Here is a 57,671-nt window from a genome sequence, read left to right on the forward strand (position 1 = left end):
TCATTAAATATCTAGTCATATTTGGATCTGTAACAGTTAATGGTTGTCCATTTTTTATTTGCTCAATAAATAATGGAATAACAGACCCTCTTGAAGCCATAACATTTCCATATCTAGTGCCGCAAATAAGTGTTTTTTCTGGATCCACAGTCTTAGCTTTAGCAACAAATACCTTTTCCATCATTGCCTTAGAAATTCCCATTGCATTAATTGGATAAGCAGCCTTATCAGTAGATAAACAAATAACTTTTTTTACTCCACATTCTATAGCTGCAGTTAGTACATTGTCTGTACCTAAAACATTAGTCCTTACAGCTTCTAGTGGGAAAAACTCACAAGAAGGAACTTGCTTAAGCGCAGCAGCATGAAATATATAATCAACTCCATACATGGCATTTTTCACACTTGCTAAATCACGCACATCTCCTATATAAAACTTAAGTTTATCATTTTTATATATTTTTCTCATATCATCTTGTTTTTTCTCATCTCTTGAGAAGATACGTATTTCTTTTATGTCTGTATCTAAAAATCTCTTCATTACTGCATTTCCAAAGGAACCTGTACCGCCTGTTATTAGTAAAGTTTTATTTTTGAACATATAACTATCTCCTTATCTTTGATGATAATTTTGAGTATCGCGAATTAAAATAAAAAATATAAATAACTATTGTTCCAACACTATTTCCAAATGTGTGAAACAACTGATTATTTGCGGGAATCATAAAACAAAAAATAAACAATTGCCCTAATACTGCCAGTGCATATGGATTCTCAAATACTAGCGATTCTTTCCATAACTTCTTCATAAAATATCCGATTATAAACATTAAAACAGGAATTAACCAAAATGTAATATCAGATGCTAGCCATGGAAATACTGTAGACCATACTTGCAATGCACTCCACCCGTTTTCGACTTCATTTCTAACTAAATAACTATTAAAAAATGCGTTATTTATGCCAAAATAAGGCAATATCGTAGTTGATATCCCTCTAAATACCGTATGTCCCCATGTAAACTTAAATGGTAAGTCTAAACAATACGAAAGACCTACATAACCATGTGAAATATAAAAAAGCAACCCTAGTAATCCTGACATCAAGACTCCTGTATCACTATAGTTTAATTGGAAAACCTTCCTAGTACCTAAGAAATATAAAATTGCCAAAGTAAATATAATAACTATTATCATTAAAAATGCTATTGATTTAACTGATGCCCTTTTATTTCTATTTTTGATTTTGAATAACAAGAAAGGACAAATTGATAAAAAGAAGGAGCCCACATTAACCATTGCACCCATCAATAATGAATGAACTGTATACACAATTATAGATAATATTATTAGCGATTTATACCCCTTAGTTAGATTTTTCCAATACATAATTGAAAAACCACCTAAAAAATACTTGGTAAATGTAAAAATATTCAATATTATTCCAATAATTGATTCCCAGGCTGAAGTACTGTTTAAATCTCCATTTCTCCTTATAAACTTTACATATTCATAAGCTTGTCCAGGATTTAGAATAAGTTGCTTTATAATAGTGATATCAGAATAAAACGAAAACACATTATATAAAGATATAATAATAGTTGAAATAGCACAAAACACAATAATTCTTTTTATTGAATCATTGTAATTATAGGTTTTAAGACTGTCCTTTATTTTCCACCCTGGTAAGTTACCCATATATAAAGAAACATAACATAATGAAGTGAACAATATAGTAACGACTATATTTGGGTATTGTCCATGATACATTAATATATATGCTATTTGTGTAAAAACTAGGTAAATCATTATATAGCGAATTGGCATATTCTCAACTCTACTATCTATTGTATAATTTGAGTTACTCATTATACCTATCTCCAATCCCTTTTGTACTCTTAACAAACTGTATGTAACTTGTAAACATTACAAGAAAATAAGCTAAGCTTGATATAACTCTAGAAATAACTAACCCCCAAATTTGGAAAACTGGCATAAGAGCAACAGCTAGAAGAACTTGTGTTATCCCGCATATGTATGATCCCTTTTTTATATTAGATCCCTTCCCATGTGCATTAAGAAAATGATTAAAATAATCACCTATACCATGAAATAAATATCCCATTGATAATATTGAAACATACATTATAGTACCAGAATACCTTTGTCCATATACTATAGGGAAAAAAAATAGCATAACTAAATTCAAACCAATATATGCTATAATACTCAACAGAAATGTCATTATTATTTCTTTTTTAGCTAGCTTCTTTGAATTTGCATTTTTTTTAAAATGTATGATTCCCATAGTAGCTGGTATTTGTATTATAGGTGTAGATAAACTTAATGATAAAGCGTAAATAGCATACTCAGCTTTTAAAGAAATAGATCCAATAGCAACATTTAAGACATCTGCGGCAAAAACTGATAACAGGGATCCTTTGTATATTTCAAAACCATTATGCCTTTGCTCTCTGAAAATATTTGCAGCCTCTTTTTTGATTCCACTTAACAGATTTATTTTTAACCTATAAATCGTAATTAAATCTGTAACAAGAAATGCAATTGCATAAACAGTTAAAGACAATACGAAGCTAACATTTTTAACCTTAGCAATCCATAATATAATATATGAACTAAGTATTAAAATTTGTGGTAAAATTGTCTGTAATGAAATATCATAAATCTTATTTGACCCTTTTAACATATAAATAAAAGTTCTTTGTAACATTACAGTAAATATAAGAGGCAAGGCATATAAAAACAGCTTATCTATATCTTTCACAAATATACTAACAATAAAATATCCCCCAAAGATAATAATACCTGCCAAAAATGATATAACTAATACAATTGTAACTGTAGCACCATAAAGATTTTTTTCTCTATGTTCACTCGTAGATGTAAGTAATCTTGCTGTTGAATAGTACACTCCAAAATTTACAAATGAAACTATCATTGTAATTATATTAATTATATACCTATATGATCCATATTCAGTTTCATTCAGCATATTTGTCATTAATATATTTGTTATAAACGCCAATAACATTGTTCCAAAATTTGAAATAGTAAGCATACTATATTGTTTAGCATTATTGATATTAATTTTTAACATTGTTCACTTCCTCTAAGCTTATTGTCGAATCATATATTTTTATATAGTTCGGCTATAGATTGATATAAACGTTCCTGTGAAAAATTCTCTTGAATTATATTGAGAGATTGCTGTGAAAATTTCATTCTTAACTCATCATCACTCTTTATTTTCATGATACACTTTACAATTTCATCTGAATTTTTTGCCGGTATAAGATATCCATTAATTCCATCTCTTACAACTTCAGTATTTCCACCTACTTTTGTTGCTATAATTGGTAATCCTATTGCCATTGCTTCTAACAATGAATTTGATAAATTTTCATGTAGTGTAGCAAATAAGAACAAATCACACCCCGCTAGTATTGTAAGTACATCACTACGTTGCCCTAACACATGAATTTTATTGCATAGTAATAAGTGTTGGTACTTATTTCTCAATATATCGCAATATTCACCGTCTCCAACAAAAACAAATTTAATTCTTTGATCATTTAGTTTCTCAATTGCATCTATGATGAATGATATTCCTTTGTCGAAGACCATTCTACCAGAAACAACAACCAAAAAATCATTTTCATCCACCCCTAAATCTTTTCTAGTTTTTCTTCTTGATTGACTAATGTCAATGTCAATTTTAGGTGCAGCATTATGAATAACACCTATATATTTACTTTTATTTTTCTGCACCATTTTTTTATTAGAAGCCTCAGTACATACAGTATAAAATTTATAACATAATTTTAAAGTCAAAGGCTCAATAATTTTTGTAAATATAAACTTTTTAAGTTTACCTATTCCTATCGCATCTCCCGAAAATCCACGTATTGCTACTATAATTTTGTCACAACCAGCTAACCTAGCGGCAACAACAGCATGAAATCCTGAAGATTGGAGCCCAGATAAATGTACAATATCTGGTTGTATACGTTCAAATTGAGATTTCAAATCTTTAATTAAAGCAATGTTAATTTTTGAGTTGGCATGAAATGTTTGAGTAACAAAATGAAAGTCATACTCATTTTTTAACCAAGATTGAGCCATTCTTTTATTTGCAGTATTAGGACCACTTACTTGATTAGGCATAATAATATGCAAAGCAATAGTTTTATTTTTCATTTATCTATCATTCCTTAACAAATATAATGTAAATTTCTTACTTATTAAAAATCATTTCCATAAATTGCTGTGTATCTTCAATATAACTTTTATAGTCAAATATGTTATTGTCTACTCTAATTTCAGCATTAGCCTTAATTATTTTTTCTAAGTCTTCCTTAAAGTTATCTATAGTAACAATATATCCATTCATTCCATTTTGAACATAACGCTTTAAATCACTATTGTCTGTGAATATAACAGGTGTACCACAAGTAATGCTCTCAACAAACTTAGTAGGAAACCCAGCTTTTGTTAGCCTACTATCTTCACGAATAACAAGTGAAAAATCTGCTAGTTTTACAGATTCGATTGTCTTTCTATGATTTAATCTACCATGAAATATTATTGCATCAGAATGAAAATTAAAATGAGAATGAATTTTATAGATAGAGTAAAATTGTTCTTCAGTAATTCCTATAATATTTAAAACTACTGGATAATAATAACTTAGTTCATTTATACATTTAACTATTATATCCAACCGCTCTTTTTCACTGCTTGGCGCACCTGCATAAACAAATGTCATTTTATTTTCTTTGAACTCTTCTTTGAAAATCCATTTCTCATCACTTAAATCCACTAAAGGAGGTATACATATAATATTTTTTTTATTTTCGTAATAATTCAATAAGTAATTACTAATAACAATTAGACCATCTAACATTTTGTTAATAACTCTCATTCTTAGAGTTGAATCAAATCCTTTTATAAGTTTATATATTAAACTTTTATCTTTAGTCCCATACCACTCAGTAATATCACCCAAGCATTTGATTCCATTATCAGAGCAATAATTTCGTAGTTTAAGTAATGCTATTGCAGGAAAATTATATGCTATAACAATTTTTAAATCACTATATTTTTCAAGTATTGGCTTTATACTTGAAATTTCAAACAATGCTTTTACCATTTCAACTTTACTTTGTTTGAGCTCAATCTCCCAACATTCAAATCCATAGTATTTTACCATCTTCTTGTTATTACTAGTTGCCAATTTATCTACTATTTTACTTATAAAAACAACATTATATCCTAACTCTCTAAGTATTTTTGCATTATTAATCACTCTATGTGCTGCAGCATTTTTATCTGGTAATGCAAACCCACCAATATAAATTATTGTCCCCTTTGACATAATTACAAATTCTCCTTATACCACCTTATAGCTTCTTTGATTCCTCTTTCAAAACTCCACTCTGCTTCGTAACCAAGCAACTCTTTGGCCTTTGTTATATCTGCATTACTGTGCTTAATATCACCTTTACGATCAGGTCCATAAAATGGATCAACATCTTTATTTAAAGCCTTACAAAGTTCATAATAAATATCTATTAAGTATTCCCTGCCACCATATGCTATATTATATGCTTGCCCAGCAGCTTCATGAGGTGCCATACAAGCCTTCAAATTTGCTTCAATTACATTTTCAATATAAGTAAAGTCACGACTTTGTTTCCCATCACCATTTATCGTAGGACTTTCGTCATTTAATAATTGCTTAATGAATTTTGGGATAACTGCTGCATATGCTCCATCAGGATTTTGTCTTCTACCAAACACATTAAAATAACGAAGACCATAAGTATCTAGACCATACAATTTAGTATATAATTTACCATATTCCTCATCCACCCTTTTAGTAAGTGCATAGGGAGAGAGTAGATTTCCTTCCCTTCCTTCTTTCTTTGGAAGATTAGGTTCATCTCCATAAACTGATGAACTTGAAGCATATACAAACTTCTTTACGCCATTCTGACGAGCGGCTTCCATCATATTAAGGGTGCCCCTGATATTTATTTCTTCATATAGCAAAGGCATCTCTATGCTTCTTGGAACACTACCCCAGGCAGCTTGATGTAAAACATAGTCTACATTTTCACAAGCCTCCATACATGTATCAAGACTTCGAATATCACCTTCAATAAATTCAAAATTTGTATTACCCTTAAATAAATCAATATTTTCTTTTTTGCCCGTTGATAAATTATCTAAAACTCTAACTTTATATCCTAAATTAAGTATTGCTTGCACAAGATTAGAGCCGATAAAACCGGCTCCTCCTGTAACTAAGAATTTACTATCGCTAGAAAATTTTATGTTTTTATATCCCATTATTACAGCCTCCAATATGAGTATCCTTTTTCTTCTGCTTCTTTTCTATCAAAAATACCTTTTACATCTATAAGTACTTGCTTTTGATGTGATAAATTTGTTGCCGCTATTTCCTTTAATGCACCATCTTCTATTTTAATTTCATATAATCTTTTTACATTCTCAAGAGTATATTCATTAAATTCGTTATGACTAACTGCAAATATTACCGCATCTGCACTATTTAATTCGTTCTGGTCACATAACTGGATATTATATTCATTCATCACTTCATTTTCATTTGCAATAGGATCATATACATTTACACATACACCATAATCCTCTAATTCTCTAATTATATCTATAACTTTAGAGTTTCTTACATCGGGACAATTTTCCTTAAAAGTAATTCCCATTAATATGACTTTAGCACCGTTTATTTGTTTATTCACTTTAATTAAATTTTTAACAGTTGACTCAGCAACATATTTACCCATGTTATCATTTATTCTTCTACCTGAAAGAATAACTTGAGAATTATATCCTAATTGTTGAGCTCTATAAGTTAAATAATATGGATCAACTCCTATACAGTGTCCACCTACAAGTCCAGGTGTAAACTTGAGGAAGTTCCACTTAGTTCCTGCTGCTTCCAAAACTGCTTTTGTATCAATCCCCATTTTATTGAATATTATGGAAAGTTCATTCATAAATGCAATATTAATATCTCTTTGTGAGTTTTCAATTACTTTTGCAGCTTCCGCTACCTTTATACTTTCTGCTCTATGCACACCAACAGCTATTATAATTTCATATACTTTAGCCACATCTTCCAATGTCTCAGCATCCATTCCAGATACTATCTTAATAATTTTATCAACTGTATGAACCTTATCACCAGGGTTAATTCTTTCTGGTGAGTATCCAATTTTAAAATCAACTCCACATTTTAATCCAGATTCTTTTTCTAATATTGGTACACAAATTTCTTCTGTAACGCCTGGATAAACCGTTGATTCAAAAACAACAATTGAACCTTCAGTTAAGTTCCTTCCAACTACTCTTGATGCTCCTATCACAGGAGTTAAGTCAGGTGTTGTATCATCATTTATCGGTGTTGGAACTGCTACCACATGAAACTTTGCCCTTCTTAAATCACTCTCATCAGATGTAAAATATACCGTGGTTTGTTTTAATTTTTCATCTCCAACTTCATTAGTTATATCATGACCTCTTTTATATTCTTCAACCTTTTGTTTATTAATATCAAACCCAATAACATCCACCTTTTCTGCAAAGGCTACTGCTAGTGGCATTCCAACGTATCCTAATCCTACAACTGATATCTTTTCTTTTCTCTTTATAATTTTTTCATATAATCTCATTATAAACTCTCTCCCTTATAATTGCTAACCACCACATTGATTTTTTCAGTAGTTACCATATTCATAATTTCTAACTGCTTATCCAAGACTTTTCTTTCATCATATAATTCATGAGCTCTTTTAATGCTATTCATACTAAACTTCTGAAACAGATTATTGTCAGTTAATAGTACTTTTATTGACTCATATATTTCTGATGGATTGTTTACACCTACCAAAAACCCATTATAGTTATCTGTAACTTCTTCTCTACACCCTCTAATATCTGTGGCAATAATTGGTTTCCCCATAGCCATGGCTTCTATAATAGACCGTGGCATACCTTCTCTATAAGAGGGTAGTGAAAATATGTCTACTGAATTTAGTATTTCAGGTATGTCTTCTCTTAATCCTAAGCATCTTACCTTTTCCCTTATTAAACTGTCCTCTAACAACATTTTAATTTTATTTTTTGTCTCTAAATCTCTATCTCCCGCTATTGTGTCTCCTATAATCACTAAAAACACATCATTAAACTCAGTTATGATCAATTTAAAAGCTTCAAGTAAATCAATTATACCTTTTTCTTTTACCAATCTTCCTGTAAATCCTATAACCTTTGAATTCGCAGGAATGTCTAAAGCTTGTCTAATCTCATTCCTGTTTACTTTTACATTATTTTCACTAAATCGTTCTATATCTATACCATTACTAATACACACTAATCTATCTTTTGTTGTGAATTTTTTACTAAGTGCAGTTAAATAATCCTCGTAACTTTGAGTAAAAATATAATCAGTAAAGTACTTGCCTATTACTTTTTCAATTGTTACATAAAACTTATACTTAAGCTTACTCATATCATCATGAAAATAGAATCCATGTGCTGTATAAATAACACACTTTACCCCTGCAAGTTTTGCTGCTACTCTTGCCAGTACACTTACCACTGGAGTGTGCGTATGAACTATGTCATATTTATTTTCCTTCATAATTCTATATAATTGCAACATAGTTTTAATATTTGACTTAACATTAATTTTTCTTACCGCGTTTATATACCTAAAATTATATCCTTTTTTCTCTAATTCCTTTGTATATTCTCCTTCTGCACAAGAGATGTCAACATGATATCCTTCTTCCAATAGTCTATTTACTAGTGGTAATAATAGCTTCTTTACAGTAAAATCCACGCTTGCTATTTGTAATATCTTTTTCATGGCCCCTCCACTTTCATATTGATGTGAGTAATATTCTTCTTGTTTTCCTTCTACCACGCCTTTATTTTTAAAAATCTTAATTGTTATAAGAAGTAATACTTTAATACCTAATATACTTGATATAAAATCGAATTCTCTTTTTATAATCTTCAACCCAACCTAGCTAACCTACATTGGCCGCTGCCACTAACTCTTCAGTCTTTCTGACATAAGTTGGAACTATCTTCTCCACCTTATCTGCTACCTTCCATTGCGCTTCTGAATTAATTATTATCTTTAATTCTTCGAACTGACTCTTTAGCTCTTCCATATCACTAAAAGTAGGCTGTCCTACAAATATTTTATCGTGTCCTGTCTTTTCTAGGCCTTCCTCTGCCATTAGAAGCTCTTCATAAAGTTTTTCTCCTGGTCTTAACCCTGTAACTTCTATCTTTATGTCTTTATGGGGTTCAAGCCCTGAAAGCTTTATTAAATCCAGTGCTAAGTCATAAATCCTTACGGGTTTTCCCATATCCAGAACGAAGATTTCTCCACCCTTTGCATAGGCCCCTGCTTGCAGCACTAATTGAGCTGCTTCAGGAATCAACATAAAAAACCTAGTTATATTTTTATTTGTAACAGTTAATGGTCCACCTTCTGCAATTTGCTTTTTAAATAGTGGGATTACTGAGCCATTGCTTCCCAGAACATTTCCAAACCTTACTGCCACATATTCCGTATTACTTATTTTATTTTGGGCTTGTATAATCATTTCGCACATTCTTTTAGTAGCGCCCATAATATTTGTTGGATTTACCGCTTTATCTGTAGAAATCAGTACAAATTTATTTACATTATATTTATCGGCACATTCCGCTACATTTAAAGTGCCAAAAACATTGTTTTTTATGGCTTCAGTGGGGTTATATTCCATTAAAGGAACATGCTTATGCGCCGCTGCATGAAATACTACCTCTGGCTTATGTTCCTGAAAAATACTCTCAAGTCGCTTTCTATCTCTAACTGACGCAATAAAAACCTTCAACTTAAGGCTAGGATATTTTCTTTCCAGCTCCATTTGAAGATCATAGGCATTATTTTCATATATGTCTAGTATCATTAATTCTTCTGGTTTAAACTGAGCTATTTGTCTGCAAAGCTCTGAACCAATGGAACCTCCTCCACCGGTTACCAGCACTCTTTTTCCTTTTAAGTACTCCGATATTCCTTCATGATCTAGCTTTATTTGTTCACGACCTAAAAGGTCCTTTACATCTACATCTCTTATTTGTTTTAAAGTTAAACCTGTGCCAATAAGTTCTTTAACTCCCGGTAGAGTTTTTACCTCAAGTTTAGTATTGCTACATATTTTAATAATTTCTTTTTTCACTTCTTCACAGGCACTTGGTATTGCAAAAAGAATTAAGTCTACAGAATATTTCTTAGCCAAGACTTCTATATCCTGTCTACTCCCTAATACCTTAACCCCTGAAATAGAAGTATTTTTCTTTGAGGGGGCATCATCAATAAGTACCACTGGTTGATACTTGTGTTGAGGATTTTTTTTCATTTCTCCGATAACAGTACGAGCGCCCTCTCCAGCTCCTACAATCATTACTCTTTTAAAAGTGCCCTTATTATTTCCCTGTAAATAAATCACAGTTCTTCGCGCTACTCTAAAGCTAACCCTAAAACCTAGGGAAAAAATTAAAATAAATATTCCTGATAATGCCATAATCATCCTCGGCAACTGCGAATGTATCACCAAGGTTTGAAGCCCTAGAACAGTAGTCGTTGCTGCAATGCAACCTATAACACCCATTAAAAATTCTTCTGTACCTGCAAAACTCCAAAGGCTTTCATAGAGTCGAAATAGATAAAAACATCCTAAATAAGTTAGGATAATCCACGGAAGAGTGTCCTTTAAGTTAACAATGTGTGAAAACTCTTCTGTATTAAAATACCTAACAAAATAGGATAAAACATAGGAGCAAACTATTATTATTACATCTACTAAGGCTAATGTTACCATTTTTTTGCCCTTTACCATTCTCATTCCCCCAAAGCTAATTTAAATATATATTAAACTTGTTTATCCAAATATGATAAAAAAATTCCCTAAAAATTTAAACTGTGTTAAAATTATCCAAGAAATTCATCCAATGCTTAATTCATCATAAATTTAATTTTTACTCTTTTTCTTTAGTTTTCTTCACCAATCTCCTGTATACAATTATACAAAAATTTATGAGCTTCTTCAAGGATTTCGACAAAGCTTCTACTTTTTCCTAATAAAGTTTTTATACCTTCGACAACATCGAGCAATTTCCCATTTCTTTTCTTTGTTTTTTAACTCTTATTATATTTTCAATTTAAGTACTCTTTTCCAATCTTTTACAATTATATTAACTAAACTTTTTACAAGTAAATCTAACTGTTCCTTTATTCAAAGTTCATTATACAACATTTATTAATAAAAATTCATTAATATTTTTTACATAATTAATTTTATTTTAACAAAACTGGTTTATTTTCGAGTTTTTTTATAATTAACGTCAATTTTGGAAGGTATTTTACAACCTAATTATGTGTTATAATAATTACTATGTAATATTGTGAAGTATTTAGGCTTTCTTATCAAAACTTTACTTAAGCTAGCCTAAAAAGGTGAATAACAGTTTTTCTGTTTAAGTTTATAAAAAATTTGAGGTGATATTATTGAAAAAATTTAAAATCAGAGCTTTGCTTCTTGCCCTGACCCTTTCTATTTTTGCTAATACTTCCATAGCTCAGGCAGCAACTATAAAATATGATTTTAATAAAGATGGTTTAGTTGATGTTAAAGATATAGCGGAGCTATCTAAGTATTACTCTACAACAAATGCAGCCTATGACCTTAACAAAGACGGCATGGTTGACATTTATGATGTTACCCAAATCTCCACGGCTATAAATTATTCTGCCTTTAAGGTCTTTAACGCAAATGGGGACTTTGTAACAGGTTATAATAATGGAGACTTATTTTCTGCAATAAACGAAGCTTCAAAACTACCAAACGGCTTCGTTATGAGTAATGGAACCTTAGCTTGGAATTCTTCTTCCTATTGGATATACAATGGTGAAACCGTGGTTAAAAGTGCTCCAACAGCCTATCAAGCAATGGCTGAGGCTCAAAACTTAGCTGGTGGAAAAGTTGCTACAAAGCTTGGAACCCTACTCTACGATAAGGCTAATAATGTGAAAAATGTGCTTGGGGTAGCTAGTGATGATGTAAACTTCAGACAAGGACCCAGTACCTCCACTGCAAAGCTAGGGGTATTGCCAAACAACACGTTAGTCCATGTACCTAATTTAGCAAGAAGCTTTTTTAATGTTGATTGGTACAAAAGTGATAACTCTATTTTAAAGGGTTATGTTTACTACAATTATATGGATATAATCCAGGATGATTTAAATCAATCCTTCCTTGGTTATGTAGCTGCAAAAAAAGAATCTGCTATGGATGCAGGTGCTATTTCAGATAATCCCGCTGATAATGGAGGAGTATCCTGTGGTGCCTTCCAGCTTTCTGCTAATATGGGAAGTCTTGGAGCCTTTATGACTTGGCTTCAGGGCATTGAACCTAACTATTATAAAACTTTAAACGATGCAAAGATTGCTGATGGTACCTATGGTGCAAACTTTAAAGCAGCCTGGGTTGGCATTGCAAATAGTGAGCATGATAAGTTCTATAAAATTCAGCAACAGTATACAAGGAAAAATTATTATGATTCTTTCTTAAGTATAGCTTCTAGAAATGGTTACGATACTCGAGAGCTTGTGAAATATAATGCTACTAGAAATATGATCATGTCCACTGCAATTCAACATGGTCCTACTGGTGCAAAAAACATTTTCATGGCTGCTGGTTCAATTAACGATATGAATAGTTTTATTGACAGAGTTTATGCTGAGAGGCTTAATATAACTGCTATAAAATATCCGCCAAACTCTCCAGACCCTGGCAAAGTTGCTATTTATAATGCAGTTAAAAATAGGTTTCAAGAAGAAAGTGCTGAAATTAAAAGAATCTACCAAAGAGAAATCAGCTATTAGGAGGATATATGAAAAAGAAATATGGGTACTTAATCCTAGTATTAGTTGTTATAGTAGCTTTATCAGGAACCTTTTATTTTGTTAATAAAAACAAACAGGCTAATAAGGGCGAGGAAAAGGTAATTGTTATTAATCCGGTTCAAAACTATAAAAATAACGAGGCCTATGTTGAAGAAGTGGTAAATAACCTTTTCCAAATAACTACAAATCTTGTTAATAACAAGACCTCAGACCCTTCATACCTAGAGGAGGTAGTTGATAAGAATTCTAATGCCTTTAGTGCTGTGGAAAAGGAACTATCTGCTCTTAGGAAAACTGGTGGAGAAATCCAACTTGTTGTTGACTCTTTGAACATAACACAAAAGTCAGACACCCTATATGAGGTGGCAGTAACTGTTGATAAGATTAATTCTAATGCTACTGAAAATAAACCTAACCTAGAAGATTTACTTTTAACTGTAAAGGTACAAGAAGGATATAAAATAGTTGAATATGTAAAAAAATAATTTAAAAGGAGCTAACTTATTTTTACTAGGTTAGCTCCTTTTTTCTACTATTTATTATGCATACTTTTACCTTGTTTATTTAGTAATTTTATAGGATCCTTATTAGTCTTTTATTGACCAAACCCTAGTGATACCTTTACTAAATCGTATAAGTCAATAATACTGTCTCCATTTACATCTAATCTTCTTTCATAGGCACTCTGACTATTAGAAACATTATAAGCTTTAGCTACAGTACCTAAATCCTTTATATCAATATATCCATCATTGTCAAAGTCTACAAAGTATTTTCCACTGATTTTTATGTTCATACTAGCACTACTATCAGATAGTACGTTAAAGGTTAATCCAGTTGAGGAATTACTTTGTAGGTTACTGTTTGGTATAGTATTGGTTGAGAAGGTACTATATAAAGACTTATTAAAGTAGTGCTTTAAGCCATTTCTATAGCCGCTCAAAGCATAATCCTCTTCCTTTAGGTCTAGCTGCTTTATTCCTAAGGCTGCTTCATTTGCTTCCTCTAGGTCTACACCTTTGCTATATTCATTGTCATTAACAGTGTTACTTCCCATATTAGCTTCAATGACAGCTTCATTAATATGCCAAATTGCAACTCCTGAGTTTATTCCAAAAGTTCTTAAACTTTCATCATAGCTTGTGTGCTGCCTATTTTCTAGCAAGAAATATTCCTTTGGATTTCTAGTTGGCACTTTTACCACATTATACTGCCCACTTAAGGAATAACTATTTAAGACTTCCTCTGTTTCATAGTTTATCACCTTAGGCTGTAGAAGGCCTAAATAGATTTTACTCCAAGGGTCTAAATTAGCTGGAGTTTGTCCTGAATATTCTCCAATTAAGTTTCCCCAGCTTCCTGAGCCCATTAAGCTGTGCTCTCCTACCCCTTGGGAACTATAATCAGTATCATAAAGATCTGGAAGACCTAGGTTATGCCCTATTTCATGAGTTAAAGCTCCTATTGTTGCCTTATGATCTTGGTGTTTCTCCCCAATGGCAATATAATCTTGATTGAAAAAGTTTATTCCATCTAAGGAAAATTGTAGAGGTACACTTGATTTATGTGCCCAAATGCTTGGCTCATAAACATATGGCTCTTCATATAAGGTTGAAGCTTCCTGTCCTGCTACCACTATAACTAAGTGCAGCTCCTCTGCAGTAAGTTTTCCATCTCCATCTTTATCATAGTCCTTAAAATTTATATAGGTGTTAGCTTGTACTAACACATCTCTAATATTATACTGTATGCCCTCTAATTTCCCTCCATAATTAGGGTGATTATAGTTTAAGGTAACGTTTATCACTCCATCATTTGAGGTGCCTTCACTTTCTTGTACTGGCTGAAAATTAATTTTATTAAAAGAATTATCCTTATAGTATTTGCTCAAGGACTTTGAATTCAAATTAAATATAGAGTCATACCAGCTTTCACTGCTATAGCTTAGTTTTACATCATTAAATTGAACCAAAAGTACTAAAGCCTTCTGAATTGGTGCAGGAGTCCTATTGCTGTTATATGCTGAAATTCTAGCTTTCTTAGCTAGTAAGGGTCTTTGAATTTGAAGCTTTTGTCCTAAATTATCCTTTGTTACTCTTTGCTCTGGCACTCCATCAATGTTATACTTTTCCTCCAAAGGAATTAGTTGTCCATATTTCATATTTGAATAATGCCAGTAATCATCATTACCTTTTGTTAGAATACTGCCTTCTTCTCCAACTAAATAGTTTAACTTTTCATCCCCTGAAAGTGTAGCCTTGAATTCTACCCCATTCGGTTGAGCTACCACTCTGCTTTTATTATTCGCAGGTACAGCTTGTACATCTTTACTTATGGCTAATAACATTATGGTGAAAATAATTGTCCATATTTTTGTAACTTTACCCATTTTCTCCCCCCAAAAAAATAAAAATAATATTGATTATGTAGTCCTAACCTTTATATTAAGGCTGTTATAATTTCTTAAAGGCTTTTGTACTAAATAATTTCAAAATTCATCATAATACCCTATAACATGCACTTTCTATAAAGTTAATTTTATTATATCATAAAGTTTAGTATAAATAACCAGAAATTAATTGCTGAAATACTAATTTTCAAAGAAAATGTGCAATTACTCATAATAATTACACAAGTCTTTTGTAAACTATTTGCATATTCTTATATTCTTGTATTCTTCTCTTGTTATATTGTGGTACTCAACTATAGTATTTTCAGCTTGTATTTATACATTTTTTACCACATCTTATCGAATTATTATAATTATCATGATAAGTTGTAGAACTTCTCAAGTAATTTTCCATTAATTCCATTATTTTTTTCATATCTTTTGAATAAGGTTAAAGGTTTTTTTTAATTTATGTAGAATAGTTTAAAAGTAAAATGACTTTATTATTCTTGACCAAATGGATACTGGTTAAAGTTCCTATATTTATAACTTAACAAAGGAGGTTCAAATGAAAAAAAGTTTAAAAATCATAAGTTCTTTAGTTGTAACTCTTACTTTGCTTTTTAACAGTACCGCAACTGCAGGTGCTACAGGGTTTGAAAAGGCCTCATCAACTGGGGAAATATCCACTCCTAAAGAGGAGTTTAGAGGTGCATGGGTAAGTACTGTATTTAATATAGATTGGCCCTCAGATACTGGTCTTTCTATTGCTACTCAAAAACAACAGTATCTAAATCTTGTTAATGAGATGGATTCCATGAATCTTAATGCTGTAATCTTTCAAGTAAGATCCATGGGTGATGCAATTTACCCTTCTAATTATGCTCCTTGGTCTAAATACTTAACAGGAAATTTAGGACAGGCCCCTGGATATGACCCTTTACAATTTGCTGTAGAGGAAGCTCATAAGAAAAATATGGAGTTTCACGCTTGGTTTAACCCCTTTAGAATTTCTTCGGACCCAAGCTTTAATAAAGACCTTTACATAAGCAAACTTCCTGCCAGCAGTCCTCTTAAGAGCCATCCTGAATGGATTGTTAATGCTGGAAACTATTATTGTCTTAATCCTGGAGTACCAGAAGCTAGACAATATATTATTGATTTAGTATTAGAAGTGGTTAAAAACTATGATATCGATGCTATTCATTTTGATGATTATTTCTATCCTGGAACTTCTTTCCCCGATAGCGAGCAATTTGCTACCTATGGAAAAAGTTTTAGTAACATCAATGATTGGCGAAGAGATAATGTAAACAAACTTATTTCTCAGCTCTATTCTAAAATTAAAGCAGAGAAAAGCTATGTGAAGTTTGGTGTAAGTCCTTCTGGAATCTGGAGAAATAGTTCTTCTGATCCTAATGGTTCAGCAACTTCCGGCAAGAGTCATTATGAAACAGCTTATGCAGACTCAGTAAAATGGATCAATGAGGGTTGGCTGGATTATATTATTCCTCAGGTATACTGGTATATTGGCCAACCTGGTGCTGATTATGCAGTACTTACTGAATGGTGGGCTAACCAAGTTAAGGGAAAAAATACTCATCTTTATATGGGGCAAGCAGCCTATAAGGTAAATACCTCTGGTGCTTGGTTATCTGGAGATGAAATTTTAAAGCAAGTTAATCTTAACAGACAGTATGAAGCTATAAAAGGAAATTCCTTGTTTAGCATCTCTGATGTTTTGGAAAATAAATTAGGAATAAAAGATAACTTAAAAAACATTTCCTTTAAATCGAAAGCTATAATTCCTGCAATGCCATGGATTGATAGTAGTAAACCAAGTGCACCCTTTATTAATTCTGTCAAAAGTACTGGCACAGGTATGCAGGTTAATTGGACTAATTCTAACCCTAACGATACTTCTTATTATTTTGTTTATAGGTTTAATACCTCGGAAACTATTACCTTAAATAATCCATCAAAAATTGTGGGTAAAGTTCAGGGGACAAGCGAAAAAAATTATACTTTCCTAGATACTACCGCAAGCCCAGGTGAAAGCTACTATTATGTGGTAACCTCAGTGGATAGAAGTAATAATGAAAGTAGTCCAAGTAATAAACGAATAAGTTCTGGAGTTAAGATATACAACTTTACAATAGATAAACCATCGCCTCAAAAGGTATATTCTCTGATAAACCTTAGCGCCAATGGGGAAGGAAATAGTGGAGAGCTACTCTATAAGTTCTCTGTTTATGATGGTTCTAGCAAAAAACTAATTCAAGATTATTCCACCTCTAGTAGCTGTGAGTGGGTACCTTCTAAGGCTGGGGATTACACTATAATTCTTGAAGCAAAAAATTCTGATTCTCCTAATAGCTACGATGTGATTATGGAAAGTAATTTCCGTATCGATGCCTTAAAAAAGATATTCTTAGATCCTGGTCACGGTGGCAGTGATTCTGGTGCACCAGGGTATTATGGGACCTATGAAAAAAACATTGTTTTACCTATAGGATTAAAACTAAGAAACATGCTTACTAAAAATGGTATTGATATTATGATGTCTAGAACCAGTGACACCTATCCAACTTTAGGTGCTAGAACAACTATGGCAAATAATTGGAAGAGTGATTTATTCGTTTCTCTTCATACTAATTCTGTTGAGGGTTCTACTGCAACTTATGGACTTGAAACCTTTCATTATCCTGGTGAATATACTGCAAGAGACGTAGCATCTATTATTCAAAGTTATTTAATTAGAAACACTGGTACAAAGGATAGGGGAGTTAAATCAGCGGACTTTTATGTGCTGAGGGAAACTGATATGACTTCAGTTTTAGTAGAGTTTGGCTTTATGTCTAATCCACAAGAGGAAACTAAACTTAATACAGATAGCTATCAAACCCTTTGTGCTCAATCTGTAGCGGATGCACTCTTGGATTACTATGATATTAATCCTAATGATTTGAATAAAGATAGTGCTGTGGATATAAGAGATTATGCTTTCATGGCAAAACGCTATAATACAGATGAGGCTTCAGCTAACTGGAATGAGGGCTTAGACTTTAACGGAGATAAAATTATTGATCTCTATGACCTTGTTAATTTCTCAAAGAAAATAAACTAATTAAAATTTAAAGGAGTAATGTATAACTTTATACATTACTCCTTATTTGTTTGGTATTTATATGTTACTGTTCTATTTTCTTTATGCTTTTATAGGTTGTAATTGGCCCTAATACAGCGAATAGTAACAAGGAAATTCCTGTACCCATGGCTATTCCTGTGCTTCCTAGGTTAAACTTATTAACTAACAATATACATAAAGGTATGTTAATTGCTCCAGCAAAAAGATAAGCTACCATTTGAATATTTAACTCACCTATGGCATTTAGGAAGTATTGGAAGATAGTACACCAAATATGAATCATAGTGTAGGCTGCACAAGCTATAATTAAACCAATACTAGTTTTTTGTGCTTTACCAGCCCATACATTAATTACAGGATTGGTTATAAATATGGTTATTATTATTCCAACACCTATTAAGGCTGTTACCATATATATTTTTTTAAAGGTGCTTTTTATCCATTTTACATCCTTTTCATAATAAGCCTTAGCAAAAGCACTCCAAAATGGTGTCATTATTACTATAAATACTGTAATAAAGTTTCTAAAAAGCTTACTGACAAAGTAATATGGGCTTACTTCTTCAGGTCCCAATAACTTTGTAATAAGAAAACTATCTGTTGAGAATAAAACTACTGTTGCTATTTGAATTATTAAAAACTTTGTACTAGTTCCTAAAATATCTTTTGTAAGAGTTCTATCCACAAACTTAAAGCTTGGTCTTACTTCTTTTAATTCTCCACTAAAATCTCTAAAGCTAAGCCATAATATAATTACAATAGCTGAAAAATTGTATATAAAACTCATGAGTATAACATTATTTATATTAAAAATGTTAAAGAGAAAAATTATTCCACAATTTACTGCAGTGGATAGAAAGGAAATATAGTTAACTAAATAAGACTTCATTATTGCATGATATATAGGGAAAATTAAGCCCAAGTAGAAATACACTAAATAAAGATTTATCATTAAGTTCATCATCAGTGTTAGTGTGTTTCTTGGTAGTACCTCAGGACTTACATTAAAGACCCCATTCCAGTCAATTATAAAACTTGAAACCGTAAATATGACTAAAAATATTACAGTTAATATTCCCATGATATAATAGGTAGTACTTATATATTTTTTCGCTAAAACATGATTTTTTTCGTTTAGAGCATCAGTTAGCTTATTTCTTAACCCATTTGCAAGGCCCATATCTAGCATGTTTATCCAGGTAAGAATAGATAGAATGGTAAACCATACTCCAGCAATGCTGTCATCTCCAACGTTTCTATAAATTAACCCAGTTAAAATTACATTCCCTACTATATACCCACCACGGAATATTCCTAACCCAAGTATATTTTTAATTATGGAGTTGTTATTAAACTTACTCCATATTTCTTTCATTTTATTCATTGTTATTCTCCTCATTACACTTTATAAATTAAAATTAGTAATCCATAGTAATTTTTTTCTTTTGTAAAAGTTTAGTGCTACTTTTCTCCATCCAATATTAATGGTTTTAAACTATTTCTTTTTCTTAAATCTAAAATATCCAAATCCACCTAGGGAAATAATAATTATTCCGCCTAAAATATAAGCTATAGATGTACTCTTACCTTTAGGATTATTATTTTTAGGTTGCTTTGCTATATCCTTATCATCCTTTGTACTATCATCAGGATTAGCAGGGTTAGCATTATTATCTATAGCTTTCCCATCCTTTTCAACTGTAGCATCCTTTGACGTGTTTGTTTGTTCGCTACTAGTTTCCTTGTTTGAATCCTTGTTAACCTTCTCCCCCTCTGCTACCTTTTCAATTTTAGGTGCAGTATAAGTAAAGGGCTCAAATTTATAAGGCAGCTCTTCAATATTTTTATCACAAATTTGCATTGTTACAGTGTAATCTTCATTAGGAGTTTTATTTCCATACTTACTTGTAAGCTTAAAATCCTTAGTGTCTAGCACTGTAGCTTTGAGCTTTATTAAGTTTCCTTTTCCTGAAAATCCATTAATATTGCCCATGCAAGTAAACCCATAACTCACTAAGCCTTTGGCTTCATCTATGTTGTTTAAAGCTTCAAACTTGCTTATTTTGTTGTCACTTATTAATTCTCCTGGAATAATTTCTTCAATTTTTAGCACCTTTGAATCATACTTAAAATAAAAAGATGCTGCATATAAACTTTTTATTTCACTAATATCTACTAATATTTCAATGTGATTGCCTTTTTCTACTGTACCTTTTATGGTTGCCTTTACCTCTAAATTTTCTGCGGCTTTAGCCTTAAAAGAAAATATAAAGCATAAGCAAAATGCAACTAAAAGGATGTTTATTCCTCTCTTCATACCTTTTCCCCCACTTCTAATGGTATTTCTTTCATTTATTAAGTTCCTTAACTTTAGAAAGTTAAGTTATTTCCATGCTATTTTATAATATCCTGGTTTTTATCATAATCCATAGTTACCTAGTACGGGTTTCTACAAAATTATACTATATTAAGCTGTAAAATTCTATAAGATTATAATTCCAATAACTTCTGAGCTTTTATAAAAATAAAGAGGCGAAGAATACACTTGCCCCTTGAATTTATCTGCTTTTATAATTTATAGTTTGTTGCCTTCAATTGTTTAATATTTACTTTTCATATCCATTAACATGATTTTTGTGCCAATTCCACGCTGTCTCGATAATAGTTTCAAGTGTATTAAACTTTGGCTTCCACCCAAGTTCCTTTATTGCCTTTTCAGAAGATGCTATAAGTATTGCTGGGTCTCCTGCTCTTCGCTCTGCAACTTCTGCTGGAATCGGGTGTCCTGTCACCTTTCTTGTAACCTCTATAACCTCTTTAACAGAGAAACCTGTTCCATTGCCTAGATTATAGATTGCACTTGGTTCTCCTCTCATTAGTCTGTCTAAAGCTAGACTATGAGCTGAAGCAAGATCACTTACATGAATGTAGTCTCTTATACAAGTTCCATCTTCAGTGTTATAATCCTCACCAAAGATCATAATTTTTTCTCTTTTTCCTTGAGCTACCTGTAGTATCAGTGGGATTAAGTGACTTTCTGGACTGTGATCTTCCCCAATTTTTCCATTTATATGTGCCCCTGCAGCGTTGAAGTATCTAAGCACAGTAAACTTTATTCCATAAGCACTATCACACCATCTTAAGATTTTTTCCACTAATAATTTAGATTCACCATAAGCATTAGTTGGAATAGTTTTATCCTCTTCAAGAATCGGTAGATTTTCCGGTTCTCCATAAGTTGCAGCAGTAGATGAAAATACTATGTACTTTACTCCATGGTCCTTCATTGCCTCAAGTAAATTAATAGTTCCATATACGTTGTTATTAAAGTACTTTAAAGGTTCCTCCATGCTTTCTCCAACTAAGGAATAAGCTGCAAAATCTATAACTGCTTCAATTTTATTTTCATTAAATACTTTATCTAGTATAGCTCTATCTCTTAAATCTCCAACATAAAGCTTTCCACCAAGTAATGCATCTTTGTGTCCTTTTTCAAGATTATCAAGTACCACAACTTCTTTTCCCTGTTCTAAAAGTTCAGCAACCATGTGGCTACCTATGTATCCTGCTCCTCCACAAACTAAAATACTCATACTTTACCTCCTAGTAGAATTAAAATAATTGTGTTTTTTCAACATTACAATTATAACACTATAGGCTTCCTTAGTGAATGTTATATTTATTCCTTTCCAAAAGCCTTAAGAGAACCCTGATAGTCGCCTGTGTAAGTTAAATTCTAACTTTGGCTTCTTACATTAAGATATGTGCTCTTCTCCTAAAAAATAAAACTTGTCATTTGCTAGATTTTTAAGGTTTTGTAGCATATCCTCTTCTTTGTCACTGACTTCACCTATCCACCCTCTAAATAATTTAAATAATTCTTCTCTAAAGTATTTTGAATTAATCATTGGAAAACCTTCTAGTAGAATAAATCCTTCATTTAATGCTTTCCTAACTTCAACCCCATTGTATTGAAAATAATATTTATTGCCTTCAACGGATAATTCTCCAATATTATAATTTTCCCCATTTTCATCTTTCCAGAATAGTCTTAGTACCTTGCTCATATGTTTTTCTCCTTATTTTCATACAAATTGTTATATGCTTTATTTTTTGTATTATTGACATGAAGTGCCATTATAATACAAGTGTAGCTACTTATACTATCTATTGATATTATACTATTTAAATTTTTTTCTTCAAATTATTGTCGATGTTTGGTATACTTATATTATGTTATTTTCAATCTCTAAACTATTTTTTCCTGTGGAATAACTTATTGAATTAGCTCATTTTTAAGAAAACTTTTCTTAATTTTGAATCTTTTTAATTTGTTCATTGTTTATCTTAAGCTTTAGGCTTTATGGGAAAATCTTAAGGCTTATCTTCATAATCCTTTAAGCTTAAATGGGAAAAAGTATTGATAATTTTGTTAGTAACCTACTATATTGTACTTTTAATACTATTTATTACTGAAAAGATCAAAAAAATAAAAGGGGAAATTTAAGGAGGTATAAAATTGAAGAAAAAACGCCTATTATCACTGTTTATTTGTTTCTTTATGTTTTTACAATTCTTTACACCACCAAATATTGTAAAGGCAGCATCCGGTCCCACTATATCCTATTCTTTTAGCAGCAGTAGGGTAACAGCAGGACAAACATTTGATATAATAGTGAATTTATCAAATGCAACAAATTTATATGGTGCATCTTTGGATTTTAAGTATGATCCAAGCTTAATTCAAGTTGTGAGTGTTACTAAAGGGAACTTACTTCCTAATCCATTTTTTAATGTACCTACAAACAATACCGTATCTGGTGAGCTTAGCATGCTTTCAACCCTTGTAGGTAGTAACGCAGCACCTGTAAGTGGGTCTGATAGTTTATTTAGGATTACTGTTAAATCTTTAAAAGTTGGAACTGTGAACTTAAATACTACCTCATCTAATTCAGGATTATCAGTACTTGGCAGTGCAATTAGAATTAAACTTTCAAATAATAGCGGAACTCCTATTAGCTATTCTACTGAAAGTAAAAATTTAGATATTCTAAGTCCTGCACCACCACTAAATCCTGGAACCTACGATGATACAAACAGTAATGTTGCCTATGTTGGCTCTTGGATTAAAGAATATAATCCTAGTTACAATAATGGTTCCGCAATGATTTCTAATTCAAGTGGAGATTATGTAACTTTTAGATTCAATGGTACTGGGCTTAAGTGGCATTCCCTTACTGGGGTAAACATTGGCCATGCCAAGGTTACTATAGATTCTACTACATATACTTTTGATAATTACTCATCTTCCACTGCCTTTAAAAAGGTAGTTTTTGAGAAGGATGGTCTATCTCCTGGTGAGCATGTGGTAAAAATAGAGGTGACAAATGTTAAAAATTCTTCAGCTAAGGAGTATTATCAAGTTATTGATTCCTTAGAGGTTTTAAATACACCTCAACCTCAACCACTTACTGCTGGAATATATGATGAAAATAATTCAGCTATTTCTTATGTTGGCTCTTGGTTCAAAGAAGTTAACAGTGGATATAAAAATGGCTCAGCTAACGTTTCAAATTCTAGCGGCTCTTATGTAACCTTTAAATTTAATGGTACTGGGTTTAAATGGAATTCCCTTTCTGCAGCTACTCTTGGTATTGCAAAAGTAACTATTGATTCTAATACCTATAATGTGGATAGTTATTCTGCTTCTACAGCATTTAACAAGGTGACTTTTGTAAAAGATGGTCTTACTCCTGGTGTTCATACCGTTAAGATTGAAGTTACTAATACCAAAAATAATTCTTCAAGTAACTATTATCAAGTTATAGACTCTTTAGAAGTGTTGAATACTCCACCTACCCCTTCACAGGTACTAAGTCCAGGTACTTACGATAATAATAATTCAGCACTTAATTATGTTGGTTCTTGGATCAAAGAGGTTAATGGCAGCTATAAAAATGGTGATGCTCTGATCTCTAATTCTAATGGAGATTATGTGATTTTTAAATTTAATGGTACTGGGTTCAAATGGCATTCTCTTGCTGCAGCTAGCCTTGGTAATGCTAAAGTTACTATAGATTCTAATACTTATACTGTAGATAGTTATTCTTCTTCAGTAGTATTTAATAAAGTGGCTTTTGCAAAAGATGGACTTACACCTGGTGAACATACGGTTAAAATTGAAGTTACTAACACTAAAAATAGTTCATCAACTAACTATTACCAAGTTATTGATGCTATAGAGGTTTTAAACACTGCAACTACTCCTTCACAGGTTTTAAGTGCTGGTACTTATGATGATACTAACTCAGCCTTTTCCTATGTTGGCTCTTGGATTAAGGAAGTAAATGCTGGTTATAAAAATGGCTCTGCTATGATATCTAACTCTAATGGTAATTACATGACCTTTAAATTCAATGGAACTGGCTTTAAATGGATTTCTCTTTCTGCAGCTAGTCTTGGTAATGCTAAGGTTACAATAGATTCTAACACCTACACAGTGGATAATTACTCTGCTTCAACAGTATTTAATAAAGTTGCTTTTGAAAAAGACGGACTTACCCCTGGTGAACATACGGTTAAAATAGAAGTTACTAACACTAAAAACAGCTCAGCTTCTAACTACTATGAAGTTGTTGACAGTATACAGGTTTTAAATACTCCTGTTAACCCTTCAAAGGTTCTTAATGCAGGTACTTATGAAGAGAATAATTCAGCCTTTGCTTATGTTGGTAATTGGATTATAGAAAGAAATAATAACTACAGCAATGATGCATCTTTAATCTCTAATAATATTGGGGATTATATGACCTTTAAGTTTAATGGTACAGGATTTAAATGGAATTCAATTTCTGCACCTAGTCTTAGCATTGCAAAAGTAACTATTGATTCTACCACCTATACAGTGGATAACTATTCTTCATCAGTAGTATTTAACAAGGGCGTTTTTGTAAAAGACGGACTTACACCTGGTGAACATACAGTTAAAATTGAAATTGTAAACAGTAAGAATAGTTCAGCAAGTAACTATTACCAAGTTATCGATTCTATTGAGGTTTTAAATAATCCAGCTTCCAAAATATTAACGGCAGGTACTTATGAAGAAGGTCATTCAGCCTTTAATTATGTTGGTAATTGGATTAAAGAACCAGCTAGTGGCTATAGTAAGAGTTCTGCTTTAATATCGAATACTAGTGGTGATTATATGACCTTTAAATTCAATGGTACTGGTATAAGATGGGGTTCGCTTTCTGCAGCTAGTCTTGGTACTGCCAAAGTAACTATTGATTCTACAACCTATACTATTGATAATTACTCAAGCTCTACAGTGTTTAACAAAATTGCTTTAGAAAAGTTAAGCTTATCTCCTGGAGAACACACTGTTAAAATTGAAGTTACTAATAGTAAGAATGCTGCCTCAAGTAATCTATATCAAGTAATTGATTATATTGAAATTATAAACTAAAAAAATCTACTCAAAGGTTTATTCCTTTGAGTAGATTTTTAACTTTACTATCTATATATTAAATTCTTCTTTTAACAAGCTCATTTGTATTAAGTCCTTATACTGCCCACCTTTATAAACAGCTTTTCTTAAAACTCCTTCTTGTTTAAATCCAACTTTTTTATACATATTTATTGCTCTTTCATTGCTAACTAATACAGATAAATATATTCTCTCCAAGTTTAAATTCAAAAAACCATGCTTTATCATTTCCCTTACTGCTAGGGTTCCAACTCCTTTGTTTTGACAATCTTTTTTCCCTATCATTATGTGTAACTCTGCATTGCTATTTAAATAATCTATAGAAGTTAGGCTTATAAGTCCCACAACTTCATGGCTTTCCCTTAAACAAACAGAACATCTTACTTGATTGTTTCTATTTCTCATATAACCTTGGAACCATTCTTTATCTGTTTCTAAATTAATGTATCTAAAATTTGCTCCAAGTAAGTCAACTATGTCATGGTCATTTCTCCATGTATTTATTGCCTCTAAATCGCTTTCCTTAAGCTCTCTTAAATATATCATTATACATTTCTCCTCACTAAACTAACTATATAGTCCATGTGCTCTGTAGTATATCTTTGATCAATTGGTATAGGAAGTAGATACTTTACTAATTTTTCTTCGAATTCATTAATATTATCTCTTGTTAGAACCTCTTGCCAATAGGTTGGAATATATATCTTATGCTTAATTAATTCAGCCTTAATGCTTTCATTTTCAATTAAGAGTGGATATACCATGGGTCCATGAACCTTTGAACTATGGATCCTTAATCTATTAATGGTATAAAGTTTTTCATGTATATAATTAAAGTTATGATTTCTTATGCTTTTTACTTTATCATAATCTATGCTTTGTAATACTCTCTCTGTAAACTTTGACATCTTCATCGTACTACAATGATCTAAGTAAATTTCATTGTCTTTAAATAGATTATATGCCTCTCCTGCGCCCTTCTCTATTCTTTTTAATAGATACCCTGCCCTATTATGAGATTCATCAAATATTAGAGTATCCTCCAGCTCCAGGTCCCCATATAGATAGCCCCCATCGCTTACTCCAAAAAATTTTCTTGGGGAATAAACATAATAAACACTTCTATCTATATCTTTATAAAAAAAAGCCTGAGTATTATCAATAATAATATTTTTATAGGAATCTATTAGTTTTTTTACATTATGATCATTTACACCAAAATAGTTCACATATAATAAATACTCCTTGTCCCTTAATACTATTTCATTCTCTGGTAAGAAGTCTTCATTTATATTATAAAACTTTATTTCTATATTAAGCTTCATACACTGCTCAACTATACTATCACATATATAATATGGTAGGTGCAAAGCTACGCAATTTGTGTGCTTTAAAATCTCTTTTATGCAGAATCTTGCTGAGTTTAGTTTTAAAGCACCCTTATGATATTCATTCTTTTTCTCTAATTCTAATTCGAAGTATCCACCTATTTCTTTACCTTTCATTTATAAAACCTCATAATTATTCAAGAAATTTTTAATAGTTTCTTTGGAGTTAAACATAATTACATCAATTATTGATAAATTTGGTACAAAGTCCTTATGGAATTGCTCATATATAAATTCCTTAGGTTTAATAAAAAGCAAAGAAACTCCCTCTTTGCTGAAATTTTCCCTTGAGTATAATTCTGTACCACCGTAAGAATTAATATAAATATCTCCTCGGAGCAATTTAACAATATTAATTACTTTTTCCTCGCTTTTTAAAGAGTTATTTTTTTCTAGACTTGAGGAAATTATAAATTCTGTAGTTATATCTAAGTAATTACATATAAGCTTTAAACTATTTATTATGAACTTAGAAATATCTTGTTTTTTATCATATTGGAATATATGTTTTAACAGCTCCATCCCTTCATTAAAATAGGGTGCTTTTTTATAGGTTAATTCAAAGCCTTTAAGTAACTTATTAAAATCATATTCAGCATTATCAATAAAATATCTTTCGTTGATATTTAGTTCATAGCTATCTTTTTTGATATTTAGTACAAAATTCTTAGCCTCACCATTTATAAGCATCCTATTTCTATTAATCCACCCACTTTTAATAAATTGCACATCATCATAGATGACAAACTTATCTACTGCATTTATCAATTGAAAGTAGCCTATGTAAGGCAAAAAATATGGTTGCATTATTCCAATTTTCATGATGTCTATCCCTCTCTAAGCTTTTCTAAATTTACTTTTAATTTTTATTAGAAAACTATTAATCAATGCTATAACGAATTGATCTTTTAAAACTATAATTGATCCTAAATAAACTATAGGAGCAATGATTAAAGACAGTAATAAGCTAATAATTAGACTTTCAAAAGCATATTTTAGTATTGCAACTGAAATTCCCATAAAGAAAACAGCCAAAACATACTTAAAGGCAGATTTGGTAATATATTTTATATTTAAGTTTTTATAATTTTTTATAATTATATAAGTACCAATAAAAGTCCCGCTTCCCTCAGTTAATACAGCAGCTATTGATGCTCCCATGGAATCCAATCTAGGAACTAACAGAAAGTTTAAGCCTAAGCTTATTATAGCAGCTAATATCTGTAAATGAAGCCCACGCTTCTCTTCTCCCATGGGAAGTAGTATCTGATTAAACTGCCAGGTGCCTAAAGCTATAATAAAAATTAAGATTGATAAAATAGCTAAGGATAAACTTCCCCCAACAAACTCCATTCCCCCAAAAAGATACATTATTTCTTTTGAAAGAGATAAAATGCCTACTACACAAGGTAGCGAAATTAGGTAAATATAGTTTATGGAAGTCTGAAGCAACCTTTTGTACTCTTCAAAGTTGTTATCATATAAATATGCTGCCTTTGGTATTAATACTGTAGTCAGCGCAGTTGTTAAGGATAATCCAATATTGGTAACTTGTCTGCCTCTAACATAGTAGGCAAGTTCCTTTGCCCCGGAAAGGGTTCCTAATATAACTTGATCTAGTTGAACATAAACACTTATAACTAAGCTAGAGAAAAAGAATACCTTTAATTCTGATAAATACTTCTTAAAGTCCACTTTGTGCTTAGTCCAAGTGACGTATTTTTTTGAATGTACATAATTTAATATATTATTGAAAGCCGTTGCAAATATAGTTATTAAAGCATAAGCAACATAGTCATTTTTTCCTTTTACAATTGCAAATAATAATACTATGGATATTATCTTGAAAATAATGCTTCTAATTGTTATAAATCCATACTCCTCTATTCCTTGGTAGAACCAATCAATTGTAAATATGTTTAAAACAATTAATATGATCATAACTAAGTATAAGGTAAGCTCTGCTTTGAAATTTGGTATAGAAAATATAATTACTGTATAGATTCCTATTATTAATATTGTAAAAATAATTTTTATAATTATTAAATCCCAAAATGCAACGGACAATTTATCCCTGTCATTTCTATTTCTAGCAATTTCTCTTATACCATAAGTAGGTATTCCAAAGCTTGCAAGCAACACTAGCCAATTTGATATTGCAAAGGCATAATTGACTTTACCAATATTAGTAGCACCTAAGGTTGCTGAAATATAGGGAGATGTTATTAAAGGAAAAAGCAGATTAGAAGCCGTAAGGATTAGATTATAAATATAGTTTAATTTTACAGATTTATTGTTATTCAACATTAGTTAGTTTTTCTCCTTATTTTTTAGCTATATGCTATTATGGCTAATCACACCTTTTATAATATTGCATATACGGGTTATATCCTCTTCTCTTAAAGAATCATACATAGGTAAGCATAAAATTCTTTTGGAAATGTCATTTGATACTGGCATATACTCCCTATGCTTCAAGTAATTCAAAGTATCTAAGGAAGGATAGAAGTATCTTCTTGGATTTATTCCATTATTATTGAGCTCAGACTTTACTTTTAATAGTACTTCTTCAGATTGAAATATTACTGGAAAATAAGCATAGTTTTGAGTACTTTCCTCATTTCCCTTTTGAAATTCAAGTGTTTTCATGTGCTGTAAATTTTCTATGTACCAGTCATAGGCTCTTTTTCTACCATTTTTTATTTTCTGTAAATCATCTAAAACACATAATCCCATAGCTGCTTGAAATTCATTCATTTTGCAGTTTATGCCTAAAAACTCTATGTCTTCTGGTCCACTTAACCCGAAGTTGATTATTTTTTTAGCTTTGTTATAATGCTCCTCACTGTTAAAAATTATTGCCCCACCTTCAATTGTGTGAAATAACTTTGTGCTATGAAAGCTTAAGGTCGAAGCATCTCCATAATTTAATATACTTTTCCCTTTGTAACTTACATCAAAGGTATGTGCCGCATCATATACAACCTTTAAATTATTTTCTTTGGCAATAGCTTGTATCTTATCTATATCGCAAGCGTTTCCAAAAACATGTACCGGTAAAATAGCTGAGGTATTAGGATTTATTTTTTCGGTGATATTATTTGGATCCAAGCAAAGTGTTTCCTTATTGATGTCAGCAAATCTAGGCTTTAGTCCTTCCCATACAAGAGTACTTGTGGTTGCTACAAAAGAAAATGGAGTGGTAATTACCTCTCCTGTTAATCCTAATACTCTGTAGGCAATTTGAAGAGCTACGGTACCATTGGACACTAACAATATATGCTTAACGCCTAGGTATTCCCTTAATCTTTTCTCTAGTTCCTGAGCTATTGGCCCATTATTAGTTAACCAACAATTGTCATATATTTTATCTACATAACCTTGATACTTTTCCTTATCTGGTAAATAGCTTTTTGTTACATTAATCATTGTTAAAAACTCCTACTTTTTTGAAAATTTTATAAAAGAATTCTTTTATAATAAATCGTTTTTCACAAGTTTCTAAGGTTGAAAAGTTTTTTTGAAACTGCCTAAGGTTTAGCTTAGTTAATGGATATATGCAATAGTCCGCCTTTTGTTTCAGCACAATATTGCTTATTTCATTGCTATACTTATAGTTAAAAAACTTATTTATACCTTCCCATACTCTTAGGGTATCTTGATGTCTTAATTCTTCCTTTTGAGATGAAAAAGATAAGCCATTTTTAATGTTTATATATCTATAGTTTGAGAAAGAATAAGGCAGGTATTTCATTTTTCCCTGGCTGCATATTAAAAATTTCAGTTGTAAATCACATATCATCTTTGCAGTTGTTAGAATTTCCTTATGTTTCTCATCTATCCTATCTTCTATAAAAAAATTTTTAAATAGAATTGATTGTATGTGCATAACAACCTTTGTATTATCTTTATTTATTAATCTAAATAGTTCACACACATCTACTATCTCATGATTTTTCATATTTCTTATGGTTGTATTGTTGGGATAGTTATCTGTTGTAATTCCATCTTCATCAATTTGATCAACTAAATGAAAAACCGATGAATACTCTTTGTTTTCCTCTAAGAAATCCACCATTGTTTGAAGCTTCCTATCATTTGTCCAATAATCATCACCTTCAAATAGTATCATGTATTTACCTTTTCCTCTTTTTATAACATCATACAGATTTTTAGTTGGTCCTAAGTTTTCTTCTCTATTATAAACTCTTATAATAGTTTCATGTTTCTGGCAATAACTATTTAAAATTTCCTCTGTATCATCCGTGGAACAATCGTTGCCAATAACTATTTCAAAAGGAAAGTTTACTTTTTGCATTAAAATACTGTCCAAACACTGTTTTATGTACTTACCATGATTGTATGTAATTAAGACTACGCTTACCATGGGTTCCATATGATTATACATTGCTTCACATCCTTGTTTATAAAAACCTTCTGCAATAATTTGCTGTAAATTATATTGGATTGTTATTAAAGTTATTTTTAGCATAGCTAAATAAAAGATTCATGTCAATATATTACCCCTATGTAGCAAAATTATCTATTTTTAGTTAAATTGTAAATAAGTGAATTTTCAAAGCCTGAAAGCAAATAAAAAGAGCTATAACTTTTGAATATATAGCTCCTTTTATCACATATATAACTGTCTTAGTGTACTAATTCATGGAAGGAACTTTAAACCCCCAATAATATTTTCTTTGACTTTCTTTGAGTTATTATAAAGGCTTATAACCCATCGAACTCTTGCAAAACTTTTCCAATCAACTTAACGACTTATTTTTCCACTTTTAAAGTGTTTCTGTAAAATTTTAAAATAATAATCTTTTTCTTTGTACTCCCATATTTTTTCTTTATTAAATACAGTTGGATAAGGATATCTTACAAAATTCACCGTTTCAAAATACTTACCCTCACCTGTAAAAGCATTTAAAGTCTTAATTAGCAATACTAGTGTTATTGCCATGGAAATACCCCATAATTGTAATGCTTTAAACTTTTTAGAGCCTTTCGATAGCCCTATAATTATATTAGGAATTAAGACTATTTCAAAGATTTTAAAGTATAAGGATATCCTAGAGGATATGGTCATACTTTTTATAGTTAAAATATAAAGTACAAAACCTAGTATATATAGCTTTTTAAATAAAGTTGTAGTTTTATCTTCCTCTATACCACTGGAAAAAAAGAGTATTAAGAATAAAAAAGTAGTTTTGTTAGCCAAAGCTAAGAAAGAAATTGGCATTTCACCCCAATAACCTAATATTTTGTTAGATATAAAGCCTGGAAGCAATTGTATTATAGTTAAATCTAGCTTTGTGATTATAACTAGGAACATAACTCCTATTACTGCCACATAAAGCTTGTAAGAAACTTTGTATTTATTTAAAGGTATAATTAATAATGTAATCAACATAGAAGAATGTATTGTTGCAGTAATTAGCACCAATAAAATAAAATGCTTTAGCTTTCCTCTATTATATAAGTCTAACCCTAAGCCAACAAAGATAGCAATAGCTAATCCTTGCCTCATGCCACTAAATACATATACTAAATAGTAAAGCACATAAAATAAGGTTAGTGAAGTTATTGGCATTTTAGAATATTTTTTTATAAATCTATATATTAATAACATTGATATCAAAGCAATTGTTCCAGCAAAAAACTCAAAACTTAATCTAAAAGTTCTGAAGATAGAATACATAAAGGTAAATCCAATTTCTCCATGTACATCTAAACCAAATACAGTTAAAAATTTATCTATATGTGGTGTCATATAATAATTGTACATATACCCAAAATAGTCTGTACCTTGACCGTATCTAAAAACTGCTATTAGAGTAATAAAACAAAATGTTATATTAAAATTAAAGTATTTGTAATACTTACCTTTATATTCACAATAAGAGAGGTAACACAAGCCTAGAAATACTAATATGTAAAACATTATAATCTCCTTCACCCAAGTTCTTAAATAAAAACCCCTAAATAATTTCCAAACTAATTTAGGAGCTTTATAGACTAACTTTACTTTATGATATTTTGTCTAGCTTCATTATACATTTTATCATAATACTGTTGGTAATTTCCACTAGTAACTCCGTTAACCCATTGTTGATTTTTTAAGTACCACTTTATTGTTTTTATTATTCCATCTTCAAACTTTGTTTCAGGATACCAGCCTAATTCACTTGTAATCTTACTTGGGTCAATAGCATATCTTCTATCATGCCCTTTTCTATCCTTAACGTATTTTATAAGATTCTCATTAATATTTCCAACTTCAGTCTTTAGTACTTCCCTATACTTAATTTCTTTACTTGTTAGCTCTGCCATTATATCTATTATAATTTTTACAATTTCTATATTTTGCTTTTCATTATGCCCACCAACATTATAAATTTCACCTAAAGTTCCTTTGTTAATTACAATATCAATTGCTTTACAGTGATCCTCAACATATAACCAATCCCGTACATTCTTTCCATCACCGTAAACAGGTAGCGTTTTTCCTTCAATTATATTTTTAATAATTAATGGTATTAGCTTTTCTGGAAAATGATATGGCCCATAATTATTAGAACATCTAGTAATATTTGCAGGAAACTTATAGGTATCAATGTATGCTTTCACAATTAAATCAGCACTTGTTTTTGATGCAGAATAAGGTGATCTTGGATCCAGAGGAGTTTCTTCTGTGAAGTATCCTGTATCCCCTAAACTTCCATAAACCTCATCTGTTGATACTTGAAGATATTTAACTCCTACCTTGTATTCATCCTCACCTATAAGCCAAGCTTTTTTAGAAACTTCCAAAAGATTTTGAGTACCAAGTATATTTGTTTTCAAAAAAATTTCAGGGCTTTCAATAGATCTATCTACATGAGATTCAGCAGCAAAATTTATAACATAATCTATATTATTCTTCGTAAAAATGTATTCTACAAGTTCTCTATTGCAAATGTCGCCCTTTATAAATTCTATCTTGTCTAGTTCATTTTCTAAAGTTTGAAGATTACCTGCATAAGTAAGCTTATCAAGTACTATTATTTTTGCACTTAGCCCATATTTTTTTATTAGGTATTTTACAAAATTAGCTCCTATGAATCCAGCTCCACCTGTAATTAAGTAGGTTTTCATTCCCAATCCTCCCCTTAACTTATTTAACTATTTATATCTGTTTTAACTCTATTTTTTTTGAAGATGTGATGTATCTATAGTAACGGATATTTCCATTAAATACTTACCATAATTTGTTTTTAATAATGGTTTTGCCAGCTCTTGCAACTTTGCTTTATCTATCCAGCCATTTCTATAAGAAATTTCTTCAAGACATGCTATGTATGTACCTTGATTGGTTTGAACTGCCTCAACAAAGTTAGCTGCTTTTAACATGGATTCATGAGTTCCTGTATCCAACCAAGCCATTCCTCTACCCAATATAGACACCTTAAGCGTTCCTTCTTCTAAATATAGTCTATTTAAATCAGTTATTTCTAACTCTCCTCTTAGGGATGGTTTCAGCTTTTTTGCCTTCTCTACTACACTATTATCGTAAAAGTATAATCCCGGTATAGCATAATGAGATTTAGGACTTTCTGGCTTTTCCTCTAAGGACAGGACATTCCAGTTGTTGTCAAATTCAACTACTCCAAAGTCTTTAGGATTTTTCACATAATACCCAAATACTGTGGCTCCTTCCTCTAAAGAGGCCGCTTGCCTTACACTTATAGATAGTCCTTGCCCCCAAAATATATTATCACCTAAAATCATGGCAACATTATCATTACCAATAAATTCTTCTCCAATAATAAACGCTTCAGCTAAACCATTTGGCTCTTTTTGGATTGCATAATCTATGCTTAATCCTAAGTCTGACCCATCTTCAAATAATTCTTTAAAGTCATCTATATCTCTTTCAGTTGATATTACTAGTATTTCTTTTATTCCAGCAAGCATTAAAACCGAAAGAGGGTAATATATCATTGGTTTATCATATATAGGAACTATCTGTTTAGAAATAGATTTGGTTACAGGATACAGCCTCGTACCTGATCCCCCTGCTAATATAATTCCTTTCATAATTAACCTCCTATTTAAGTTAGAGATACTATTTAGTATCTCTAACTTTCTATATACATAAGCTAAAGTGCTACTGCCTACCCTTAGCTTCAAATAACTGTTTCCATTTCATTACAATATTTTCTATGTTATATTTTTCTCTATTATTAAATGCATTAATGCTCATTTTTTCTCTCAAATCCATATTTTCAATGAGTAAACTCATTTTCTCGGATAAGTCACATATGTCATTTTGCTTTACAAGTAACCCATCAATACCATCTTCTATAATTTCTCTAGGCCCTGTTCTAGTGTCAAAACTTACAGCAGGTAATCCGTAAAGCTTTGCTTCTAACAAAACCATAGGAAAGCATTCTGACTGTGAAGTTAGTACAATAAATGCTGCTTCTCCATACTTTTCTTCCACTTTATCAGTAAAGCCTGTAAACATAATATTATCTTCTATTCTTAATACCTTAGCTAAGGCTTTTAAGTTTTCCTTTTCTGGACCATCACCTACTATTTCTAATTGCCAAGAAGGGTGTTTTTTCAAACATAGGGCAAAGGCTTCCACTAAGTAGTTTAGTGATTTTTCTTTACTAAGCCTTCCTACACTAATGATTTTTTTTCCTTTACATTCACACCTGTTATTTGTTTCTATTACTAAAGGATTAGGAATAACAACTACATTATCTAAGTATTTCTCATATATGGCTTTATCTCTTTCAGTAAGCATAACTAGGGCATCTAAATTTTTGTACACTATTCGCTTTATTCCTCTTCTTGCCCTTGAATCATAGTAATACTGTCCATGTTCTCCACCAATTATTTTACCTTTCAATTTATGTTTTAAAAGGCTTAAGCATATATTGTTCTCAGAATGGAAAGCTAAACAATAATCATAATTGAGTCTAGAGAGGGTTTTATGTATTACTTTACACCTATTTATAAAATTAGAAACTCGATTTGAAGAGGTTTCCATGAACCCCATATGAATTACTTTAACCTCTGTGTCTAGTTCAATCATTGTTTTCTTATTTTCTTTTGTATATATCGAGAGAATTGTTACATTGTATTTCAACATTCTAGAAAGATAGTTTGCTAAAATTATATTTATTTTTTCAACACCACCAATGTTATTTATGTTATTGGTCAGCATTATAATATTCATTGTTCTCTCCTTATTATCCTCTTAAGAATTTCCTGTAGATATAACTTCTCAAGTTGTTTGGAACAACTCTTACTATGGTCCTTTTAGTTACATTGGAAATAAACTTTGGTAAGCTTATAAATCCCATATTTAAGAACTCTTTTTGTAATCTCACTTCATTTTTAACGTATTTTAAGCCACCTCTTCTTTGATACATCTCACTTCCTGCTCTTGCATATACAAGGGGCTCAGGTATATTCATAATTTTTTTGTTATTATTTATTAGTCTAACCCATAAGTAATAATCCTCATTCCATAAAAAGGATTTATAATTTCCTACGGAAATTATTGAACTCTTTTTATACATAACTGTCATATGATTTAAAGGATTTCTAGCTTTAGCAAAGGCATTAACCTCCTCCACAGTTACTGGTACTTTTCTTAGGGCAATAATATTATTAATATTGTCTTCAAACTCTGAAATATAAGACCCTACTAAATCTACCTCTGGATGTTTGGCTAAAAATTTTATTTGCTTTTCGAATCTATCTGGAACGCATATATCATCTGTATCCATACGCGCTATTATCTCATTTGAACAGCTATTAACACCTATTCTTAAGGCTTCACCAAGTCCAACATTCTTTTCTAAGGTTATTATTTTAAACAACCCATAATTGCTTGTATCATAATCATTAATAATTTTATCAAGTTCTTTAGTAAGCTTTCCATCTTTAACTAGTACGATTTCGGAAGGCTTTACTGTTTGATTTATTATACTGTCTATGGCTCCTTTTAAATACTCTGGTTTCTCTTTAAAGTAAACTGAACATAATACAGAGAACTTCATGATTATCTGTCCTCCAAACTTAAAATATTTCTATATACTTTTGTGTATTTATTACTCATAACTTCAGAGCTAAAGTTTAGCTCTAAATGTTGCCTTACTTTCAAACTAATAGAACTTAAATCAGCCTTAGAAATGCTATTAATTATATTGCTTAACTCTTCAGTGTCACCTAGCTTAAATATATGTGATATAGCTGGATTATTACCTACTAATTCTTTATGGGGTTCAATGTCTGATAATATCAACATTAGCCCACTGGCCATAGCTTCTAACACTGCCATTGGGAGCCCTTCTGCCTTTGATGCAGAAATAAAAACATCAGCTGCCTTTAAATACTCATGCACATTATTTACCTTACCTGTTAATATAACAGATTGAAGATTTGTAGCTTTGCATTGTTCAAATAAAGGTCCTTCTCCAACTAGAACCAATTGCATTTCATCTTTTACTTTGCTTTCATTAAATCCTTTTAATACTGCTAGAGGATCTTTTCTATCAATTAAAGCTCCTACTGATACTATAGTTAATTTCTCTGTAGCTAAACCTAGCTTCTTCTTAAGAGCCAACTTCTCTTCCTTTATAGCTACAGAATATTTATCTTTATCTATCCCATTTTGAACTACATCTACTTTAATATTGTGTTGTTTAAGCTTATTTTCAATAAACTGTGAACAAGCTATAGGATTATCCAATTTTAAAATTGCCTTTAAATGACGTCTAGCCATATATGTACCTATAACTTTACCATACTGCATTGTATAATCATAAGGAGCATAGTTATGTATGGTGTTAACTCTTTTGTACCCCATTAAGTACCTTACACTTAGCAAGTCAGCTCTGTAGCCATGCGAATGTATGATATAAGGATTCATAGCTTCAACTATTTCCTTAAGCCTTTTCCCCATATTTAATAACAATTGCAATCTAGACATACCTATAGATGTTACTTTTACACCTAGCTTAATAAATTCTTCATATCGCGAGTCCTTTGGCTCAGGTGATAAAGTCAATATTTCTATATGAAAAAATTTCATATCAATATTTTTAACCATCTCATATAGAACATTAACTGGACCACATCTTTCTAGTGTAGAAATAATATACAACACTCTAATTTTATCCATATTTACCTCTTCATTGATTCTATAACTTCTGTGAGTCCTTGAGATTTATAGCATCCACAACTTTACTATAAAAGAAATTAAACTTTGATTCCCAACTGTTACTTATACTTAAGTTATAGATCTTTTGCTTTGCAAGTTCTAAATTCCTGCTATCTATTTCTATTACATTTCTTAATTGACTACTAAATTCTTCTTTATTTTCAGCTAAATAAACAGCATCACTAAACTGAACTACCTCTCTTAAATAAGTAGAAACCACTGGTATACCTTGAATTCCATATTCAAACAACTTAGTTGGCGAAACTCCATCTGTATAGGAATTTACTAGGTAAGGTATTATTCCTACATGAAAATATTGAATGTAGTTATTAAGCTCCTCATAGCTCTTTCTTCCTACAAATAAAACATTAGGATAGGTTTTTAATCTTTCTGCTGAACTAACTATGATATTTCCCACAAATACAAAATTATAATTTGGATTATTTTTTATTACAAATTCTACAAGCTCATAATCTATAGAACTATGCAACGCTCCAATATAACCCACTATAGGGCCTTCTAACTTTTCCATTTCCTCTACAGGTTGTGGTTTTATATTATTTCTTTCTAAGCTTACACCCTGGCAAAAGTAATTTATTTCAGCAACTTCTTTATAATCCTCACAAGTAGCCCTAGAATCTGCAAAGATTACATCACTTTTTCTTACCAGCTCTTCCTCAAACCTTATTGCATATTGAGGAATCTCTGAATTAGCTTTTCTTCTTTGAGCAATATCTGTAATCACCAACTTTGGCTTTAAGTAATCTATTATGTCTAGTATGGTGTCTGTTGAATAAGCTGAAAGCACAATAACCCTATCACTATTCTTGTTAGTTACACCATTTCTTTTTAAAACTTTCTTCATAAGAAGTTTATTGATTGCTCTAACAGAATTAACGTTATGATAAGGTATTAGCCAAGGTATTCTTACAAACTTCATGTTGGAAGTTGTTGGATTTTTTGATTCAAAGTTTTTTTCATTAGGCTTAAGTCTATTTTTTAGCTTTTGGCTTAAAGCCCCTAACCCATGATTTATATATCCTATGCTTGGGAATATATAAACCTTTCCATTTATACATTTCGAAAATCTATATATTAACTCATGCTGTCTTTCCCAATTGTGGTTCCAACCAACTGAAGGAAACACTAATATGATTTTATCATCAAATATATTATTGTCCATTTAATTCGCATCCTTTAAACACATTTGTTTCATAGCTAATCGTTAAAAATGCACTTTACCTAAGACACTTAACCGGGTATATCATTAAAACTCAACTAACCTATATATTTTTAGTTAATAATGAACTATTATTTATATAAAATGTTAAATTTCTTACCTAGCCCCTTCACCAGTAAATATAACTGAAAATGTCTTTAAAATTATAATTATATCTAGATAAAGACTTCTCTTTTCAATATATATTAAATCCCACATCAACTTTTCCTTTGCTGATATATCATACCCTCCATTTACCTGAGCCAAACCTGTAAGTCCTGGTTTTATTTGTACTCTTTGCCTGAAGTTAGGGATTGTCTTTTCAAACTCTCTTATAAATACTTCTCTTTCTGGCCTAGGACCAACAATACTCATGTCACCCTTTAAAACATTAAATAGCTGCGGAAGCTCATCTATTCGTGTTTTTCTTATAAATTTACCAATCTTTGTTACCCTACTATCCTCTTTATCTGCCCATTGCGGACCGTTTTTTTCTGCATCTAAATACATAGACCTAATCTTAAGAATATTAAATTCCTTACTTTTTCTTCCCGCTCTCTCCTGTTTAAAAATTGGATTACCTGGAGATTCTACAATAACTAAAATGCAAGTAATAAAAATAATGGGTGCAGCTAAAATTATACCCATAATTGACACAATAATATCTAACAATCTTTTTAGAAACTCATATAGCTTTTTTTCATGAAGAGTTTCATTTGTGCTATAATAACGTTCTTGCTCTATTCGTAAGTCTTCCAATTAAACTCTCCTCCTTAATCCACTATCTATCAAGTTTAACACTATTTTATCACATTAAACACGTTTTTATCTTAAACCTTATTTTTTAATATCACTTGTAAGCAAATATACCTTTGCGATTGTCTATATTTTCATCTATATATTATAATATATTTGATGAATTATGTAAAACCTTATCGTAAGAAAAAATATAATATTATTTTTTTATTAATTTTGTTAATTTTAATAAAATCTCAATATAATTATTCTTTTTAGTTAACATTTTATGTGCTTTCAAGTTGGAATATTAATTTTTTCCTGTTTGTATTATTTCTCAATCATAGAAAATAATACAAACTATGAATTCTTATAATTGTTCATAGAAAAAACTACTCAAAGCAACCTTTGAGTAGTTTTTTCTATTCTAAAATTTCAATTGAGTCAACAACTTGGAAGTTTTGTTTTGCTAACGCATTTTTCTTATTTGTAACTTTAATTTCTACAACGTGTTTTCCATAAGGTAAATCAAGCTTTTCGAAAACTACCTTATTGAATTCTAATGTAGACGAATAGTTATCAACTGTATAGGTTTTATCATCTATGGTTACTTCTGCAATTCCACAGTTTATACCCGAAACTGAGTGCCACCTAAAGCCAGTTCCATTAAACTTAAAGGTCATAGTATCATTGTTAGAATTTGACATTAATGCATAACCTTTATAATAATTTGAATGAAAATCATCTATCCACGAGTTTCCAGAGTATATTTCCGGATCATTCCATTTGTATAATCCAGGCTTTAGAATTCCCATGGGCATATACTCCATCATACGATGAAAGTTTTTAGGTTTATCTCTATAGGTCCAAATATTCTCTTTATCAAAAATAGTAATATATGGATAACTATAAAATTTTACAGAACTATTGTAACTACCCTCATAAACAAAAGCTGATAAGTTTTTTACAAGAAGACCTAACATAAGAATAATAGTTACAAAGAAAAGCATTATGGTTTTTTTGTAATACCCCTGATTTTTTAATAACATAACAATGTTAGGTATAATTATTATCTCAAATACTTTCATATAAACAGAAATCCTAGATGAGATAACAGAACTCTTAATTGTCAAAATATACAATATAAAGCTAATTATATATATCCTTTTCATCATGTTAGTATCATTATCTAATTCAATTTTTGAAGAAAAATATAAAATTAGTAGTAATACAATTAACCTATTGCCAATAGCAAGTAATGGAATACTCATTTGCCCCCAATATACTACTATTCTACTACTTAGAAATTGTGGAAGTAATCCTATGATTTTAACGTCTAGTCCCGTGGCCATAACTAATAATGCCACCGCAATAAAAGCTCCCCAAAGCTTCTTAGATATATTAAGCTCAAATATTGGAATTAGCAATAGCACTATAAGTATTGATGAGTGCATAGTTGCCGCTATCAATACCACTATTATAAATCTTATATATTTTCTATCCTTTAAGAATGGAATACCCAAGGCCAAAAATAACGCCATGGCAATCCCCTGTCTTATAGCACTGAATACATATATTAAATAATACAATGCAAAGAAAATTGTAAGAGACATAATAGGCATCTTTGAATAATCTCTAATAAATTTATATATAAGTGTCATTATAACTATTGCTATGATAGCTATAAAAATTTCAAATCTTACATCCAAGGTTTTAAATATAGAACAAAGAAATAAATACGTTGGCTCAACACGGTATTCAAAAGCAGCAACTTCACTAAATCTTGATATTGGTGGTACCACAGAATATATATCCAAATAAGCAAAGTAATCTGATCCCTGTCCAAATCTTATTATAGAAATTATAGTGAGTATTACTGACAAAATTTTAAAGGTTAAGTACTTAAAATACTTTCCTTTATATTCAAAATAGGACAATAAACTTAGAATTAAGAATACTATTATGTAAAACATTATTGTCTCCTTTACTTTTATTTACCTTTTAAAGAAGTATTTTATTTACGACTTATAATACTATACAATCTATTAACAAAACTTTCACAACTATATTTTTCTATAGAATTTTTGTAATTGTATTCTATGAATTTTTCTAAATCCCTCTTACACTGAATGATAGCATTTTTTAAGTTGTCTGAATCCTGAGGCTTACATGCTACCCCATTTTTTTCTCCCTCAAATATATCTCCTATGCCTCCTTGATAAGTGGTTATTACAGCTCCACCCATAGTCATAGCTTCTAGTATTGAGATAGGTTGACCTTCATTTGGATAGAAAGTAGGCAATGCAAAAATTTCTGCCTTTAATAGTAGTTCTCTCTTTTTATTTCCTTTGACTATTCCATGATAAGTGAGTTTATCCTCTAATTTTGCAAAATACTCTTTCACCTCAGGCTCTATATCATTTTCTATACTTCCTGCAACATCTATATGAAAATCATAGCCATCTTCTTTTAATTTAACACAGGCTTCTAGAAGTTCAATTATTCCCTTAGTTTTCATTAAATTACTTAAATATATTATATTAGCAGTTTTATTTTCCTTTGCTTTCTGTTCTTTTTCCTTCAGCTCATTTTCTGTAATAACAAATTCAGGTTGCACTCCATTTTCACATACGAATACCTTATCTGAAGGAACAATGCCATCTAACATAGTTCTTAGGGATTCCCCTAAAACAATTACGCCATTGCACATATTAAAGTAATTTGCAATTTTTTGCTGTTTTTCCTTTGAGAGTTCATCATACATTTTTCTAACAAACCCTCCATGGAAATGAATATAACATGGTACTTTTAACAGCTTCGCAGTACTTATGAAAGGAACATACTTCATAAACCCAATGTAGCTCTGAGCTGGAGTTATGTATACTACATCATACTTATTAAAAATAATGCCTTTTACACCCTTTGAAATTGGTGAAAGACTTTTTATTACCTTTTTAATATCAAATTTTCCTTGTGAAGATAGCTTGTTAAATTTCTTATCTGTATCACTATCAATAAAGTCTACGTGATGACCGTTTGCCCTAAGACCATTCAAGATCATTTCATTTGCTATAGTTTGTCCGGTTATAGGATCTGGAAAAGGTCCTATCATTAATATTTTCATAAAATCACTCCCGAAATTATTATAAAAGATTATGTGTAAAAGTATTTATAGGAAACCAAAGTAAAAACTTAACTCATACTAATACCGCCTTGTTTTCCTTAGGGCTTTTGGTATTGAATAAATTAAATTTTAACTATGGAAGCCTATAGATCACTACTTATTAAATATACCTAACTATATTGCTTAGTTTAAAACATAATCTTATAAATTATTTTCTACATGTACAAATTATTTAACTCACTATATTCTTCAGTAGTTAAATTAGTTTTTATCTCTATAGAATGAGATGGTACTCTTTTATCTTCAGGTGGCAATGTCATGTAATCGCCATATAATTTCTTTAGATAATTATCATAATCGTTAGGAACTAAAAATTTCTTCTCTTCAAATTCAAGTTCCTTTAAAGGAAAAACATGTTCTTCCTTTAATTTAATATCAAAAGGTACTTCTACTCCAAAATCTATATAGTCCTTAGCTTCATTTTTGCTGTTAGATTTCTTTTGTAGTTTTCCCGAAAATTGCACTAACCACTCATAGTTTATAAAAAATAATAAAGAAAATACTATTTTACAAAACAACTTGTACAAATTTTTACCAAGATTCTTTATGAATGGCTTAGTAAAAGGTGCTTTTTTGAGCCAAAAGCTAACAATTAAGTTATTTATAATTCTCTTATATATACTTTTTCTTCCTTTATGTTCATAAAAATCCATGGGGAATATGTCAACAAATACTCCAATATGACCTTTTTCATTATTGTTTGATACCAGTATGCTATTTCTATCTTTTACTTTAATCCAAGGGTTTTGAGTATATTTATCACTGTCAGGAGTTTGTAAAAATAAGTTTTTAGGCAGTTTTTCTTTAGCTATAGCAATAAATTTATCATAATCCTCTCTCATCATAGCTAGGTCCACATCATCATCCCATGGAATAAATCCATCATGTCTCACAGCGCCTAATAAAGTTCCCGAATCTAACCAATAATTAATATTATTCTCCCTACACAGCTTGTCTATCTCCTGCATTATGTTAAGCATTATCTCTTGTAAAGCTCTTAAGTCTGTATTTTCTGAGTTCACTATAATCCCTCCAATGGAAAAAATTCACTGTTATATTGTGATTAATATAAATTAAACTTAAAGCCCCTTATATTTATACCACATTTCTGTACAAAAGTATAAAACTTTAAAGACTTTAAGCTTAACTTATTTTATGCTATATTCTAAACTAATTCATTTGCTACTTCATCTAAAGCATTTTTTTTGCTGTTATGACTGGCTAATTCCTTTTTTACATAAGGTAATTTTAACATCATCTCTTTCAATTCTTCCATTGTTACTTGATGTGTATTATCAGAGTTATACTCATCTAAATGTTGAATTTCCGCATTTCCTTCTGTAAAGTATTTAGAGTAATTAAGATCTCTATTATCTGCTGGTACTCTAAAGTATTTTCCCATGTCTTCTGCTTTCACCATTTCTTCTTTAGAAAGCAGAGTCTCGTATTTCTTTTCTCCATGTCTTGTTCCTATTATTTTTAATTTCACATCTGAATTAAATAATTCCTTAACAGCTATAGCTAATTGTTCAACAGTGCTTGCAGGAGATTTTTGTACAAATACATCCCCTTGCTCACCGTATTGAAATGCATGTAAAACTAAATCAACTGATTCTTCTAAAGACATTAAAAATCTTGTCATTGATGGATCTGTAAGTGTTAGCTCGCTTCCTTCTTTTAATTGACTTATGAATAGTGGAATAACAGATCCCCTAGAAGCCATAACATTACCGTATCTAGTAGCACAGAATATTGTTTCTCCTTCTTCTGCCATCCTTGCTTTTGATATCATAACCTTTTCTGCCACTGCCTTTGACATACCCATAGCATTCACTGGGTAAACTGCCTTATCTGTACTTAGTAAAATTACCTTCTTTACTCCATTTGCTAGTGCAGAATTAAATACATTCTCAGAGCCTACAATATTTGTTCTTACAGCTTCCATCGGGTAAAACTCACATGAAGGAACCTGCTTTAACGCTGCAGCATGAAATACGTAGTCTACACCCTTCATTGCATAGTTAATGCTATTATAGTCTCTTACATCTCCAATGAAATACTTTACCTTATCATTCTTTAAAGAATTCCTCATATCGTCTTGTTTTTTTTCATCTCTACTAAATATTCTTATTTCTTTAATATCCGTATTCAAAAATCGCTTTAATACTGTATTTCCAAAGGAACCTGTACCTCCAGTAATTAGTAAAACCTTATCTTTAAACATAATTCTTCACCTCAAATAATTATTTTTTATCTTCATGACTAATGGATGTAACTGCTACCTTTTCATGCTTACTTCTTTTGTAAGTTGGAACAATTTCCTCCACTTTATCCTTTATGGCTGCAGAGTTTTCTTCTCTTATAAGAAGTCCTAGTTCACAGAATTTTTCTTTTAAATTATTTATATCACTAAATGTAGGTTGCCCAACAAATATCTTATCATGCCCTGTTTTTTGTAGTCCCTCTTCTGCCATTAAGAGTTCTTCATATAGCTTTTCTCCTGGCCTTAAGCCTGTAATCTCAATTTTTATATCCTTATCAGGAGTGTATCCTGATAGTTTAATTAAATCACATGCAAGATCATAAATCTTAACCGGTTTACCCATATCAAGTACAAATATTTCTCCCCCCTGTGCATAAGCACCAGCTTGAAGGACTAACTGTGCAGCCTCAGGAATCAACATAAAGTATCTTGTAATGTTTTTATGTGTTACGGTTACCGGACCACCCTCTGCAATTTGTTTCTTGAAAAGTGGGATTACAGATCCATTGCTTCCTAATACATTTCCAAACCTTACTGCTACATATTCTGTATCACTTATTTTATCCATAGCTTGAATAATCATTTCACATACCCTTTTTGTAGCTCCCATAATATTTGTTGGGTTTACAGCTTTATCCGTAGAAATAAGCACAAATTTCTTTACCTGGTATTGATCTGCACATTCTGCTATGTTAAGTGTTCCAAATACATTATTTTTAATTGCCTCTGTCGGATTGTCTTCCATTAACGGTACATGCTTATGGGCTGCCGCATGGAATATAACTTCCGGTTTGTAAGTTTTGAAAATACTCTCTATTCTTTTTCTATCTCTCACAGATGCTATAAACACTCTTAAGTTCAGCTGTGGAAACTTCCTTAAAAGTTCATTCTGTAAGTCGTAGGCATTATTCTCGTATATATCTAGTATCATTAGTTCTTCTGGATTAAAGTTAGCTATTTGCCTGCACAATTCTGACCCTATGGACCCTCCTCCACCAGTGACAAGGACTCTTTTTCCCGTAAGATAATCAGAGATACCTTTATGATCAAGAATTATTGGGTCTCTTCCTAGTAAATCAGCCTCATCTACATCTCTTAACTGACTAAGAGTAACATTTCCTCCAATAAGTTCATACACACCTGGCATTGTCTTAACCTTAGCTCTAGTTTCACTACATAATTTTATAATTTCAGTTTTTTCTTTTGTATTCATGCTAGGTATTGCCAAAACTATTATATCTATTTTTTTCTCTTCTACTAATCGTTTAATATCATTTCTACCGCCAAAGACTTTAACCCCAGCTAGCATGGTATTCTTTTTGTCTTTATTATCGTCAATTAATACTATTGGATTGTACTTCATACTTGGGTGGGTTTTCATTTCCTTTATAACCATAGCCCCAGCAGTTCCTGCTCCAATAATCATTACATTTTTGAAAGCCTCTTTATCTATTCTACTAAATCTAAAAGAAATTCTTCCATAGATTCTAAAAATCATTCTAAAGCCCAAACTTAATATCATAACAAATACACCTGCAAGTATATTTATTTCCCAGGTTATTCTGTTTGCTGGTTCATAGGTTATATATATAATAAATATATTTGCTATTGTTGCCGCATAACAACCTACTACCCCCATAAGAAATTCTTCAGTTCCCGCAATTGTCCATAAACTCTTATACATTTTAAATATTGAAAAACTGATTAAGTATATGACTATTATGATGGGTAATATTTTAAGTAAATTATTTAACTTGTCTACTAATATTGGTTGGTCATAAAACCTGAAATAATAGGAAAAGATATAAGATAGATATATTAGTATTATATCTGTTGCTACAAATAATAAAGTCTTACTCTTATTTATCATAAATTTTTAATCCTCCTCGAACATTTAAAGCAAATATAAATCAATTAAGAACTAAAGAAATTATGACCTATGTTATACTTGTATACTACTAATTCCTTTAAATAAAACATAATTAGTCCTTCCTTACCCTTTAAATAAATATAATATAAACTAATTAAAGCCATATAATTAACAAAATTCAAAAATATATAACTCACCTATTTTTCGTAAAGTCCAATTATCTTTCTTTTGTATGATACCCATATTACACTCTACTAAATCAAAATTTAAAATCTACAGATAATTTTATCACATATAAACATAAGTTTAAAGCTATTATTCATTAAAAATATCTGTATATATAGCTACATTTGGTTGTATTTGTAACATTTCACCGAATATTACAGAAATTTTTCTAATAAAAATAGAAGTGAGATGGTATAATCTCACTTCTGTTTTTATAAAATTTAAATATAATTTAATTTTTATTCCATACTACATCATTAATTATTTTAGTGTAACTCTGAATTATTTTTACAACCTTAACAGATACATTGGTATCTCTATAATCTGTTGCTAAAAGTACTTCTTCATCATTTTCTTTCATATCCCTTGATAGTTGTATGGATTGAACTATATCCTCAGTAGTAATTCCACCTACAACTACAGACCCTTTATCTAAAACCTCTGGTCTTTCCGTACTTGTTCTAATAAGAACCCCTGGGAACCCAAGCATTGCTGATTCTTCACTTAAAGTTCCGCTGTCAGATAGAACACAAAAGGAATTCATTTGAAGTTTGTTATAGTCTAAAAAACCAAAAGGCTTTAATTGTCTTACTAGTGGATTAAACTTAATGTTTTTTTCTTCTATCCTCTTCCAGCTTCTTGGATGAGTTGAATAAATAATTGGCATATTATACATTTCTGCTACTTTATTTAAAGCATCAACTAGTGAGAATAAACTCTTATCATTATCTATGTTTTCTTCTCTATGTGCACTTACAAGAATATAGTTATCTTTTTCTAATCCTAATTTACTAAGAACATTAGATTCCATTATTTTATCCATATTTTTAGTTAATACTTCTTGCATCGGTGAGCCAGTAACAAAAATATGCTCTTTTCTAATACCTTCACTTAGCAGGTATCTTCTGCTATGCTCCGTATATGGTAAGTTAATATCACTAACATGGTCAACGATTTTTCTATTAATTTCTTCTGGAACATTTTGATCGAAGCATCTATTTCCCGCTTCCATGTGGAAAATAGGCACTTTAAGTCTTTTAGCAGCTACTGCGCTTAAACAGCTATTAGTATCACCCAAGATTAAAAGAGCATCTGGCTGTTCTTGTTTTAATATTTTGTATGATGCTGCTATGATATTTCCCATAGTTTCACCAAGGTCACTTCCAACAACCCCTAAGAAATGATCTGGTTTTCTTAAACCTAATTCCTCAAAAAATATGTCATTTAAATTATAGTCCCAGTTTTGTCCTGTATGTACTAGTACATGATCAAAGTATCTATCACAAGCTTTTATAACTTCTGATAATCTTATTATTTCAGGTCTTGTTCCTACTATAGTCATTACCTTCATTTTTTTCATTTTTTACACCTCCAAGAATATAGTGTCTGGTTTTTCTGGATTAAATACTTCATTTACCCACATAACTGTTACCATATCAGTATCACCAGTATTTATGATGTTATGAGTATATCCTACTGGAATATCTACGACTTCCAACTTACTTCCACTAACCTTATACTCCGTAACTTCCTCACTACCAACTTTTCTAAATTTAATTACACCCTCTCCACTAACAACTAAGAATTTTTCATTCTTGCTGTGATGCCAGTGGTTTCCTTTAGTTATTCCTGGCTTAGATATATTAATGGATACTTGGCCCCTATCATCACTCTTTAAGAATTCAGTGAAGGACCCTCTATTATCGATGTTCATTTTTAAAGGATAACTAAAACTACCTTCTGGTAAGTAACTTAAATAAGTACTATATAATTTCTTAGCAAACTCATCTACCATGTTCGGAACTCTTAAGGTTTCTCTATTTTTCTTGAAAGAGTTTATTAAACTAACAATCTCCCCTAAGGTTTTCCTGTAAGTAACCTTTACTTCATAATATTGTTTGTTAACATCTCTGCTTTCTTCACTTAATGCGCTAACAAAGGCTTCAACAACATCGTCTATATACACAAGGTTTACTTCTCTGCTTTCATCAGCAACCCAAACCTCTAACTCATTAGCTATGTTATGACAGAAGGTTGCTACTGCTGAGTTATAGTTTGGTCTACACCATTTTCCAAATACATTTTGAAGTCTAAAAATGTACACTGGTGCATTATTTTTATTTCCGTAGGTTGCTAAAACTTCCTCAGCCATTTTCTTGCTTTTACCATAATCATTATCTAACTCTGCCTGAATAGATGAAGTTATAAGCATTGGAGTATTCTTCTTATTTTTTTCTAATAATCTAACTATGTCCCCTGTTAACCCTGAATTTCCACTATAAAACTCATTTATATCCGTTGGTCTATTGACTCCAGCTAAGTGAAAAATAAATTCCGCTTCTAGAACAGCTTTGTTTAATTCCTCAAGGGTGTTATTAATATCATAAGTGACAATTTCATAGATTTTAAGTTCCTCTAACTTGGCAACAAGATTTTTACCAATAAATCCGTTAGACCCAGTAACTAATACTTTCATCATGTTGTCCTCCAATTAGTATTTAATATTTTTAAGGGAATTTTCTAATTTCTCTAGTAACAATTCCCTTGTGTAATTGTTTAAAAAATATTCTTTCCCATTTCTACCCAAGGCTTCTCGTTGCTCAGGTGTCATATTATATAACCTTAAAACATTTTCATACAAGCTTTTATAGTCTTCAGCTGGACCAGCTAAACCACAGTTGCTTTTTCGGATAACCTTCATGCCCTCACCATTAATAGCTCCTAATATTGGTTTTCCTGCTGCCATATAAGATTGAACCTTAGCTGGTAACGTTAACTTAAATATATCCTCATCCTTTAGGGTTACTATTAACCCCTGTGATGATTTAAAGTATTTGGGCATCTCAGTGGATGGCTTTCTTCCAAGTAGAATTACATTTTCCTCAAGTTTGTACTCTTTAACCTTTGCCTTTATGTTTTCAAATTCACTGCCGTCGCCTAGAATCACCCATTTTATTTCCGTTTTGTCTTTTGCAAGATTAGCTGCTTCTATTATGGTATCAACCCCTTGAGCCTTACCAATGTTTCCTGCAAAAGTAACTACAAAGCTGTTACCTAAACCTTCATCTTCAAGTTTATCCTGAACTGAGTTAGAATAATAGTCTTCTGCCCATTGAGGTAAGTATATAATTTTATTTGCATCAATTCCTTGTTCAACCAATTTTTCTTCATAACCCTGAGATGCTATGTATAATTGATGAAAGGCATTATACACTGTTATGCAAAACCTCTTTGCAATTTTTCTAAAGGTTCTATTATTGATATTTATAATTGAGTAAAAAGTCTCTGGCCATAAATCTTGTATGTATATTGAAATTGGAATTTTCCTAAACCATTTTAATAGTATTGCAGGTATTGCTGTTGTTATTGGAGATACCTGAAACACAAATATTCTATCATAGTCTTTGCCAAGCACTCTTGGCAAATGAAAGAAACTGGTGATAACAAAGGAAATATAGTTTAACCCTAACATTATAGCATTATCTTTCCCCCTAGGAACGAGAGGAACTCTCATGACTTTCATTCCATCATAATATTCAGTTCTTGGCTTAAACCAAGAGTATCCTTTATAATACTCTCCTTGAGGATAGTTAGGTAATCCTGTCAATACTTCAACCTCATGCCCTTTCTCCTTCAATCCCCTACATATATCATTTATTCTAAAGTCTTCTGGCCAGAAATATTGAGTTATCACAAGTATTTTCATTATTTAATCCACATCCGTTATTCTATATTTTAATCCTACTAGAGAATTTGCCTTCTCAGAAGAATAAATATTGTCGCTCATCAGTTTAATTGTATTCTCATGAATAAACTGAGATTTTATGAACTTATTTGCTATAAACAGAGTCTTCAAGAAAATCTTCGGTACATTTATAGCTGTACCCTTAGCAACCACATCTATTATATCTTTATAGGTATAAACTTTGCTATCTGATACATTGTAAACTTGGCACTTACCAACATTTAAATTTTCCAGTAAAACTTTCGTTAAAATTCTTATATTCTTAACATTGCACAAACTAAGCTTAAACTTTCCACCTGATACCATATAGTACATATTTTTAACCTTGGTTCTTCTGTCAATGTTTAAAGTAAACTCCTTTGTATACACAGGACATAACCTTAATATACTATAATCTGCTTTTAAGCTTTCCTGTATATATTCCTCTGCCATTCTTTTTGTTACAGCATAAGGAGACTTGGGGTTGCATTTATCGTCTTCTAAATAAACAGTTTTATTTAACTCTTCTCCATAAACTGAAATTGTGCTTAAGAATATGAATTTTTTTAAGTTTAGGTACTTGTTGCTTAAATCTACCAAGTTTACAGTTCCACCGTAGTTTACTTCTTCAAATTTATTGTATGATAAGTCATTACCTTTATTATGAGCAAGAGCAGCACAGTGAACAATTGCTTCAATATCTCTATTCTGAGAAAATATCTTTTCTAATTCCTCAGCATTAGATAAATCACATTGTATATAGTGTGAGCAGGAGTCATACTTTTCTCTTTTTCCAATACCTAAAATTTCATGATTTTCTTCTAATTCTTTTAAAAGCTCGCTTCCTACAATACCATAAACCCCTGTTATGAGTATTTTCATGCTTATCTCTCCTTATTTTGTAGGGTTTTGATTTGGATTACTTCCTTCAACAACACCTTCATTTTTAAGAACCTTTATTACTGTAAGAAATACAATTTTTATATCAAAAAGTAAGGATTGATTATCTAAGTATTCTTTATCAAATTTGACTTTTTCTTCTGTAGATAATTCATCTCTTCCATTGATTTGTGCCCACCCGGTTAAACCTGGTAAAACCTTATGAACTCCTAGCTTTGTTCTAGCTTCATTTAAATCCTCTTGATTAAATAAAGCTGGTCTTGGTCCAACAATAGCCATTTCACCTTTTAGTATGTTAATTAATTGTGGTAGTTCGTCGAGACTAGTCTTTCTCAAGAAACGACCAATTGGTGTAATAAACTTATTTGGATCATTTAATAAGTGAGTTGCTACATTAGGCGTATCTGTTCTCATTGAACGATATTTTAATATCCAAAACTCTTTGTTATTTTTCCCAACTCTTCTTTGCCTAAACAAAACTGGCCCTTTAGAAGTTAGTTTTACTAATATAGCTACCAACACCATTAGGGGACTTAATATTATAATTGAAACTAAGCTAATAAAAAAATCTAAAAATCTTTTTATAATAACCACTCCCTATTTTATTGCAATTTAAGTTTATTGTAACGATATACAGTTTTCAACAACACAATTCGATTTGTCCCTATAAAATAAACTATCTTTTTATCCATAGTAACATATATTTCTCTATATAATATAATATAGTTTTAATTATAAAACAATAGTTATATACAACCTTGTTTCCTTATTTACTCTCCTTGTACATTATTTAACATTTTAAAAATTAGTAATATAAAGCACTTTTATATTACGAAGAAATAACACCTTTAGTTCAAACGCAGAATGAACTTCCCCTAAAAAACTATTTGAAAAACAAAAATGGAAGCAGGCTAGCACAGCTCCCATTTTTACTGATTAAATTCCCGTAACTTACCTTAAACTAACTTTAAATCTCTTATTGTTTTAATAATCTTTTCCCTATTCCAGTAAAACTCACTACTTCTAATCTTTAAGAATTTCCACCCCGCCCTCTCTAAGGTCTGTTCAGAAACTAACTCTTCTTCATAGCTATAAGGCCTATAATTGTTTTTGCCTATACATTTTATAGCTAATTTTTGTTCTTCACCAATTACAAAGTCTATAGTATATTTGTTTATTTTAAGTTGCTTCACAACCTGTAAGCCTTCTTTATTTAACTCCTCGTAAACATCTTCTTCAAAGGAAGATAATATCAAATCCCTTGTCCCATTATCTTCAAGACACTTGTTTTCCTTATAGTTTTTCATATAATGTAGAAGTTCCCTTCTTACGCACTTAGGATTTAAATCTTCCAATTCAACAGAATGGAAAAGCCACATTTGATTTTTTGCTCTACTAGCAGCAACATTAAATCGTCTTTCATCTGAATCTTTGGATAGAGCTGCAAATCTTATATTATTTCCCACTACCATAGAAAGAAACATAACATCCCTTTCATCTCCTTGGAAAGAGTAGGCATCTCCGCAAACAATATTTCTTCTTACAATCTCCTCCATACCTATTTTATCTATAAGCATATTTTGTATTACCTCTGCTTGATTCTCCCCAAGAAGAGAAATTACTCCCATGGTCATGCCATCATATAAAGGATTTTCACAACATTGCTTTATAGTTTCTACAATTTCATAAGCTTCTTTGATATTTATAGGTTTATTTGAATCTCTAAAACCCTCTTCAACTTTTACAGTATTAATTGGTGTTAATGAGCTCTTGCTTAAAGAACACCTTAAAGGAACTATTTCTTTAGAATAACACAAATTGTTGCTAAACCCTATTATGTCCTCTAAAGATCTAAAATGCTCTTTCAGTACTAACCTATTTGGGAAAACTCTTAGAGCTGTATTATAAAGACTAGTCTTTAAATCAAACCACTGACTATGTGGAATTCCCTTAAGGTGTAAGTTTATAAGTTCCTCAACGCTATCACCATTTTTTCCTATAGCTTCTGGACTAATTTGCTTTTCATCTCCTACAATTACAGCTCTTTCCGCTCTCATCAGTACCGTTAAGGCTGATATATCACTTTGACTACTTTCATCCACAATAACTACATCAAACAGGTTTTCCTTCGGTTTTAGATTCTCAAGTACTCTATTGATAGGCATAATCCAAACGGGGATTACATCCTTACAATTTTCCATTTCCTTTTGAGCAAGCTTTCTATACTTAATGGCTTGGGCTCCGGTACCCTTTCCAATTCTTTTTATTGCCTCCATCCATGTAAACAAGCTTCTTTTTTGTGACTCAGTTGTCCTTTGTATTTGGTTATACCAAGCCTTCTTTGATATTGTTTCCCTTACTAGCTGCTTTTCTCTTATTTTCTCCTCATGTAAGAGTTTTTCCATTGCCATTACATCTATTCCCAGTATGTTTTGTATATAACTATTAAAGACTGCATACTTTATTGCACCTTCAAAATCCTCATAATCATATTTCATTAACTCTCTGTGGCTTAAACTCATTGCTGTATCTGCAAATTTAGGACATATCTCTATAAGCTTATTTCTTAAAGTAAGCAATTCTGATAGTTCGCTACTATGGCTTAAAATATAATTTACATTATTATAATATTGTTTTACATAATCTATATTTAATTCCTTAATCTTTCCGCAAAACTCTGCAAATACAGGATATTTTATAAGAGCGCCTTTTACCCTTTGTAGTTCTTCCTCGTATTCCTCAAATTCCTTTATGGTATTTAAACTCACTATTACACTTTTCAAATATTCATAGGTTTCCTTAATGAAAAAGTTTAACTCTTTATTAATTTTTTTCATTTTTAAAAGCTTCAGAACCTTATTTTTGTAATTCTCCTCGAAGCTAAGGATATTTTCTATGTCATTGGTAAACTCTTCAATAATACTTAGATAGTTTGAATCTACCACTGTTATAATTCGTCCTCCAAATTCCTTCACCGATGAATTATAATAATTTTTCATTGTTTTTTCTAAGTTTATGATTTCCAGGTAATTTTTTATTATATTACTCTGTTCAAGAGAATTAATACTTTCACCATCGATTAATATGTCCTTTAGAATATAATTCAAGTCCTTATGCATAAACTTAAAGATTGATCCTATTTTACCTTTAGTCCCTAACGTATTATGAATCACTTGAAAATCCCTTTTTAGCTTCATTAAATCTATGCCTTCTGGGAGTGTAATCCTATATTTATTTATATTAGCTTTAATACTATAAATTTTCTCCGACTCCTGTTTTATAGATGCAATAAAACTTTGCCAATACATCTTTCTTTCTTCATTTTGATAGATACTATTAAAAAGAGTTTCCATTACAGTTCCCTCATATTGGGTGAAAAACTTAATAGCTTCTTCAATAATATTAAGAAGATTTGTATTGGTATAAGTGGTATTTTCACTGCTATTCCAACCGTTAACATTAACTCTATGTATATATATCTTATCAATCATGTTTTTATATGCTTTCATATTAGAAGTTAACTTGTCCATATCCGGCAGCTTATTTGTAAAGTCACCAATACTTTCATAAAGGTTCAAGTGTTCTCTTGAGTGAATAGACTTTAACTCTAAAAATCTTTTAAACTCCTGATTAGTTAAGAACGTCTCTTGCTCCAAACCTATTGTATCCTCAATAAATGAGTGTGATTCTCTGTTTGCTTTAAGAAACTTAGACATTTCAGCTACATAATAACTATTTCCAAGGTAATTAACTTTAGAGTTTTCTAAGGTGTAAACTTCTTTTAGGTCATTTAAAAGCTTTTGTTGATTTTCCTCACATTGAGCTAGCTTATATTTTAATTCTTTATATTGCTTCTTCAAAGTTCCACTATCTAAAGAAAGGTTTTCTGTAATTTTTCTTACTGCCTCATCTAAGCTGTCCATAGCTCTTGAGTCATCTCCAAGTATACTCATGCAAAGAGACCTTATTTCCTCAGGTATTTTATCGCTTAGCACTTTTAAAGCCCTGTCTGTTTGGCTAGTAACAAGAACCCTTTTTCCATGTGCTAAAAGATGGCTTATTAAATTTACTATAGTGTGACTCTTTCCCGTCCCTGGTGGACCTTGAACCACAACTCCAAAGTTTTCACTAAGTCTTTTTACTATTTCCTTCTGCTCTTCGTTATAAGGTAATGGAAACAGAAGGTCCTCTCCAATATCTTTCCATCTATCTTTTTCTTCCTGTGAAACCTTTACCTCCTCTTCAGTAATTAAAGCTTCTATAGTCTTTGGTATGGTAAAGCCCTTTTCCAATTCATCTATCATAGAAGTTAGTTCAACATTCCAAAGTCTAGTATCCATTCTTCTAAAGACAATTACTGGTTCATTATATATGTTTACTCCGCCTTCACCTTCCAGATCAAGAAGAGATTGTACAGAAAAATATTCACTTTCTGTATTCAAGTTAAGAGCTGAGGTAATCTCCTCAATCCCTTTCTTAATTTCTTCCTCTTGTCTTGGGTTGATTCCCATGATTCTTACCTTATCAGAAGTTCTTACGAGATTTTCTAAGGAAAAGTTATAATTACTTAATTGGGTTGTACCATTTTTAGAGTTTATATCTTTGTATTCTAAGTTAGATAGCATATCTAATTCTATATTAGTTACATTGTTATAAGGCTTTAATATAAATTTGGATTTCTTTTCATTAAACACTAAATCCATCTTTGTAGTGAATACGGGATGAACCACCAAATCGTTACCAAACTTCCCTACAAGCAAACCATGTCCATAAATTATTTCCATGCTTTCGCTATTTTTTTGAAGATTTAAAAGCAGTTTAGAAAACTTTCCATAAATCTCCTTTGCATCCTTGGATATTTCAATCCAACTATCACTATCCTCACTA

General features: G+C 30.9%; 43 protein-coding genes (2 of these 43 cut by a window edge). 4 read left to right on the plus strand and 39 right to left on the minus strand.

All coding sequences use genetic code 11. From position 1 onward, the window contains the following. The 9 genes in view from C661_RS0101920 to C661_RS0101960 are tightly spaced (at most 37 nt apart) and all read right to left on the minus strand, a layout consistent with a single transcriptional unit that may run on beyond the window. A protein-coding gene (locus tag C661_RS0101920; protein WP_017413605.1) for a nucleoside-diphosphate sugar epimerase/dehydratase crosses the window boundary here: on the minus strand, positions 1–601 show its 5' portion. 455 nt of this gene lie to the left of the window's left edge; the window shows 601 of its 1,056 coding nt (coding positions 1–601); its start codon is at positions 599–601; its stop codon lies off the left edge, out of view. Positions 602–605: 4 nt separating this feature from the next. Then, positions 606–1,868, minus strand: a complete 1,263-nt coding sequence (locus C661_RS0101925) for a hypothetical protein (RefSeq protein WP_017413606.1) — start codon at positions 1,866–1,868, stop codon at positions 606–608. After that, a complete protein-coding gene (locus tag C661_RS0101930; RefSeq protein WP_017413607.1) occupies positions 1,861–3,117 on the minus strand; it encodes a lipopolysaccharide biosynthesis protein in 1,257 nt (418 codons plus the stop codon). Before C661_RS0101930 ends, C661_RS0101925 begins: the two co-directional genes overlap by 8 nt. Positions 3,118–3,146: 29 nt before the next feature. Further along, positions 3,147–4,217, minus strand: coding sequence for a glycosyltransferase family 4 protein (locus C661_RS0101935; protein ID WP_017413608.1), 1,071 nt, complete (start codon positions 4,215–4,217; stop codon positions 3,147–3,149). Positions 4,218–4,254: 37 nt separating this feature from the next. Then, positions 4,255–5,394: a glycosyltransferase gene (locus C661_RS0101940; RefSeq protein ID WP_017413609.1), complete on the minus strand. Its 1,140-nt coding sequence runs from the start codon at positions 5,392–5,394 to the stop codon at positions 4,255–4,257. A 2-nt stretch (positions 5,395–5,396) separates the two neighbouring features. Beyond that, positions 5,397–6,371, minus strand: coding sequence for an SDR family oxidoreductase (locus C661_RS0101945; protein WP_017413610.1), 975 nt, complete (start codon positions 6,369–6,371; stop codon positions 5,397–5,399). Positions 6,372–6,373: 2 nt separating this feature from the next. Continuing rightward, positions 6,374–7,735 (minus strand): nucleotide sugar dehydrogenase, encoded by a 1,362-nt coding sequence (locus tag C661_RS0101950; RefSeq protein ID WP_017413611.1) that lies wholly within the window; start codon positions 7,733–7,735, stop codon positions 6,374–6,376. Further along, positions 7,735–9,087 (minus strand): glycosyltransferase family 4 protein, encoded by a 1,353-nt coding sequence (locus C661_RS0101955; protein ID WP_017413612.1) that lies wholly within the window; start codon positions 9,085–9,087, stop codon positions 7,735–7,737. Before C661_RS0101955 ends, C661_RS0101950 begins: the two co-directional genes overlap by 1 nt. 10 nt (positions 9,088–9,097) lie before the next feature. Continuing rightward, on the minus strand, positions 9,098–10,963 hold the full coding sequence (locus C661_RS0101960) for a polysaccharide biosynthesis protein (RefSeq protein WP_017413613.1): 1,866 nt from the start codon (positions 10,961–10,963) through the stop codon (positions 9,098–9,100). Positions 10,964–11,631: 668 nt separating this feature from the next. On the opposite strand from C661_RS0101960, the gene C661_RS0101965 reads away from it, so the two are divergent. Continuing rightward, entirely contained in the window at positions 11,632–13,008 is a 1,377-nt protein-coding gene (locus C661_RS0101965; RefSeq protein WP_017413614.1) for a VgrG-related protein, read from the plus strand. Between the two features lie 8 nt (positions 13,009–13,016). After that, complete coding sequence (locus tag C661_RS0101970; RefSeq protein WP_017413615.1) at positions 13,017–13,514, plus strand: hypothetical protein; 498 nt, start codon at positions 13,017–13,019, stop codon at positions 13,512–13,514. Between the two features lie 110 nt (positions 13,515–13,624). On the opposite strand, the gene C661_RS0101975 is transcribed toward C661_RS0101970, so the two are convergent. Continuing rightward, entirely contained in the window at positions 13,625–15,418 is a 1,794-nt protein-coding gene (locus tag C661_RS0101975; RefSeq protein WP_017413616.1) for a M6 family metalloprotease domain-containing protein, read from the minus strand. Between the two features lie 568 nt (positions 15,419–15,986). On the opposite strand from C661_RS0101975, the gene C661_RS22560 reads away from it, so the two are divergent. Then, complete coding sequence (locus C661_RS22560; RefSeq protein ID WP_017413617.1) at positions 15,987–18,545, plus strand: family 10 glycosylhydrolase; 2,559 nt, start codon at positions 15,987–15,989, stop codon at positions 18,543–18,545. A gap of 64 nt (positions 18,546–18,609) precedes the next feature. On the opposite strand, the gene C661_RS0101985 is transcribed toward C661_RS22560, so the two are convergent. From C661_RS0101985 to C661_RS0102000, 4 genes are all read right to left on the minus strand, one after another. Further along, a complete protein-coding gene (locus C661_RS0101985; RefSeq protein ID WP_017413618.1) occupies positions 18,610–19,950 on the minus strand; it encodes a lipopolysaccharide biosynthesis protein in 1,341 nt (446 codons plus the stop codon). 111 nt (positions 19,951–20,061) lie between these two features. Beyond that, positions 20,062–20,883 (minus strand): cohesin domain-containing protein, encoded by an 822-nt coding sequence (locus C661_RS0101990; RefSeq protein WP_017413619.1) that lies wholly within the window; start codon positions 20,881–20,883, stop codon positions 20,062–20,064. A 289-nt stretch (positions 20,884–21,172) separates the two neighbouring features. After that, positions 21,173–22,159 carry a UDP-glucose 4-epimerase GalE gene (gene galE, locus C661_RS0101995; RefSeq protein WP_017413620.1) on the minus strand — a complete coding sequence of 329 codons (987 nt, stop codon included), beginning with the start codon at positions 22,157–22,159 and terminating at the stop codon, positions 21,173–21,175. A 162-nt stretch (positions 22,160–22,321) separates the two neighbouring features. Next, on the minus strand, positions 22,322–22,633 hold the full coding sequence (locus C661_RS0102000) for a hypothetical protein (protein WP_017413621.1): 312 nt from the start codon (positions 22,631–22,633) through the stop codon (positions 22,322–22,324). Between the two features lie 452 nt (positions 22,634–23,085). On the opposite strand from C661_RS0102000, the gene C661_RS0102005 reads away from it, so the two are divergent. Next, positions 23,086–26,031, plus strand: coding sequence for a cohesin domain-containing protein (locus C661_RS0102005; protein ID WP_017413622.1), 2,946 nt, complete (start codon positions 23,086–23,088; stop codon positions 26,029–26,031). 51 nt (positions 26,032–26,082) lie between these two features. On the opposite strand, the gene C661_RS0102010 is transcribed toward C661_RS0102005, so the two are convergent. The 25 genes from C661_RS0102010 to C661_RS0102130 form a co-directional block, all read right to left on the minus strand. After that, complete coding sequence (locus C661_RS0102010; RefSeq protein ID WP_017413623.1) at positions 26,083–26,598, minus strand: GNAT family N-acetyltransferase; 516 nt, start codon at positions 26,596–26,598, stop codon at positions 26,083–26,085. Further along, positions 26,598–27,557: a hypothetical protein gene (locus tag C661_RS0102015; RefSeq protein ID WP_017413624.1), complete on the minus strand. Its 960-nt coding sequence runs from the start codon at positions 27,555–27,557 to the stop codon at positions 26,598–26,600. Before C661_RS0102015 ends, C661_RS0102010 begins: the two co-directional genes overlap by 1 nt. After that, a complete protein-coding gene (locus tag C661_RS0102020; RefSeq protein ID WP_017413625.1) occupies positions 27,558–28,262 on the minus strand; it encodes a WbqC family protein in 705 nt (234 codons plus the stop codon). Between the two features lie 15 nt (positions 28,263–28,277). Then, a complete protein-coding gene (locus C661_RS0102025; RefSeq protein ID WP_017413626.1) occupies positions 28,278–29,747 on the minus strand; it encodes a flippase in 1,470 nt (489 codons plus the stop codon). Positions 29,748–29,774: 27 nt separating this feature from the next. Then, the gene (locus C661_RS0102030) at positions 29,775–30,869 is read right to left on the minus strand and encodes a DegT/DnrJ/EryC1/StrS family aminotransferase (protein ID WP_017413627.1); all 1,095 of its coding nucleotides are present in this window, start codon (positions 30,867–30,869) and stop codon (positions 29,775–29,777) included. Then, positions 30,862–31,932, minus strand: a complete 1,071-nt coding sequence (locus C661_RS22565) for a glycosyltransferase family 2 protein (RefSeq protein ID WP_017413628.1) — start codon at positions 31,930–31,932, stop codon at positions 30,862–30,864. Before C661_RS22565 ends, C661_RS0102030 begins: the two co-directional genes overlap by 8 nt. A 276-nt stretch (positions 31,933–32,208) precedes the next feature. Next, a complete protein-coding gene (locus C661_RS0102040; protein ID WP_017413629.1) occupies positions 32,209–33,387 on the minus strand; it encodes an EpsG family protein in 1,179 nt (392 codons plus the stop codon). Between the two features lie 80 nt (positions 33,388–33,467). Next, positions 33,468–34,580, minus strand: a complete 1,113-nt coding sequence (rfbB, locus tag C661_RS0102045) for a dTDP-glucose 4,6-dehydratase (protein ID WP_017413630.1) — start codon at positions 34,578–34,580, stop codon at positions 33,468–33,470. A gap of 48 nt (positions 34,581–34,628) precedes the next feature. Continuing rightward, a complete protein-coding gene (gene rfbA / locus C661_RS0102050; protein ID WP_017413631.1) occupies positions 34,629–35,522 on the minus strand; it encodes a glucose-1-phosphate thymidylyltransferase RfbA in 894 nt (297 codons plus the stop codon). Between the two features lie 70 nt (positions 35,523–35,592). Next, positions 35,593–36,672 (minus strand): glycosyltransferase family 4 protein, encoded by a 1,080-nt coding sequence (locus C661_RS22570; RefSeq protein WP_017413632.1) that lies wholly within the window; start codon positions 36,670–36,672, stop codon positions 35,593–35,595. Between the two features lie 13 nt (positions 36,673–36,685). Continuing rightward, positions 36,686–37,501, minus strand: a complete 816-nt coding sequence (locus C661_RS0102060) for a glycosyltransferase (protein ID WP_017413633.1) — start codon at positions 37,499–37,501, stop codon at positions 36,686–36,688. Positions 37,502–37,503: 2 nt separating this feature from the next. Continuing rightward, entirely contained in the window at positions 37,504–38,625 is a 1,122-nt protein-coding gene (locus C661_RS0102065) for a glycosyltransferase family 4 protein (protein WP_017413634.1), read from the minus strand. A gap of 19 nt (positions 38,626–38,644) precedes the next feature. Continuing rightward, positions 38,645–39,847 carry a glycosyltransferase gene (locus tag C661_RS0102070; RefSeq protein ID WP_017413635.1) on the minus strand — a complete coding sequence of 401 codons (1,203 nt, stop codon included), beginning with the start codon at positions 39,845–39,847 and terminating at the stop codon, positions 38,645–38,647. Positions 39,848–40,000: 153 nt separating this feature from the next. Further along, the gene (locus C661_RS0102075; RefSeq protein ID WP_017413636.1) at positions 40,001–40,642 is read right to left on the minus strand and encodes a sugar transferase; all 642 of its coding nucleotides are present in this window, start codon (positions 40,640–40,642) and stop codon (positions 40,001–40,003) included. Positions 40,643–41,040: 398 nt separating this feature from the next. Further along, a complete protein-coding gene (locus tag C661_RS0102080; RefSeq protein WP_017413637.1) occupies positions 41,041–42,591 on the minus strand; it encodes an EpsG family protein in 1,551 nt (516 codons plus the stop codon). 41 nt (positions 42,592–42,632) lie between these two features. Beyond that, positions 42,633–43,742 (minus strand): glycosyltransferase family 4 protein, encoded by a 1,110-nt coding sequence (locus tag C661_RS0102085; RefSeq protein ID WP_017413638.1) that lies wholly within the window; start codon positions 43,740–43,742, stop codon positions 42,633–42,635. A gap of 215 nt (positions 43,743–43,957) precedes the next feature. Next, the gene (locus tag C661_RS21100; protein ID WP_017413639.1) at positions 43,958–44,824 is read right to left on the minus strand and encodes a LicD family protein; all 867 of its coding nucleotides are present in this window, start codon (positions 44,822–44,824) and stop codon (positions 43,958–43,960) included. 143 nt (positions 44,825–44,967) lie between these two features. After that, positions 44,968–46,026 carry a polysaccharide biosynthesis protein gene (locus C661_RS21105; protein WP_017413640.1) on the minus strand — a complete coding sequence of 353 codons (1,059 nt, stop codon included), beginning with the start codon at positions 46,024–46,026 and terminating at the stop codon, positions 44,968–44,970. Positions 46,027–46,045: 19 nt separating this feature from the next. After that, positions 46,046–47,935, minus strand: coding sequence for a polysaccharide biosynthesis protein (locus C661_RS0102100; RefSeq protein WP_017413641.1), 1,890 nt, complete (start codon positions 47,933–47,935; stop codon positions 46,046–46,048). A 457-nt stretch (positions 47,936–48,392) separates the two neighbouring features. Next, entirely contained in the window at positions 48,393–49,520 is a 1,128-nt protein-coding gene (gene wecB, locus C661_RS0102105; protein ID WP_017413642.1) for a non-hydrolyzing UDP-N-acetylglucosamine 2-epimerase, read from the minus strand. A 3-nt stretch (positions 49,521–49,523) separates the two neighbouring features. Further along, a complete protein-coding gene (locus C661_RS0102110; RefSeq protein WP_341349151.1) occupies positions 49,524–50,639 on the minus strand; it encodes a polysaccharide biosynthesis C-terminal domain-containing protein in 1,116 nt (371 codons plus the stop codon). Between the two features lie 12 nt (positions 50,640–50,651). Further along, positions 50,652–51,866: a glycosyltransferase family 4 protein gene (locus C661_RS0102115; protein ID WP_017413644.1), complete on the minus strand. Its 1,215-nt coding sequence runs from the start codon at positions 51,864–51,866 to the stop codon at positions 50,652–50,654. A gap of 3 nt (positions 51,867–51,869) precedes the next feature. Continuing rightward, positions 51,870–52,766 carry an NAD-dependent epimerase/dehydratase family protein gene (locus tag C661_RS0102120; RefSeq protein WP_017413645.1) on the minus strand — a complete coding sequence of 299 codons (897 nt, stop codon included), beginning with the start codon at positions 52,764–52,766 and terminating at the stop codon, positions 51,870–51,872. Between the two features lie 12 nt (positions 52,767–52,778). Then, positions 52,779–53,378 (minus strand): sugar transferase, encoded by a 600-nt coding sequence (locus tag C661_RS0102125; RefSeq protein ID WP_017413646.1) that lies wholly within the window; start codon positions 53,376–53,378, stop codon positions 52,779–52,781. A gap of 362 nt (positions 53,379–53,740) precedes the next feature. Continuing rightward, positions 53,741–57,671: the 3' portion of an AAA domain-containing protein gene (locus tag C661_RS0102130; protein ID WP_017413647.1), read on the minus strand. Its footprint extends 149 nt past the window's final position; the window shows 3,931 of its 4,080 coding nt (coding positions 150–4,080); its start codon lies off the right edge, out of view — the gene reads right to left on this strand; the stop codon is at positions 53,741–53,743.

The organism is Clostridium tunisiense TJ, from assembly GCF_000300195.1.
Taxonomy (GTDB): Bacteria; Bacillota; Clostridia; order Clostridiales; family Clostridiaceae; genus Clostridium_J; species Clostridium_J tunisiense.

What these genes read in the sequence shown, in the direction of transcription:
- C661_RS0101925 (WP_017413606.1), bottom strand. Translation starts at nt 1,868, where the DNA reads ATGAGTAACTCAAATTATACAATAGATAGTAGAGTTGAGAATATGCCA.
- C661_RS0101930 (WP_017413607.1), bottom strand. Translation starts at nt 3,117, where the DNA reads ATGTTAAAAATTAATATCAATAATGCTAAACAATATAGTATGCTTACT.
- C661_RS0101935 (WP_017413608.1), bottom strand. Translation starts at nt 4,217, where the DNA reads ATGAAAAATAAAACTATTGCTTTGCATATTATTATGCCTAATCAAGTA.
- C661_RS0101940 (WP_017413609.1), bottom strand. Translation starts at nt 5,394, where the DNA reads ATGTCAAAGGGGACAATAATTTATATTGGTGGGTTTGCATTACCAGAT.
- C661_RS0101945 (WP_017413610.1), bottom strand. Translation starts at nt 6,371, where the DNA reads ATGGGATATAAAAACATAAAATTTTCTAGCGATAGTAAATTCTTAGTT.
- C661_RS0101950 (WP_017413611.1), bottom strand. Translation starts at nt 7,735, where the DNA reads ATGAGATTATATGAAAAAATTATAAAGAGAAAAGAAAAGATATCAGTT.
- C661_RS0101960 (WP_017413613.1), bottom strand. Translation starts at nt 10,963, where the DNA reads ATGGTAAAGGGCAAAAAAATGGTAACATTAGCCTTAGTAGATGTAATA.
- C661_RS0101970 (WP_017413615.1), top strand. Translation starts at nt 13,017, where the DNA reads ATGAAAAAGAAATATGGGTACTTAATCCTAGTATTAGTTGTTATAGTA.
- C661_RS0101975 (WP_017413616.1), bottom strand. Translation starts at nt 15,418, where the DNA reads ATGGGTAAAGTTACAAAAATATGGACAATTATTTTCACCATAATGTTA.
- C661_RS22560 (WP_017413617.1), top strand. Translation starts at nt 15,987, where the DNA reads ATGAAAAAAAGTTTAAAAATCATAAGTTCTTTAGTTGTAACTCTTACT.
- C661_RS0101985 (WP_017413618.1), bottom strand. Translation starts at nt 19,950, where the DNA reads ATGAATAAAATGAAAGAAATATGGAGTAAGTTTAATAACAACTCCATA.
- C661_RS0101990 (WP_017413619.1), bottom strand. Translation starts at nt 20,883, where the DNA reads ATGAAGAGAGGAATAAACATCCTTTTAGTTGCATTTTGCTTATGCTTT.
- galE (WP_017413620.1), bottom strand. Translation starts at nt 22,159, where the DNA reads ATGAGTATTTTAGTTTGTGGAGGAGCAGGATACATAGGTAGCCACATG.
- C661_RS0102000 (WP_017413621.1), bottom strand. Translation starts at nt 22,633, where the DNA reads ATGAGCAAGGTACTAAGACTATTCTGGAAAGATGAAAATGGGGAAAAT.
- C661_RS0102010 (WP_017413623.1), bottom strand. Translation starts at nt 26,598, where the DNA reads ATGATATATTTAAGAGAGCTTAAGGAAAGCGATTTAGAGGCAATAAAT.
- C661_RS0102015 (WP_017413624.1), bottom strand. Translation starts at nt 27,557, where the DNA reads ATGAAAGGTAAAGAAATAGGTGGATACTTCGAATTAGAATTAGAGAAA.
- C661_RS0102020 (WP_017413625.1), bottom strand. Translation starts at nt 28,262, where the DNA reads ATGAAAATTGGAATAATGCAACCATATTTTTTGCCTTACATAGGCTAC.
- C661_RS0102025 (WP_017413626.1), bottom strand. Translation starts at nt 29,747, where the DNA reads ATGTTGAATAACAATAAATCTGTAAAATTAAACTATATTTATAATCTA.
- C661_RS0102030 (WP_017413627.1), bottom strand. Translation starts at nt 30,869, where the DNA reads ATGATTAATGTAACAAAAAGCTATTTACCAGATAAGGAAAAGTATCAA.
- C661_RS22565 (WP_017413628.1), bottom strand. Translation starts at nt 31,932, where the DNA reads ATGCTAAAAATAACTTTAATAACAATCCAATATAATTTACAGCAAATT.
- C661_RS0102040 (WP_017413629.1), bottom strand. Translation starts at nt 33,387, where the DNA reads ATGTTTTACATATTAGTATTTCTAGGCTTGTGTTACCTCTCTTATTGT.
- rfbB (WP_017413630.1), bottom strand. Translation starts at nt 34,580, where the DNA reads ATGAAAACCTACTTAATTACAGGTGGAGCTGGATTCATAGGAGCTAAT.
- rfbA (WP_017413631.1), bottom strand. Translation starts at nt 35,522, where the DNA reads ATGAAAGGAATTATATTAGCAGGGGGATCAGGTACGAGGCTGTATCCT.
- C661_RS22570 (WP_017413632.1), bottom strand. Translation starts at nt 36,672, where the DNA reads ATGAATATTATAATGCTGACCAATAACATAAATAACATTGGTGGTGTT.
- C661_RS0102060 (WP_017413633.1), bottom strand. Translation starts at nt 37,501, where the DNA reads ATGAAGTTCTCTGTATTATGTTCAGTTTACTTTAAAGAGAAACCAGAG.
- C661_RS0102065 (WP_017413634.1), bottom strand. Translation starts at nt 38,625, where the DNA reads ATGGATAAAATTAGAGTGTTGTATATTATTTCTACACTAGAAAGATGT.
- C661_RS0102070 (WP_017413635.1), bottom strand. Translation starts at nt 39,847, where the DNA reads ATGGACAATAATATATTTGATGATAAAATCATATTAGTGTTTCCTTCA.
- C661_RS0102080 (WP_017413637.1), bottom strand. Translation starts at nt 42,591, where the DNA reads ATGTTTTACATAATAGTATTCTTAATTCTAAGTTTATTGTCCTATTTT.
- C661_RS0102085 (WP_017413638.1), bottom strand. Translation starts at nt 43,742, where the DNA reads ATGAAAATATTAATGATAGGACCTTTTCCAGATCCTATAACCGGACAA.
- C661_RS21105 (WP_017413640.1), bottom strand. Translation starts at nt 46,026, where the DNA reads ATGTTTAAAGATAAGGTTTTACTAATTACTGGAGGTACAGGTTCCTTT.
- C661_RS0102100 (WP_017413641.1), bottom strand. Translation starts at nt 47,935, where the DNA reads ATGATAAATAAGAGTAAGACTTTATTATTTGTAGCAACAGATATAATA.
- wecB (WP_017413642.1), bottom strand. Translation starts at nt 49,520, where the DNA reads ATGAAAAAAATGAAGGTAATGACTATAGTAGGAACAAGACCTGAAATA.
- C661_RS0102110 (WP_341349151.1), bottom strand. Translation starts at nt 50,639, where the DNA reads ATGATGAAAGTATTAGTTACTGGGTCTAACGGATTTATTGGTAAAAAT.
- C661_RS0102115 (WP_017413644.1), bottom strand. Translation starts at nt 51,866, where the DNA reads ATGAAAATACTTGTGATAACTCAATATTTCTGGCCAGAAGACTTTAGA.
- C661_RS0102120 (WP_017413645.1), bottom strand. Translation starts at nt 52,766, where the DNA reads ATGAAAATACTCATAACAGGGGTTTATGGTATTGTAGGAAGCGAGCTT.